Source organism: Salmonella sp. NW38 (assembly GCF_051807745.1).
Classification (GTDB): domain Bacteria; phylum Pseudomonadota; class Gammaproteobacteria; order Enterobacterales; family Enterobacteriaceae; genus Salmonella; species Salmonella enterica.
In genome coordinates, this window is sequence record NZ_JAMMTO010000001.1 from 226,257 (window position 1) to 282,628 (window position 56,372).

A 56,372-nucleotide genomic window follows, 5' to 3' on the forward strand; every position below is an offset into this window, starting at 1 on the left:
CAGTAAAGCGCCCTGTTTGCCGCGTGGTGAAAGGGCTGTCGTCATCGTTTTCTCATCTTGTCAGGCGAGGCGATACCTTAACAGTTTTTACTGTTTGGATGAATCAAGCTAAAATGACAATTTATCGCTAAAATCGGACAATATAATGATTGGCCTGAGACTGGACGGTTACGATCCCGACCTTCACCACGATGCCGCTGTGGCCTTTTGTATTCGCGCCAGGGATGATGAACTGTTTAGCCCTCGCCATCAGCATCGCAAGGGACAGTTGATCCTCGCTCTGCACGGCGCGATCACCTGCGAGGTGGAAAATGCGATGTGGATGGTTCCGCCCCAGTATGCCGTCTGGCTCCCCGGCTCGCTGCCGCACAGTAATCATGTGACCGCAGGGGCGGAGCTGTGCTTTTTATTTATTGAACCTGCGGCGGTCGTCATGCCGGAGCGTTGCTGCACGCTGAAAATTTCGCCGTTATGCCGGGAGTTGATTTTGTCGCTGGCGCGCAGAACCGATCCCGAAAGAGCGCAAATGCCAACGCAGCGCCTTATTCAAGTGTTGTTTGATGAACTGCCGCAGCAGCCGCAGGAACAATTGCAATTACCGGTATCGGGTCATCCGAAAATTCGCCAAATGGTTGAGACAATGGCGCAGGAGCCCGCGCGATGGAATACGTTAGGGCAGTGGGCCAGCGTATTCGCGATGAGCGAGCGTAACCTTGCCCGGCTGGTCGTCAAAGAGACGGGGCTAAGCTTTCGTCGCTGGCGTCATCAGTTGCAATTAATTCTGGCGCTACAAGCGCTGATCGCGGGACGTAATGTACAGCAGACGGCGCAAATGCTGGGTTATGATTCCACCACGGCATTCATTACCATGTTTAAAAAAGGCCTGGGGCAGACCCCAGGCCAGTATCTGACGGGCGAGTTACTGCTTCCCCACAATTAAAGAGACCAGCCCCGCCGCAATCAGTGGGCCGACCGGCACGCCGCGAAACAGCGCGACGCCAAGTACCGTACCGACCAGCAGCCCGGCGACGAGCTGCGGTTGGTTTCCCATCAGCGTAATGCCGCGACCGCCCAGCCAGGAGACGAAAACGCCGACGGCAATCGCGACCAGCGATTTCCAGTTCACAAAAGAGTGGATCAATGTGGAGGGCGGTAGGGTTCCGCTGGCGATGGGGGCCATCACGCCGATGGTCAGAATAATAATCCCGACGGTAAGTCCCTGTTTTTCAATCCAGGGAAAAAAGGTATTCAACGGGGTTACGCGGACAATAATCAGCACCAGAATTGAGACGGCGACAGTGGTGTTGTGGCTGATAAATCCCAGAGCTGCCAGTCCGAGCAGGATCAGCAGAGTGACATCAAACATTATGGTTTCCTTGCCAAAAAGTAAGCCTGACTACTTTACGCCCAAACGGGAAAGCGCACAGGCCTTTTTAACGATTGATGCGGATTTCAGGCAACTGCCTGAAAGACAATCTTTACATGAAAAACGGCGTTGTCATTAAATTGCCATCAACGCCGCGTATTGCTAACAGGTGAACCGTCATTGTTGTCTTCCTGAGGATACAATTATGTACGATCCACCGTTTCTTGAAGCGCTGATGATTACGGCGTCGTTTTTCGCCATTTTTATCATTATCGTTGTGTCTGTATTGCTCCTTGAAGGGGAAGGGGACTAAGCCGTTGGCGATGACTGAAAGCGGCGGAAGACTGCCAGTTCTGGTCGGGCGATGCGCAGATAGTCCTGTGTATTCATAATGACTGATTTTTCCAGCAGGCCGGCATTAAAAGCAATTTCATCGAAACGCTCAAACAGGAGCGGATCGGCGACCAGTTTCAGATTGGGGTGAAAACTGAAAGGCGGGATCGCGCCAAAAACGCAGCCGGTCAGCATATCGACTTCCGCCGGGCTGGCAAGGGAAGCGCGTAAGCCGCCCAGATGTGAAGCAAGCTGAGAGAGGTCGGCTTGCTGATCGGCCGCCAGAATAGCAAGAACGTGCTGGTTGACGCCGTTGCCTTTGACTTTACAGACCAGCGCTTTTGCGCCCTGGCCCAGCGCAGTACCGCGTATTTCAGAAACCGCTTCGCATTTTCCTACCGCTTCATGGCTCACTACACGATAGCGCGCGTTCTCCTGCGTTAATAAAGCCACTAAACGTTGGTGTGTAGCGACACCCTTCGCGACTTCAGTCATTTCGGCCATTTCTTACTCCTGGTGCAATATGAACATTTACTGCGAAGCACTATGATGAACGATGTTGTTTTTGTTGTTTGTTCAGATAGAGCTGCGCATCGGAAGCCTGGTAGGCATCATTAATCGTATCATTGGGCTGCATATTATAAATCCCGGCGGAAAAATGGACTGTCTTATCCGGTGCGATAATTTGCAGGTTACGAATAATACGCTCCGGCAGATGGATAGCCAAATCCGCCGCGTAATCGACAAGAATAATACAGAACTCATCGCCGCCGAGGCGAATGGCGTAATCGCTTTTACGAATCGATGTTTTAATCGCTTTCGCCAACAGGGTTATAATTCGGTCGCCTTCCTGGTGCCCCTGGGTATCGTTGATCAGTTTTAACCTATCGCAATCAATAGCGACAAATGTCACCGGCGTCCCGGCATTGACCAGGCGTTGCAGTCGCTGTTCCAGCTCCGGTGTTAATATTTTACGGTTGTAAAGCCCGGTCATGGCATCGCTAATATTTTCGCGTGTGACGTTGCGATAAAGCCGAAAGTGCATCCGTACCATATTAAGCAGGAGCGCCGTTGCCAGTAAGTAAAAGGCCAGCGCCTTCCAGGACGAGACAAGGAAATAGGTAAAATCAAGGGACAACGAAACGCGCAGCCCACCAGGGATATCATGGCTATAATTCACATATTGAAACAGATTATTTTTGCTTTGATTAATAATAATTTCTTTTCCGGAGTCCATATCCTTTAGTGTTACGTTAAGATAACGCCAAACCAGCGGACGGTCCTGGGTATAAAAAATATTTTTTAAATTATCCTGGTTAACATCCACCATCACGATACCTTTTAACGTTCCCGCCAGATAGACTGGCGTTAAAAAGCTCATGACGTTTTCCTGGGTAATATCATCCATGTAAATACTTGAAATAACTGTACGGCCGGTAAAAAGTTTATCTATATCTTTTCTGTTAATACCCATTGTGCCTTTTTGTAAAAAAGTCCAACGATGCATGGCGAAGCGCCGTGAGTTGATTAAATCATAGAAATAGACATAATGTTTATTTAAATCAACGTAATAACGGAATTTAAGCTCCAGTGTACCCAGCCCGTGACTGTGGTCGTCCTGCGAACGGTTGATGCTTACCGCCTGATCAAATGCAGGCAGTAAAAGGGCGTCATCAAGATTATCGGTACACTGTGTAGCGGCGGTTTGCAGGGTACCATGTAGCGCCGGGTAATTATGCCGGGTCAGGTTGACGCCGTGCGTACCGTTAATAGCCTCAAAGGCGTCGCAAAACGCGCGGCGTTTTTCTGCGGTGACGGGGTCTCCCGGCGCTTCAAAAGTTCGCATCAAATGTGCGGCGATGCTCTGATTCTGGTACTTATCGTACAAAAACGACGAATCGGCTCTCTCCATGATATAACGCATATAGGCATTCATTGCCCTGTCGCTGGCAATAAGTTCGTAAATCAGGAAGGACGATGTCAAAACGATGACGCTTGCCGAGATAAAGTGCCTGAGCGCTTTATGATGCAAATTCATGATGAACTACAGCCCTGAAAGTCGGATGCGTTAGTTTACCATAGCGATGAGAATTCCTCTAATAGACTGTTTAAAAATAAAACGTGTTGATGTTGTGGAATAAAAATCATTCTCGGTTTAATTGCGGCAATAATTCGATGTGTTGATATTTTCAATGGTTATTAATGGTGGCGAAAGTAAATTTTCAGGTAACGATGTTACGTTATTTCTTTTAAAAATAGGAAAACCATTATTATTACAGTGAAAGGAGCGTCGAGCGGTAAGGATAATTTAGTTATTCTCTTATTCCTGTAGGGGGAATGATGAAAAAGTTGAAAGAAATGGCTGCTATCTCGCTTTTTACATTATTGGCGGCGGGTTTTTCCGCATCGGTTATGGCAGACGACCAGGCGCCTGAAAGAGTTCCAGCAGCTGAAGTTAAGCCCGTTGGTGAACATGTACACTGGTGTACTCTCTTTGATCCAGATGGTATGGAGTTGCCGCCGTTGCCAGGCATGGAATGGCCGTGGTGTTTGTAATATTAACGCAAAGGCATAGCGCTAACGAATCAATTTGTAACATAGGTCAGAACAGCTTCATTCACGCTATACGCGAATAATGATATCAGTCGCGAAGGGTGAACGTTAAGTTGCTAATAAACCTGCCCGTAATAACAACGGGCAGGTTTAGGGTTATGCACTTTGATTGGCGCTCTGTTTCTGAAACAATTCGCGGAATACCGGATAAATATCCTCCTGATCGCGAATATGCTGCATGGCGAAGTTATCGAACGTCGCCTGCAGATGTTCATACTCGCGCCATAAGGTCTGGTGGGCGCGGCGGGTAATCTCGATATAGCTGTAATAGCGCACTACCGGCAGCAGCTTTTTCGCCAGAATCTCATGACACAGCGGTGAATCGTCGGCCCAGTTATCACCATCTGACGCTTGCGCCGCATAGATGTTCCACTGCCCCGGGTCGTAGCGCTCTTTAACCACTTCATCCATGAGTTTAAGCGCGCTGGAGACAATCGTCCCCCCGGTCTCTTGCGAATAAAAGAACTCATGTTCGTCCACTTCCTTCGCCTGGGTATGGTGGCGGATATAAACCACTTCTACGTTCTTATACGTTCGGCTCAAAAACAGATAAAGCAGAATGTAAAAACGCTTGGCCATATCTTTGGTTGCCTGGTCCATCGAACCCGAGACGTCCATCAGACAGAACATCACCGCCTGGCTGGAGGGCTCAGGCCGTTTTTCATAATTTTTATAGCGTAAATCAAAGGTGTCGATAAACGGCACTCGCTCGATTTTAGCCCGTAGTTCGGCAATCTCCCGACGTAACCGCTCCTCTTCAAGCAGTTGCGCTGGTTCGCTATGGCTGATGGTCTCCAGTTCCGTTTCCAGCGCGTGCAGTTCGCGGCGTTTTCCTGCCGTCATTGCTGTACGGCGCGCCAGAGAGTTTTGTAGCGAACGTACCACGCTGATATTGGCCGGTACGCCGTTTGAGGTGAAACCGGCGCGGTGAGTTTTATACTCGTTAAGCTGGCGATGCTGGTTTTTTTTCAGATTAGGCAGCGCTAAATCTTCAAAGAGCAGATCCAGATACTCATCTTTTGAAATCTGAAAAACAAACTCATCCTGGCCTTCGCCGTCCTGGCTGGCCTGACCTTGACCGCTGCCGGAACCGCCGCCGCCACCGCCTTGCGGACGCTCAATGCGATCATTCTGGATAAAGTGATCGTTACCCGGATGGACGCGATGGCGCAGACCGCCGCGCCCCTGATGAAACATCGGTTCGCTAATATCATCGGTTGGAATAGAGACGGACTCTCCGCTGTCGACATCGGTCACAGAGCGTTTATTAATCGCTTCGGAAATCGACTGCTTAATTTGTGCTTTATAACGACGCAAAAAGCGCTGGCGATTCACCGTGCTTTTATTTTTGCCGTTAAGACGTCGGTCTATGAACCAGGTCATATGCCCCCCGTACTGCCAACTGAGCGCCTGTTCTGTCAGTGCCGGATAGCGCTAACGCTTAGCCAGTCTACAGAACATTACTTTGTAGGCCCGGTAAGCGCAAGCGCCACCGGGCATTAACATCACGACGATTTACGCACGCGCAGGTACCACTCGCACAACAAACGAACCTGCTTACGGGTATACCCTTTCTCCATCATCCGATCGACAAAGTCGTCATGCTTTTTCTGCTCGTCAGTCGACGTTTTGGCGTTAAAAGAAATGACCGGCAACAGCTCTTCAGTATTAGAGAACATTTTTTTCTCAATCACCGTGCGCAGCTTCTCGTAACTGGTCCAGTTTGGATTACGGCCGCTATTGTTGGCTCTGGCGCGCAGGACAAAGTTTACTATCTCATTACGGAAATCTTTCGGGTTACTGATACCCGCTGGTTTTTCAATTTTTTCCAGTTCGGCGTTCAGCGACTCGCGATCGAACAGTTGACCGGTATCCGGGTCGCGATACTCCTGATCCTGAATCCAGAAATCCGCATAAGTCACGTAACGATCAAAAATGTTCTGCCCGTACTCAGAGTAAGATTCGAGATAGGCCGTCTGGATCTCCTTGCCGATAAATTCGGCGTATTTCGGGATCAGGTAGCCTTTCAGGAACTCCAGATAACGCTCAGCTTGCTCCTGCGGGAACTGTTCACGCTCGATTTGTTGTTCCAGAACGTAGAACAGATGTACCGGGTTTGCCGCCACTTCCGCATGGTCGAAGTTGAATACGCGGGAGAGGATCTTAAAGGCGAATCGGGTGGAGAGACCGTTCATCCCTTCGTCCACGCCCGCATAGTCGCGATACTCCTGGTACGATTTGGCTTTGGGGTCGGTATCTTTCAGGCTTTCACCATCATAAACGCGCATTTTCGAGTAAATACTGGAATTTTCCGGCTCTTTCAGGCGAGAAAGAATTGAGAAACGCGAAAGCGTTTCCAACGTGCCCGGCGCGCAGGGCGCATGAGCCAGCTCGCTATGATTAAGTAGTTTCTCGTAGATTTTGATCTCTTCGGAGATTCGCAGGCAATAAGGCACCTTCACAATATAGACACGGTCAAGGAACGCTTCGTTATTTTTATTGTTACGGAAAGTCACCCATTCAGATTCGTTTGAGTGGGCAAGTATGATGCCATTAAAGGGCAGGGCGGAAATACCTTCCGTACCATTGTAGTTACCTTCCTGGGTTGCGGTCAGCAAGGGGTGCAGCACCTTAATAGGCGCTTTAAACATCTCGACGAACTCCATGATCCCCTGGTTAGCGCGGCACAGCGCGCCAGAGTAACCATACGCATCCGGATCGTTCTGGGCGTGATGTTCGAGTTTACGAATATCCACCTTGCCGACCAGCGCCGAAATATCCTGGTTGTTTTCATCGCCGGGTTCCGTTTTGGCGATGGCAATCTGCTCCAGAATGGAGGGCCAGACTTTCACCACGCGGAATTTAGTAATATCGCCGCCAAACTCATGCAGGCGTTTGGCCGCCCACGGGGACATAATCGTACCGAGATAGCGGCGCGGAATACCGTACTCTTTTTCCAGAATCTGCGCGTCTTCCTGCGGATTAAACAGGCATAACGGATGATCGTTGACCGGACTACGCTCGCCGTTGGCGCTTAAAACATAAATTGGCACGCGCTGCATTAGCGATTTCAGCCGTTCAGCGAGCGATGATTTGCCACCCCCCACAGGTCCCAGCAAATAGAGAATTTGTTTCTTCTCTTCCAGCCCTTGCGCCGCATGTTTCAGATAAGAGACAATCTGTTCAATCGCGTCTTCCATGCCGTAAAACTCTTCAAACGCAGGATAGCGAGCAATAACCCGGTTGGAGAAGAGTCGGGAAAGTCGGGGTTCCTGGGCAGTGTCGACCATATTAGGCTCGCCGATAGCCATTAATAGCCGCTCTGCCGCGTTGGCATAAGCACTGCGATCTTGCCGACAAATGGTAAGAAAATCCTGCAGTGTGAACTCTTCGTCCTTGGCAGCTTCGTAACGCTGGCGATAGTGATCGAATATATTCATGATATGCCATCCTTTCGTTTTTTCGCACATGTTAAGAGCCGTTCATATGAATAGTAGAGGCTCCCGGAAGAGGTAGACTGAACGCCGTCTCTGCTAAGGAAAAAAAAGCAACTCTCATGCCATTTTATTGGCCAGAAGATCAACGTGTCCGGTGATACACCTTCTTAACATTAAGCGTAGATGGCATTTGCAAAACTTGCCTGTACGCGTCAGTGGATTTCGATGACATATCAATAACTCATCAGGTAGAAAAGGCTGGTGGATATCAGAAAAAGCGTTCCCGGTCACATAACGATCATCAGCCGATCATCTGAAAATAATCGGTGGTGGTGATATTAAACGGTTACATTGTGTAAAATAGTTGGGCTTACAGGTATTGGCGGTTACACTTTTGCCGCAGAACATTTGAATAAGGAATTATGGATTGTGACCAAACTTAAACTTCTGGCTCTTGGCGTGTTTATTGCAACATCCGCCAGCGTCGCGCACGCTGAAAGCAACCTGACGTTGGGCGCAGGCGTTGGTGTGGTTGAACACCCTTATAAAGATTACGATAGCGATGTTTATCCGATACCGGTCATCGCTTATGAAAGCGAAAACTTCTGGTTCCGTGGTCTGGGCGGCGGGTACTACTTGTGGAATGACAATGCCGATAAGTTGTCAATCATGGCATACTGGTCCCCGATGTACTTCAAACCGGGCGACAGCGATGACCATCAGTTGCGTCGTCTGGACAGGCGTAAAAGTACTATGATGGCGGGCGTTTCTTACGCGCATCACACCCAGTATGGATTCCTGCGTACCTCACTGGCAGGGGATACGTTGGATAACAGTAACGGTATTGTCTGGGATCTGGCCTGGCTTTATCGGTATACCAATGGCGGGCTGACCTTAACGCCAGGTATCGGGGTTGAATGGAATAGCGAGAACCAGAACGATTACTATTACGGCGTATCACGTAAAGAATCTTCGCGTAGCGGCCTGCGCGGCTATAACCCGAACGATAGCTGGAACCCGTATCTTGAACTGAGCGCTAACTATAATTTCGCCGGTAACTGGAGCGTATATGGTACTGCGCGCTACACCCGTCTGTCGGATGAAATTACCGATAGCCCGATGGTGGATAAATCCTGGACCGGTATCCTTTCTACTGGCGTGACCTATAGATTCTGATTGATTGAATTTGCCAGAAAAACCATGACAAAGCCTGCGTTATGCAGGCTTTGTGCTGTCTGAAACGCGAACATGGCGGCTTGCATAAATGCGCTGTTGACCGGGTATGGCGCAGCCTTATGTGATTTATACTTTGTTACATCAATTTAAAAAACTAGCCTTTTATATGAAAAATCCAGGTGATTACAACTGCGCTAACAATTAGCGTAATAATTGTTGCAATGCTGGCTGATATCGCCCTGTCACGTCCCGCTTATGCTATACCCATTCTTCACAGCGAGTAAGACGAATGAGCATAGTATTCAATACCGTAGCCAAGCCCAGCGGCAGTCTGTGTAACTTATCCTGCAAGTACTGTTTCTATCTTGATAAACCCCGGGGCCAGCGCGTCATGTCTGACGATGTGCTGGAGACGTATATCCGCCGGGTAATTGATGATACGCCATCCTCAGAGGTCTCGTTTTGTTGGCAGGGGGGAGAGCCGACGCTATGCGGTCTTTCTTTTTACCAAAAAGTGGTGCGCTTGCAGCAACGCTATGCCAACGGCAAAACTATTTACAACAGTCTGCAAACCAATGGCGTATTAATCAATGAAGAATGGGCGGCTTTCTTTGCGCAGCACCAGTTCCTGATTGGTATATCGATTGATGGGCCGCAAGTCGTTCATGATAATTACCGGAAAACGCCGTCAGGGCGGGCGTCTTTTTCCCGTGTCGTTAATGCTATCCGCCTTCTGCAGGCAAATGATGTCGAGTTCAACACGCTCACTGTCGTGAATGATGTGTCATGCCGTCATGGCAACGCTATTTATCATTTTTTGACGCAGGAATTGGAAAGTAAACACCTGCAATTTATTCCCATTGTTGAGCCGCTCGCGCAAAAAACGCAGCGTTCTTTGACGTTATCTGACAATGAGGATTCGCCTTCGCTGATGCCCTTTTCCGTCACGCCTGAAGGGTGGGGCGCCTTTATGTGCGATGTTTTTGATCAATGGATACGTCACGATGTCGGACGCATATTCGTACAGCTTTTTGACAACTTACTTGGCGTCTGGATGGGGGAGCCCGCCACGCTTTGTACGATGCAGTCGACCTGCGGGCAAAGTTTGCTGGTGGAGCAGAATGGCGACGTGTTTAGCTGTGACCATTTTGTTTTTCCCGCCTATAAACTGGGCAATCTGCAGCAACACTCTTTAGAAGAAATGGCGGCTTCTTCTTTTCAGCAGCAGTTTGGCGCGGCTAAAGCAAACCTTTCCTCACGCTGCCAGAACTGTACGTGGCGCTTTGCCTGTCACGGCGGTTGTCCGAAACATCGAATTTGCATGGACGGCGGCGAACGGCAAAATTATCTCTGTAAAGGATATCTGGAGTTCTTTCAACATGTGACGCCCTATATGAATGTGATGCGTCAATTATTACTGAATCAGCGACCCGCCGCGCATATTACCCGCATCGTCGACATGATTGCGGATGACGTTCGTCAGTGACAAGAAAATCGCCCCCTTGCGCGGTATGATGCCGGACATTACCGTAGGGTCTAAGAGTCCTGTATTGTTTTACCGTCGAGTGACATTGAAAAGGAAATGAAATCAGTGAAAAACGTAACGTTTTGCGGGCAGGTGACGCTTCCTGCCATCGGACAGGGAACATGGTATATGGGCGAGCGCGCGGATCAACGTCAGCGCGAGGTTTCGGCGCTGCGCGTGGGGCTGGATTTGGGGTTACGCCTTATTGATACGGCGGAAATGTATGCCGACGGCGGGGCGGAAAAGGTCGTGGGCGAGGCGCTGGCAGGGCGACGCGATGAGGCATTTCTGGTGTCAAAAGTGTACCCGTGGAACGCTGGCGGCCAGAAGATAGTTGCCGCCTGTGAGGAAAGCCTGCGTCGTCTGAAAACAGATTATCTCGATCTCTATCTATTGCACTGGGCCGGAAACTTTTCATTCGAAGAGACCGTTGAAGGTATGGAGCGGCTAATCGCGCAGGGAAAAATTCGCCGTTGGGGAGTCTCTAATCTTGCTTATGACGATATGCAGGCGCTGTGGCGCATCCCTGGGGGACAGCAATGCGCGACAAATCAGGTGCTCTATCATCTGGCGTCACGCGGTATTGAGTATGATTTATTGCCGTGGTGTCAACAACAGCGAATGCCAGTGATGGCCTATAGCCCGCTGGCGCAGGCTGGCCGATTACGTAGCGGTTTACTGAATCATCCGGTGGTGAATGAAATTGCGCAAGCGCATAACGCTACGGCGGCGCAAATCTTACTGACGTGGGTGATTGCGCATCCGAGCGTGATGGCGATCCCGAAAGCCGGAAGTACAGAACACGTGAAGCAAAATGCGGCGGCGCTTGAGATCGCCTTGTCAGCAAACGAACTTGCCTTACTGGACAACGCCTGGCCTGCGCCAAAAGGGAAAACCGCGTTGGATATGGTGTGACGCCGGATAAAATGCGTAAGCGCCGCCATCCGGCAGGTCATGCCTGATGGCGGCTGACGCCTTCCAGAGCCTATAGCAACGCCGTTATCCATTCACTTTTAGCGTTTTGCGACGCAGATAGTCTGCGCCAGACGAGAGGGTTTTTCTTCTGTGGCTTGTTGCGGCGCAGTAGCATAAGCCGTTTCAACGCAGACAAACGTTTTATAGCCGTCATCCGGCATGTCGCCCATGCTGACGGACAACGCCGGGCCAGGGTTCCAGCCTACGACGTTAAGATGATGGTGGTGGACCACATCAATCGTGCGGTTTAATGTCGCATCGTGGATCACGCTACATGCTTCAGGATTGAGGTAAACGCGATCGGTACGGTCCGGAAAGGTTTGCATACCGTCGGTCAGGACACCTTCTTTAGCGTCGTTAACTTTATCAATAAACCGATCGCCGAGTCCGCTGACCTTAACGTTGGCGATGTCGCCAACGTTAAAATAGCTGTGGAGCGCGGATGTGGTTGCAAACTCGCCATGCGCTTCCAGTTCAATTTCACAGGTTTTGCCCACTTTAAAACGTGCCAGCAGCGTGAAATCGTGCGGCCAGTATTTCCGGGTGGCCTCACTGCTTTGCAGCTCAAATGTCAGCATTACGCCATTATCATCTTCATTATGCGCTTTTAGCGCCCACGGTAGATTACGCGCAAAGCCGTGTGACGGCAGACCCTGTTGAGCCGCAGGTCCAAACCAGGGCCAGCAGATCGGTACGCCGCCGCGTAGCGCCACGCCGGTTTTGAAAGGCGTATTATTACTGAGCCACAATACCTCTTCCTCGCCAACGGGTTTCCAGGAGAGAAGGTGCGCGCCCTGTAATGCAAAAGAGGCTTTAACCTGCGGATGGTCAACGACGATCAGATCCAGGTCATCAAGCTGACGACGGGAAAGGACAGGGGTAAGCTGTTCGATAACCGGGAGGGCAAAAATTTTATTAATCATTACGCAATCCTCTTAACCCTAAATAATTCGAGTTGCATGACAAGGCGCTTGTGCCTTGACCAGTGCTTGCGCTGGCCCGTAGAGGCGGGGCCGCAGGCCGAGTAACGCGGCAAGTGAACGACAAATTCATCGGGAACGAATTTGAACAACCGTAGGTAACCTCCGGCCAGGGACATCCCTGATTCATCCCGATAAGTTCGACTTCCGTCAGTGATTCGGGTGAGAAAGCATAGCCAACACACCTGCAACTTGAAGTATGACGGGTATATCTTTAAGCAAAAAAAAGAGCGACCTGAGTCGCTCTTACCAATGACTGTGTCATCTCAACTTATTTGGAGATGTGAGCAATCAGGTCCAGTACTTTGTTGGAGTAACCGGTTTCGTTATCGTACCAGGAGACCAGTTTCACGAAGTTGTCGTTCAGCGCGATGCCTGCTTTAGCATCGAACACGGAAGTGCATACTTCGCCGTTGAAATCGGTAGATACAACGTCGTCTTCGGTGTAACCCAGAACGCCTTTCATTTCGCCTTCGGCAGCAGCTTTAACAGCAGCTTTGATCTGCTCGTAGGTAGCCGCTTTTTCCAGACGAACGGTCAGGTCAACAACGGATACGTTCGGAGTCGGAACGCGGAACGCCATACCAGTCAGTTTGCCATTCAGTTCAGGCAGTACCTTACCTACCGCTTTAGCAGCGCCAGTAGAGGACGGGATGATGTTCTGAGATGCGCCGCGGCCGCCGCGCCAGTCTTTGTGAGACGGGCCGTCAACGGTTTTCTGGGTTGCGGTAGTCGCGTGAACAGTGGTCATCAGACCTTCGATGATGCCGAAGTTGTCGTTGATAACTTTAGCCAGCGGTGCCAGGCAGTTGGTGGTGCAGGAAGCGTTGGAAACGATGTCCTGGCCTTCGTATTTGTCAAAGTTAGCGCCTTTAACAAACATTGGGGTGTTGTCTTTAGACGGACCCGTCAGAACCACTTTTTTCGCGCCGGCGGTGATGTGTTTACGCGCGGTTTCGTCAGTCAGGAAGATACCGGTAGCTTCAGCCACTACGTCAACACCAACTTCGTCCCATTTCAGGTTAGCCGGATCGCGTTCAGCGGTAACACGGATTTTTTTACCGTTAACGATCAGATGACCGTCTTTCACTTCAACAGTACCGTCGAAACGGCCGTGAGTGGAGTCATATTTCAGCATGTATGCCATGTACTCTGCGTCTAACAGGTCGTTGATTGCAACGATCTCGATGTCAGAACGTTTCTGAGCAGCACGGAAAACAATGCGACCGATACGGCCAAAACCGTTGATACCTACTTTGATAGTCATATATTCCACCAGCTATTTGTTAGTGAATAAAAGGTTGCCTGTAAAATTACAAAAACCTTACGCAGCGTCAAGCGGAATCGTGTCAATCATTGCGACAAATCAATCCTCTGCACAACCTTTGCGCGGCTGATTCGCCTCACTCTTCCTTTCGGCTTGAAACCACATGGGGGCGCCGCCCCGAATTTTAAAGGGCAACCGAGATAATAATGTGACATCAGTCACGATTCGTGAGCCGCCATTTCGCAATGATCAAGTTTAGAACAAAAGTTGGTACTGAGGTGTTAATGTTTTGTTAGAATCGGTCAGGCAATGTGAGCACGTTTAAAGTGAGATGTGAGCAAATGGCTAACCAACCTTCAGCAGAAGAACTCAAGAAAAAATTGTCCGAAATGCAATTCTACGTGACGCAGGATCGTGGCACAGAACCGCCATTTACCGGACGCCTGCTACATAATAAACGCGATGGGGTTTATCACTGCCTGGTCTGTGATACGCCGCTTTTTCACTCCCACACCAAATACGATTCAGGCTGCGGCTGGCCTAGCTTTTACCAGCCTGTCAGCGAAGAGGCGATTCGTTACATAGACGATTTTTCTCATGGAATGCAGCGTGTCGAAATTCGTTGCGGTAACTGCGATGCGCATCTCGGACACGTTTTCCCGGATGGTCCGCAGCCAACCGGTGAGCGCTATTGCGTTAACTCGGCCTCGCTGGCCTTTTCTGACGAGAAAAACGGCGATCAACTGAAAGGCTGAAAAAACGATTCAGCAAATTATTCCACAGGAGCGGACACATCATGAATCTTGATGAGATCATTAACAGCATGACGCCGGAAGTGTATCAACGTTTATCCACCGCCGTTGAGCTGGGTAAATGGCCGGATGGCGTGGCGTTGACGCCGGAACAGAAAGAAAACAGCCTACAGCTGGTGATGCTATGGCAGGCGCGGCACAATACCGAAGCGCAACATATGACGATCGATACTCACGGTCAGATGGTGATGAAAAGCAAGCAGCAGCTCAAAGCGGATTTCGGTATTACGTCAAAGCCGATTGCGACATTGAAAATGCAGTAACGGCAGCCGGATAAGAGGTAGTCGCCATCCGGTGGTTTAATTGCCAATGCGTTGTGCTTACCGGGCCTGCTCATTGCTGCCAGATACAGGCCCGCCATATTTTTACGAATAACGCTTAATGTCCAGCGAGTCCGCCAACTGTGTTGCTAACTGGTTATTGTCATCGGTGCCTTATTCCCAGAACATTGCGCCGGCCAGCCCGCGCTTTGTAATCTGTTTCGTTAGAAGCGCTCTCCAGCCTGCGTTGAGCTTTGCCTGGTAGCGACGCTGACGTGACGTATCCGGCCCAAAGATCTATGCAATGGTCTCACCGCTGCGTGATGTATTGACCGGATACGATACCTGCTCCGCTACCTGGCGACAGCCTGGCCCTGCGTCTCTTCCCAGTCTGCCAGCGTATACAGCGTCGCGCCTGCCGCCGCCATCTCCATAAACGCGTGTGCGCTATCCTGCGGGTGAATATTCACGCCGCGACAGCCATCGGTGATAACGTTAACGGCATAGCCCAACTCTAGCGCATCCAGCACCGTAAATTTTACGCAGTAATCGGTCGCCAACCCCATCACGATAAGCTCGGTAACGTCATGCTCGCGAAGCCAGGTATCAAGGGTAGTTTTCTGCCGATGTTCGTTGTCAAAAAACGCGCTGTAGCTATCAATCAGCGGGTTTTCACCCTTAAAGATGCAGGCGTCAATCGCATGTTGGTTAAGCAGGGGATGTAACGCCGCGCCGTCGGTATGTTGAACGCAGTGATCCGGCCAGAGCGTTTGCGGCAGCCCGTCCAGCTTTCCCTGACTATAGGGTTCCGCCTGATGCTGGCTGGCGAAGCTGCCATGCTGCGCGGGATGCCAGTCCTGGCTGGCCAGCACCGGAATCTGCCGGGGCTGGCACCAGTCAATAAGAGCGTTGGCGATGTCGATGGTGCTGTCGCCTTCCGCTACAGCCAGCGCGCCGCCGGCGCAAAAGTCATTTTGCAAGTCGACCAGTAATAAGGCCCGGTTTGTCATTATCTTCTCCTTGTCGTCGGGATTTTTTAATCATCCGGCGTCAATTCACCACGCAAGTTTTGCGCCATCGCGCTACGAATCGCCTGAGTGTCCAGACCCTGGCTTAACAAATAATGCAGTTTGGTTAAGGTAGCTTCGACAGTCATATCGGCACCGCCAATCACGCCAGCGTGCGCCAGCGCATTACCGGTAGCGTACCCGCCCATATTGACTCGCCCTGACATGCATTGCGTCAGGTTAACCACCACGATGCCGCGCGAACTGGCCTCTTTCAGCTCCTGTAAAAACGCTTTATTTTGCGGCGCGTTGCCTACGCCATAAGAGCGCAGAATCAGCGCTTTTACCGGCTGACGCAGAAAGTTACGTACTACCTCGGCGGAAATCCCCGGATAAATCGTCACTACGCCTATCGGCTGCGGCGTAATAGGGTGAACGATTAATTCACCAGAACCGTAGGGCGCGGGAGGCGTATTTAAACGGCGAATGTGAATTCCTGCTTCCAGCAAGGGCGGCAGATTAGGAGAGGCAAAAGCGTCAAAACCATCCGCATGGGCTTTGGTCGTGCGATTGCCGCGGAACAGACGATTATTAAAAAACAGCGTTACTTCATTAATAGGGTAGTTGGCGGCGACATAAAGCGCATTCAGCAAATTAATTTGCCCGTCGGAGCGCAGCTCAGCCAGCGGAATTTGTGACCCTGTCACAATAACCGGTTTACCCAGATTTTCCAGCATGAAAGAGAGCGCCGATGCGGTAAACGCCATCGTGTCGGTGCCGTGCAGAATAACAAAACCGTCATACTCATCGTAGTGCGCTTTGATATCTGCAGCGATATGCTGCCAGTCTTCCGGCGTCATATCTGATGAATCCATCAGCGGGGCATATTCATGGATGGTAAAATCCGGCATCTCCGGGCGGTGGAATTCCGGCATCAGCGCCAGCTGGCGCTGAAGGTGCCCGGACACCGGGATATACCCTTTATCTGAGCGCTGCATACCGATAGTACCGCCGGTATAGGCAACGTAAATTGATTTCTTTTGCATGATAATGTTCAGTCGTGTCGCGAAGGACGTATTAATGATTATCGGATGGCGGCTATGAGCAGACGCCGCCATCCGGTATGGCTATTGATGAAGCATTAGCGAACGTTCGCGCAAGTCAAACAGAACGCATAACGGTTTTGCGGATCGTTAAATGCCGCCAGTTTATCCCCCTCGGCCTTCACCGTGTTGGCGGCGGAAACGAGCGGCGCCGGGAGCATCGCCTGAATGGCCTCCGGCAGCATGGCGCGTACTGATCCGGTCATACTGTCCATGACCATATCAAGGACCGTCGGTTCGTCCTGATAGTAATCAAGATGCCACTGTTTCAGTTTCGCCAGCTCCGCCGCTTTGGCGACGGCGTCGTCAAAGTCGCCGAGACTGTCCACCAGACCATTGGCTTTCGCGTCTTCTCCGGTCCAGACATGGCCTTGTGCGATTTTATCAATCTGCTCCGGCGTACGCTTACGCGCGTCTGCCACCAGCGTGATAAAGCGTTTGTAGCCGTACTCAATACTGAGTTGCATCATCTGCTGCACTTCCGGTGACAGCGCTTTGGTCATCGAAATATCCGCCAGCGGCGAGGTGGAAACGCCGTCGCTGTGTACACCAATCGACGACAGGCTGTTTTCTACCGTATTGATGACGCCGAAGATGCCAATTGAACCCGTCAGCGTGCTGGGGCTGGCCACGATATAGTTTGCCGGCGTAGAGATCCAGTAACCGCCGGAGGCCGCCATGCCGCCCATTGAGACCACCACCGGTTTGCCGGCCGCTTTTGCCGCCGCCAGTTCGGCGCGGATAACTTCGGAGGCGTTGACGCTCCCGCCTGGGCTATTGACGCGCAGCACAATCGCTTTCACTTTAGGATCAAGGCGTGCGTCGCGGATCTGCGATGCCGTAGTGTCGCCGCCGACATTCCCTGGCGTTTCTTCGCCATCCATAATCGCGCCATTGGCGAAAATAACCGCAATAGTACCGCCGGTATCCGCAGGCGTTTTCAGCGAATAATCGTAATAGCTGATCGCGCGATAGTTATTTTCAGTTTTGCTCCAGCCAAACTGCTTCGTCAGCGCTTTTTCAACATCTGCGCTGGAGGCGAGGGCGTCCACCAGTTTATGGTCGAGCGCATATTTGGCGGTGTCACCGCCCACGCTGGTTAACCCGTCGATAATAGCCTGGGCGCCGGGGAAGAGTTGTTGCGGCGAAATCTGGCGATTGGCGGAAACGGTATGCAGGTAGTTCTGCCACAGTTCGCCTATCCAGCGGTTGTCGGCCTCGCGGGCGGCGGGCGACATATCGTCGCGGATAAACGGCTCGACGGCGGATTTATAGGTGCCGACCCGGAAAACGTGGGTAGAGACTTTCAGCTTATCCAGCAGCGTTTTGTAGTACAGGCCATTCGTAGCGAAGCCGTGAAGATCTACCTGACCCTGTGGGGAAAGCCAAATTTTATTGGCGAAACTGGCGAGGTAATACTGACCCTGGCTGTAGTTTTCACCCACGGCAAAAATCGGTTTGCCGCTGTCGCGGAATTCGCGCAGCGCTTTACCGATATAGCGCATTGACGGCTGATCGGCGCCGGTGAAGTTTTTCAGATCCAGAACGATACCAGTGATGTTACGGTCATCTTTCGCCTGACGAATAGCGTTGACGATGTCAAACAGGGAGTTTTCCTGCAGACGGTCGGAGCTGGCGCCAAATAACTGGCGACCCAGCGCGCCCAGACGGTGATTGGTGGACGGTTTATCCACAATGACGCCGGAAATATCCAGCAGCAGAGCGCCGCGCGCGGTTTGCTCACTGTTGCTGCCGTTACCGATCTGCATCCAGATCCCAACGCCCACCAGGACCAGAAAAATAAAGAACAGGTTGAGTACCATTTCACGGACGAAGTTCAACACTCGCCACGTCCATTTAAAAAATCCGGCAATAAATCGCCACAGGGTTCGCATGTATTCTCCCTATCTGAGTAACAACGCTTATACCTTGGTGAGGATAAAGCATTAAGATGTGGCTATCGTAATGACCCATCAGGCAGTTGTCAGCAGGAATCACTGCCTGCGCTGTAACAAAATCCGCTCCCGTGTTAATTTTGTGAATAAATATCATTGCTGGAGTTAATCAAATGGATGCACTAGAACTGCTGATCAACCGTCGTAGCGCCTCTCGTCTCGCAGAACCGGCGCCTGTCGGAGAGCAATTACAGAACATTCTGCGGGCGGGAATGCGTGTTCCCGATCATAAATCTCTACAGCCGTGGCGTTTTTTTGTGATTGAAGGAGAGGGGCGCGACCGCTTCAGCGCCGTGCTTGAACAAGGCGCTGTCGCTGCCGGGGGCGATGAGAAAGCGAACGAAAAAGCGCGTAACGCGCCGTTTCGTGCGCCGCTGATCATTACCGTGGTGGCGAAATGCGAAGAAAACCATAAGGTTCCGGTGTGGGAACAGGAGATGTCTGCCGGATGCGCGGTGATGGCGATGCAAATGGCGGCGATTGCGCAAGGGTTTAATGGTATCTGGCGTAGCGGCGCATTAACGGAGAGCGCTATCGTGCGGGAAGCCTTTGAGTGCCGCCCTCAGGATAAAATTGTTGGTTTTCTCTATCTCGGCACGCCGCAGCTCAAAGCGTCAACGACGATCAGTACCCCCGACCCCACGCCGTTTGTGCGTTATTTCTGACGCTGAGGGATAAAACTGTCTGGATTCTGAGCAAAGGCGCGGTAATTCAGACAGTGATACTTACCACATCAGGGAATGAGCGCTACCATAGCGCGAATGCAATGACAGGAGATGTCCATGAGCGAGCAAGCCATTCGTTTAACGCAATACAGCCACGGCGCTGGTTGCGGTTGTAAAATTTCCCCTAAAGTGCTGGAGACTATCCTGCATAGCGAGCAGGCGAAGTTCGTCGACCCGAACCTGCTGGTGGGTAATGAAACCCGCGATGATGCGGCGGTTTACGATCTGGGTAATGGCACCAGTATTATCAGCACCACCGACTTCTTTATGCCGATAGTCGACAACCCGTTCGATTTTGGCCGCATTGCGGCAACAAACGCCATCAGCGATATTTTTGCGATGGGCGGCAAACCGATTATGGCGATCGCGATCCTTGGCTGGCCGATTAATACCCTGTCGCCCGATATTGCGCGTGAAGTGACCGAAGGGGGGCGCTTTGCCTGCCGTCAGGCCGGTATCGCGCTGGCGGGCGGACACTCTATTGACGCCCCGGAGCCGATCTTTGGTCTCGCGGTCACAGGCGTAGTGCCGACCGAACGGGTGAAGAAAAACAGTACCGCGCAGGCGGGATGCAAACTCTTTCTGACCAAACCGTTGGGGATTGGCGTGTTGACCACCGCCGAGAAAAAATCGCTGCTTAAGCCTGAACATCAGGGGCTGGCGACGGAAGTCATGTGTCGGATGAACATTGCTGGCGCGGCGTTTGCCAATATCGACGGCGTAAAAGCTATGACTGACGTTACCGGTTTTGGCCTGCTGGGGCACCTGAGCGAGATGTGCCAGGGCGCAGGTGTGCAGGCGCTGCTTTGCTATCAGGACATCCCTAAACTGCCGGGCGTGGAAGAGTATATTGCTCTGGGCGCCGTACCGGGCGGCACAGAGCGCAACTTCGCCAGCTATGGTCATCTGATGGGCGACATGTCGCGTGAAGTTCGTAGCCTGCTGTGCGATCCGCAAACGTCAGGCGGTCTGTTGTTGGCGGTAACGCCGGACGCCGAAGACGATGTTAAAGCCACCGCGGCGGAATTTGGTATCGATCTGACCGCGATTGGTGAACTGGTCGAGGCCCGCGGCGGTCGCGCTATGGTTGAGATTCGTTAACCTGATGCGGTTGTTTATTGCCGAAAAACCGAGTCTGGGGCGCGCCATTGCGGATGTGCTGCCAAAACCGCACCGTAAAGGCGATGGTTTTATTGAGTGCGGAAATGGGCAGGTCGTCACCTGGTGTATTGGTCATTTGCTGGAACAGGCGCAGCCGGATGCGTATGACAGCCGTTATGCGCGCTGGAATTTGGCTGACCTGCCTATCGTGCCGGAAAAATGGCAGCTTCAGCCTCGTCCTTCCGTCACCAAACAGCTCAATGTGATTAAGCGCTTTTTGCATCAAGCCGGTGAAATTATTCACGCCGGTGACCCGGATCGCGAAGGGCAGCTTCTGGTTGATGAAGTGCTGGATTATCTCCAGCTTCCTGCCGAAAAGCGCCAGCAGGTGCGGCGTTGTCTGATAAACGACCTTAACCCGCAGGCGGTCGAGCGTGCTATTGACAGGCTGCGAGCGAACAGCGACTTCGTGCCGCTGTGCGTCTCCGCGCTGGCGCGAGCGCGAGCGGACTGGCTGTATGGCATTAATATGACCCGCGCTTACACGATCCTGGGCCGGAATGCCGGCTATCAGGGCGTGTTATCCGTGGGACGCGTGCAGACGCCGGTACTGGGGCTGGTGGTGCGGCGAGACGAAGAGATTGAGAACTTCGTCGCCAAAGACTTCTTTGAAGTAAAGGCGCACATCGTTACGCCTGCCGACGAGCGTTTTACCGCTATCTGGCAGCCGAGCGAGGCGTGCGAACCTTATCAGGATGAAGAGGGGCGCTTGCTTCATCGTCCGCTGGCGGAGCATGTGGTGAACCGAATCAACGGTCAGCCCGCGCTGGTAACCAGTTATAATGATAAACGGGAATCAGAATCCGCGCCGCTGCCGTTTTCGCTCTCGACGCTACAGATTGAAGCCGCCAAACGCTTTGGCCTGAGCGCGCAAAACGTGCTTGATATTTGTCAGAAGCTCTATGAAACCCACAAACTGATTACCTATCCGCGTTCCGACTGCCGTTATCTGCCGGAAGAACACTTTGCCGGACGGCAGGCGGTCATGAACGCGATTAGCGTCCACGCCCCGGATTTACTGCCGCAGCCTGTGGTTAATCCTGATACGCGCAATCGCTGCTGGGATGACAAAAAAGTGGATGCGCACCACGCGATTATCCCGACGGCGCGCAGTTCTTCTGTCCATCTGACGGAAAACGAAGCGAAAGTGTACACCCTGATTGCGCGTCAGTATCTGATGCAGTTCTGCCCGGACGCGGTGTTTCGTAAATGCGTTATTGAACTGGAAATCGCCAAAGGAAAATTTGTCGCCAAAGCGCGTTTTCTGGCGGAGGCCGGTTGGCGGACGTTACTGGGCAGTAAAGAGCGCGACGAGGAAAACGACGGTACGCCGCTGCCGGTTGTCGCCAAAGGTGATGAGTTGCTGTGTGAAAAGGGGGAAGTGGTCGAACGCCAAACCCAGCCGCCGCGTCATTTCACCGATGCGACATTGCTTTCCGCGATGACCGGAATTGCCCGCTTCGTGCAGGATAAAGATCTGAAAAAGATCCTGCGCGCGACCGATGGGCTGGGGACGGAAGCCACGCGCGCCGGGATTATCGAACTGCTGTTCAAACGTAGCTTCCTGACCAAAAAAGGGCGCTATATTCATTCTACCGATGCTGGCAAAGCGTTAATACATTCGCTGCCGGAAATGGCGGCCCGTCCAGATATGACCGCGCACTGGGAATCTGTTTTGACGCAAATCAGCGAAAAGCAGTGCCGTTATCAGGATTTTATGCAACCGCTGGTCGGCACGTTATATCAGCTGATCGATCAGGCTAAGCGCACGCCGGTGAAGCGCTTCAGAGGGATAGTCGCGCCAGGTGGCGGAGAAAAGAAAAAGAGCGCGCCGCGTAAGCGAGCGGGCAAAAAAAGCCCGCCTGCTGAGGAGACAGGCCGTCAGACCGAATAAGCGTAAAGCCATCTGGCCTGACGACGGGATTAAATGACGCCCTGCGCCAGCATGGCGTCGGCAACTTTCACGAAACCGGCGATGTTGGCGCCCTGAACGTAGTTGGTATGCTTATTATCGCCGCCGTACTCGACACAGGCGTGGTGGATATCCAGCATAATGTGATGCAGACGGGCATCCACTTTCTCGGCTTTCCAGCTCAACCGCGCGGCGTTCTGCGCCATTTCCAGCCCTGATGTCGCCACGCCGCCCGCGTTGGCGGCTTTACCCGGCGCAAACAGTACGCCCGCCTCAAGGAAGAGATCGGTCGCTTCAATCGTGGTTGGCATATTTGCCCCTTCCGCCACGGCTTTTACGCCATTGGCAATCAGTACGCGCGCGGCGTCAACGTCCAGTTCGTTCTGCGTCGCGCATGGCAGGGCGATATCCACCGGTACGCTCCAGGGCTGCTGGCCTTCCAGATAGGTTAAGCCAAACTCACGGGCGTAGTCAGCGACGCGACCGTCACGGCTGGCTTTAATTTCACACAGACGCGCCAGCTTCTCTGGCGTGAAGCCACTTTCATCGACCACCGTCCCGCTCGAATCCGACGCGGTAACCACGCGCGCGCCAAAGGCCATCGCTTTCTCAATGGCGTATTGCGCTACGTTGCCGGAGCCGGACACGGCGACGCGCATCCCTTCGAAACCGAGACCATGACGTTTAAGCATTGCTTCGGTAAAGTAGACCAGGCCATAGCCCGTCGCCTCCGGGCGAATCAGGCTGCCGCCGAAGGAAAGCCCTTTGCCGGTGAAGACGCAGGCGCTGTTATTGGAAAGCTTGCGCATCATTCCCGCCATAAAGCCCACTTCGCGCCCGCCCACGCCGATATCCCCGGCAGGCACGTCGGTATCCGGCCCTAAATGGCGATACAGTTCAGTCATTAGCGCCTGGCAGAAACGCATCACTTCGCCTTCGCTTTTCCCTTTCGGATCGAAATCGCTGCCGCCTTTACCGCCGCCCATCGGCAACGTGGTGAGGGCATTTTTAAAGGTTTGCTCAAAGCCGAGGAACTTAAGGATGGAAAGGTTTACCGAAGGATGGAAGCGCATACCGCCTTTATAGGGGCCGATAGCAGAGTTGAACTGCACGCGCCAGGCGCGATTTACCTGCACCTGGTTTTTGTCGTCCAGCCACACTACGCGAAACTGAATTACGCGCTCTGGTTCAACCAAACGTTCCAGTAAAGACATGTGGCGGTAACGGGGGTTTTGTTCAAGAAACGGCCACAGGGTGGTCATGACTTCACGGACGGCTTGCGCGAACTCGGTTTGATGCGGGTCGCGCTTTTGTACATGGTTGAGGAACGATTCCAGAGAACATGTCTGATCCATAGATATAAAAACCTCTTATATATTAATGTGGTTGTATTTGCGTTTTATCAGAATATGTATTTGCAGTTTTCGACTATACCATCAGCAATGTGACGGTAAGCAAGAAAAAAATGACGCTGCTAAGTAAATTCATAACGGGGCGAGGGTCATAACTAAAAGCGATGACAAAAGAGGATTAAAGTTTTCACGGCGGCTTACCGTTATACTGAGAATATATTTAGAAAAATAAGGAACTCCTATGTGCCGAAGCCTCGTGGTCGCCGTGATGGCTATAATGCCAATGGTCGGGCTGGCAAACCAGAACAGTCGTCCTGATATTCAGGTGAATGTCCCGCCGGAAGTTTTCAGCACGCGCGGTCAGTCGTCCCAGCCCTGCATTCAGTGCTGCGTTTACCAGGATCAGAATTACTCCGAAGGCGCGGTAATAAAAGTGGAAGGCGTCTTGCTCCAGTGCCAGCGTGACGAAAAAACCATCAGCACGAATCCGTTAGTCTGGCGTCGCGTAAAGCCATAAACGCCTGCAATAGCGGAATATCCGCCGGGGCGAGGGGGTACTCCAGCGCCTCTTCCGGCGTACACCAGGCTAATGCCTGATGTTCCAGCGCACGTATCAGACCGTTAAACGCAGGCACATGCCAGGCGTGCAAATGAATTCGTCGGCCAGACACGTCGCGTTGATGGCTGGCGATATAGACGCCGGGCGTGGCGTCAATCCCTAACTCTTCGCGTAGCTCGCGGACAAGCGCCTGCGGCTGGGTTTCGCCGGGTTCGACTTTACCGCCGGCAAACTCCCATAAACCGGCTTGATCCGCATGAGCTGGGCGCTGGGCCAGCAGAATTTTGCCGTCGCGTTCAATGATGGCGGCAACAACATCGAGTTTTTTTATCATTGTCGTTAAGGTCGTTATTCCTGCCGGGAAGCGTCGCGCTATCCCGGCCTTACGGTTAATCAGAAAGCGGAATCAAACACGAAACGTCGCCCAGACCGGCGCATGGTCGGAGGGTTTTTCCATACTGCGAATGTCATAGTCTATACCGGTTTCTGCGCAACGTTCCGCCAGCGGAGCGCTTGCCAGCAAGAGGTCGATACGCAGCCCGCGATTATCCACGAAACCTTTTGAGCGGTAATCAAACCACGAAAATTTATCCATCGTTTGCGGATTCGCCTGACGGAACGTGTCCACTAATCCCCACTTCAGTAACCGTGACATCCATTCACGCTCCTCCGGCAGGAAGGAGCATTTACCGGTACGCAGCCAGCGTTTGCGGTTCTCTTCGCCGATGCCAATATCCAGATCGGTCGGGCTGATATTCATGTCGCCCATAATTAATACCGGATTATCGCACTTGAGTTCCGTTTCAAGATAGTTTTGCAAGTTCTGATAAAACTGCGCTTTCGCGGGGAACTTCAACGGATGATCCCGGCTTTCCCCCTGCGGGAAATAGCCGTTAATGACGGTAATATTACCCAGCGGCGAGGGGATTTCCGCCATGATAATGCGGCGTTGCGCCTCTTCGCCATCATCCGGGAAACCGCGTCTGACGGAAATGGGCGTGGCTTTTGTTAGCAGCGCGACGCCGTAATGGCCTTTTTGTCCATGATAGAAAACGTTATAGCCCAGCTTCGCGACCTCTTCGAGCGGGAACATTTCGTCGTGGACTTTTGTCTCCTGTAGGCCGATCACATCGGGCTGGTGTTTTTCGACAATCGCTTCAAGCTGATGGGGACGGGCGCGCAGGCCGTTGATATTAAAAGAGACAAATTTCATAGTCACTGCCACTTTGCAAGGTGAATCGTGTTGGGATGGTAACAGAAATTTTACCGGGTGACTGCCACTCATCGTCAGATTCGGCCAATGGAAGCGTATGGTGTTTTCTATAGCGCGAAAATGGCACGGTTTGCGTGCAGATGCGCCAGAACGGGGCGGTAATTTCCAGTAAATTTCGTATAAGATCACAATTCCAGAATTATATTTGGCAACTGAATAATATTTCGCTTTTTCCTCTTTTTAGCCACCGATTATGCGGAAATATTCACTTTTCATGCAGTAAAAGTGAATATCGCTACGCTGTAACCCATTGATTTACCGTCTATCACTTCTGTTTATGCAATTTTAACGCTGGCTGGCACGAATGCTGCAATCTACATTTACAGCGCAAACACTCATATTAATTAACATATAAATAACTTTATTTTTACCAAAAGAGGTCGCTATGTCTCTGTCAGTTACGCGCGAAAACTTTGATGAATGGATGGTGCCGGTATATGTTCCCGCGCCTTTTATTCCTGTACGCGGAGAAGGCTCACGCCTGTGGGATCAGCAGGAGAAAGAGTACATTGATTTTGCTGGCGGGATCGCGGTCAACGCATTGGGACATGCGCATCCGGCGCTGCGCGAGGCGTTAAATGAACAGGCGAATCGCTTCTGGCATACCGGGAACGGTTACACCAATGAGCCGGCGCTGCGACTGGCGAAAAAACTGATCGACGCGACCTTCGCCGAACGCGTTTTCTTTTGTAATTCAGGCGCTGAAGCAAATGAAGCAGCATTAAAACTGGCGCGCAAATATGCCCACGATCGTGCCGGCAACCATAAAAGCGGCATTGTGGCCTTTAAAAACGCGTTCCATGGTCGCACGCTCTTTACCGTCAGCGCTGGCGGTCAACCCTCCTATTCACAGGACTTTGCGCCGCTGCCGCCGGATATTCGTCATGCAGCCTATAACGATCTGAACTCCGCCAGCGCGCTAATTGATGACAATACCTGCGCCGTGATCGTAGAGCCTGTGCAGGGCGAGGGCGGCGTGATCCCCGCCACGAAAGCTTTTTTGCAGGGGCTGCGTGAATTGTGCGACCGGCATCAGGCGTTACTGATTTTTGATGAGGTGCAGACGGGCGTCGGACGTACCGGCGAACTGTATGCATATATGCATTATGGCGTTACGCCCGATATCCTGACGACCGCTAAAGCGTTGGGTGGCGGCTTCCCGATCGGCGCGATGCTGACCACGCAAGACTATGCCAGCGTTATGACGCCAGGCACGCATGGCACCACCTACGGCGGTAATCCGCTGGCGACGGCAGTTGCCGGAAAAGTACTGGATATCATCAATACGCCGGAGATGCAAAACGGCGTCAGACAGCGCCACGATGCGTTTATTGAACGTCTAAATACCATTAATGTACGTTTTGGCATGTTCAGTGAAATTCGCGGGCTGGGGCTACTGCTTGGCTGTGTGCTACAGACGGAGTTTGCCGGAAAAGCCAAACTCATCGCCCAGGAAGCGGCAAAAGCAGGCGTGATGGTGCTCATCGCCGGCGGCGACGTGGTGCGTTTTGCGCCAGCGTTAAATGTGAGCGACGAGGAGATAGCCACCGGGCTTGATCGTTTTGCCCTGGCGTGCGAACGCCTTCAGACGGGAGGCGCATCATGCGGGTGATTCGTCCTGTCGAACATGCGGATATCGCCGCGCTGATGCAGCTTGCAGGCAAAACGGGCGGCGGCTTAACCTCGCTACCGGCAAATGAAGCGACGCTGGCGGCCCGCATTGAACGCGCGCTAAAAACCTGGTCCGGCGAGCTGCCAAAAGGCGAACAAGGGTATGTATTCGTTCTCGAGGACAGTGAAACGGGTGAGGTTGGCGGGATCTGCGCCATTGAGGTCGCGGTCGGCCTTAACGACCCCTGGTATAACTATCGTGTCGGTACGCTGGTTCATGCCTCCAAAGAGCTGAATGTATATAACGCGTTACCAACATTATTCCTGAGTAATGATCACACTGGCAGCAGTGAGCTTTGCACGCTGTTTCTCGATCCCGAATGGCGTAAAGAGGGTAACGGCTACCTGTTGTCAAAATCGCGCTTTATGTTTATGGCCGCGTTTCGCGATAAATTCAATGAGAAAGTGGTGGCGGAAATGCGCGGCGTCATTGACGAGCACGGTTATTCTCCCTTCTGGCAAAGTCTCGGCAAACGCTTTTTTTCTATGGATTTCAGCCGGGCGGATTTTTTATGCGGTACCGGGCAAAAAGCGTTTATCGCCGAGCTGATGCCCAAACATCCTATTTATACCCACTTCTTATCTGAAGAGGCACAGGCCGTAATTGGCGAAGTCCACCCGCAAACGGCGCCAGCCCGCGCGGTGCTGGAAAAGGAAGGCTTTCGCTATCGCCACTATATCGACATCTTCGACGGCGGGCCGACGCTGGAGTGTGATATTGACCGCGTGCGGGCCATTCGTAAAAGCCGACTGGTGGAAGTCGCGGAAGGGCAACCCGCGCCTGGCGACTATCCGGCATGTCTGGTCGCCAATGAAAACTATCACCACTTTCGGGCCGCGCTGGTGCGTGCCGATCCGCAGACTTCACGACTTGTACTTACCGCTGCGCAGTTGGATGCGCTGAAATGTCGCGCGGGCGACCACGTTCGGCTGGTACGCCTTTGCGCTGAGGAGAAAACCGTATGACGCTATGGATAAACGGCGACTGGATAACCGGTCAGGGCGAACGCCGCCGCAAAACGAACCCGGTGAGCGCGGAGATACTTTGGCAGGGGAATGACGCTAATGCGGCACAGGTCGCCGAAGCCTGTCAGGCGGCGCGCGCGGCGTTTCCTCGTTGGGCCAGAGAGCCTTTTGCCGCACGACAGGCTATCGTAGAGAAATTTGCCGCCCTGCTGGAGGCGCATAAAGCCGAGCTCACGGAGGTCATCGCACGTGAAACCGGTAAACCGCGCTGGGAGGCGGCGACGGAAGTGACGGCGATGATCAATAAGATTGCCATCTCGATTAAGGCTTACCACGCCAGAACCGGCGAACAAAAAAGCGAACTTGTCGATGGCGCCGCGACGTTGCGCCATCGTCCTCACGGTGTGCTGGCGGTATTCGGCCCTTATAACTTTCCCGGCCATTTACCGAATGGCCATATTGTGCCCGCGTTGCTGGCAGGCAATACGCTGATCTTCAAACCTAGCGAGCTAACGCCATGGACCGGGGAAACGGTAATAAAACTCTGGGAACGGGCGGGGCTACCGGCAGGTGTTCTTAATCTGGTGCAGGGCGGCCGGGAGACCGGACAAGCGCTGAGTTCGCTCGACGATCTCGACGGACTGCTGTTTACCGGCAGCGCCAGTACCGGATATCAGCTTCATCGCCAGCTATCCGGCCAGCCGGAAAAAATCCTGGCCCTTGAAATGGGCGGAAACAACCCGCTCATTATTGAGGATGTGGCAAATATGGATGCGGCGGTACATCTGACGCTGCAATCGGCGTTTATTACCGCCGGACAGCGCTGTACCTGCGCGCGACGCCTTCTGGTAAAACAGGGTGCGCAGGGAGATGCATTTCTGGCGCGGCTGGTTGACGTCGCCGGACGTCTGCAGCCCGGCAGATGGGACGACGATCCGCAGCCGTTTATCGGCGGACTGATTTCAGCGCAGGCGGCACAGCATGTGATGGAGGCCTGGCGTCAACGAGAGGCATTAGGCGGTCGCACGCTACTGGCGCCGCGGAAGGTCAAAGAGGGAACCTCTCTGCTGACGCCTGGCATCATTGAGCTGACGGGCGTCGCGGATGTGCCGGATGAAGAGGTGTTTGGTCCGCTGCTGAACGTCTGGCGTTATGCGCATTTCGATGAGGCGATTCGTCTGGCGAATAATACCCGTTTTGGTCTGTCGTGTGGGCTGGTGTCGACGGATCGCGCGCAGTTCGAACAGCTCTTGCTGGAGGCACGGGCAGGGATCGTTAACTGGAATAAACCGCTCACCGGGGCAGCGAGTACTGCGCCGTTTGGTGGTGTCGGCGCGTCTGGCAACCATCGGCCCAGCGCCTGGTATGCCGCCGATTATTGCGCCTGGCCGATGGCTAGTCTGGAGTCTCCCGAACTGACGTTGCCTGCGACATTAAGCCCCGGCCTCGACTTTTCTCGCAGGGAGGCGGTATGACGGCGCATGAAGTTAATTTTGACGGGCTGGTGGGGCTTACGCACCATTATGCCGGGCTATCCTTCGGCAATGAGGCATCGACCCGCCACCGTTTTCAGATGTCGAATCCTCGTCTGGCGGTAAAGCAGGGGCTGCTAAAGATGAAGGCTTTGGCGGATGCCGGCTTTCCCCAGGCGGTGATCCCGCCGCATGAGCGGCCTTTTATTCCGGCGTTGCGTCAGCTCGGCTTCACGGGTAGCGATGAGCAGATTCTGGATAAGGTTGCGCGTCAGGCGCCACGCTGGCTTTCCAGCGTGAGTTCCGCGTCGCCAATGTGGGTTGCGAATGCGGCGACGGTTTGCCCATCGGCAGACGCGCTGGACGGGAAAGTTCACCTGACGGTGGCGAATTTAAACAATAAATTTCATCGCGCTCTTGAGGCGCCTGTTACCGAAGCGCTGCTACGCGCCATATTTCGCGATGAAAGTCAGTTTTCAGTGCATAGCGCGTTACCGCAGGTCGCATTATTGGGAGATGAAGGCGCGGCGAATCATAACCGTCTTGGCGGCGAGTATGGTTCGGCAGGCGTGCAGCTTTTTGTCTATGGGCGCGAAGAGGAGAATGAAATACGACCCGCTCGTTATCCGGCGCGCCAGAGCCGCGAAGCCAGCGAGGCCGTGGCGCGTCTTAATCAGGTGAATCCGCAACAGGTTATCTTCGCTCAGCAAAACCCGGAGGTCATCGATCAAGGCGTATTCCATAATGATGTCATCGCCGTTTCGAATCGACAGGTATTGTTTTGTCACGAAGCGGCGTTTGCCCGTCAGAAAGTGCTCATTAATCAGTTGCGTACGCGCGTTGACGGTTTTATGGCGATAGAGGTGCCCGCCGGCGAGGTTTCTGTATCAGATGCTGTGGCCACCTACCTGTTTAATAGTCAGTTGCTAAGCCGTGACGACGGCTCAATGCTGTTAGTGTTGCCGCGGGAATGTCAGAACCATGCCGGCGTCTGGCGCTATCTGAATAAGCTGGTGGCGGAGGATAACCCCATCAGCGCGATGCAGGTGTTTGATTTGCGAGAAAGTATGGCCAACGGCGGCGGCCCGGCCTGTCTGCGATTACGCGTGGTGTTAACAGAAGAAGAACGACGGGCGGTGAATCCAGCGGTAATGATGAATGACGCTCTGTTTACGGCCCTTAACGCGTGGGCGGATCGTTATTATCGCGATCGCCTGACCGCCGCCGATCTGGCCGATCCGTTATTATTGCGAGAAGGCCGGGAGGCGCTGGATGTGTTAACGCGTCTGCTGGATTTGGGGTCGGTTTATCCTTTCCAGCAAACGGGGGCGGCTGATGGATAACTTTCTGGCGTTGACGCTAAGCGACACGACACCACGGGTGACGCAGGGGAAGGGCGCGGGTTTTCGCTGGCGCTGGTTAGGCCATGGTCTGCTTGAACTCACGCCCGATGCGCCGGTCGACCGCGCGTTAATTCTTTCTGCGGGGATACACGGCAATGAAACCGCGCCGGTCGAGATGCTGGATAAGCTGCTGTCGGCGCTGTTTTCAGGAAGCTTGATGTTAACGTGGCGAGTGCTGGTGGTACTCGGCAATCCGCAGGCGCTGGCGGCGGGAATACGCTATTGTCACAGCGATATGAACCGTATGTTTGGCGGGCGTTGGCAGTCCTTTGCCGAAAGCGATGAAACGCGGCGGGCGCGTGAGCTGGAGCTAAGTCTGGAGACCTTCTTTTCCTCTGGTCAGGCGCGGGTACGCTGGCATCTGGATCTGCATACCGCCATTCGTGGCTCGCATCATTTGCGTTTTGGCGTATTGCCGCAGCGCGACCGCCCGTGGGAGACAGATTTTCTGGCATGGCTGGGCGCGGCAGGACTGGAGGCGTTGGTATTTCATCAGGCGCCCGGCGGTACGTTTACGCACTTTAGCTCTGAACATTTCGGCGCGCTTTCCTGTACGCTGGAGTTGGGAAAGGCGTTGCCGTTTGGGCAAAACGATCTGACGCAGTTCAGCGTAACCTCGCAGGCGTTGTCGGCGCTGTTGAGCGGTGTCGAAACGTCAACCTCGTCTTCTCCGCCGCTACGCTATCGGGTGGTGTCGCAAATCACGCGTCACAGCGATAAGTTCACGCTTTATATGGATGCGCAAACGCTGAATTTTGCTGCCTTTGCGAAGGGAACGTTGCTGGCCGAGGAGGGGGATAAGCGTGTGACGGTGACGCATGACGTTGAATATGTTCTCTTTCCTAATCCCTCTGTCGCCTGCGGATTGCGGGCTGGATTAATGCTGGAAAGACTGCCTTGATAAATGTCCCTGTAAGCTCACGTTAGGATTACAGGGATGATTTGGGACACAGTTTCATGCTATTACGGATTATTCCTGGAGAATTGCTTTATTAATAAGCGTTGCTGCGTTATAGTTCTGCATAATTTCTGCTATATCATGCTACTGTATATTTATCTTTCAACTCTGCGCAATTTATTCTTTTTTTCTTCACAATTGGCGAAAAAGTGTTTTTTATACTTTCATTGTTTTACCGTTGTTATGACTAATTGACGCTAAGACGGTTAAAGTTAATCACGACAACACGGCGCTGTTTTAAATATGCCGTAAAAATAACTGAAAGGAAGGATGGAAATATGCGTAAACTGACTGCTCTATTTGTTGCCTCTACCCTGGCGATGGGTGCTGCGAATCTGGCTCATGCCGCTGAGACTACCACCGCCGCGCCAGCGGATGCGAAGCCAATGATGCAGCATAAAGGTAAATTTGGCCCACATCACGATATGATGTTTAAAAACCTGAACCTGACAGACGCACAGAAGCAACAAATTCGCGACATTATGAAAGCGCAGCGCGAGCAAATGAAACGTCCGCTGCTGGAAGAGCGTCGCGCCATGCATGATATTATTGCCAGCGATACCTTCGATAAAGCCAAAGCCGAAGCGCAAATTACGAAAATGGAAGCGCAGCGCAAGGCCAATATGCTGGCGCATATGGAAACCCAGAATAAAATTTATAACGTTCTGACGCCGGAGCAGAAAAAGCAATATAACGCTAATTTTGAGAAGCGTCTGACAGAACGCCCGGCGCAAGAAGGTAAAATGCCTGCTGCGGCAGAATAACTTTCCACATAATTTAAGACCGCCGGTCTTGTCGACAACACAATCGTTGAGGTGGACAGGATCGGCGGTTTTCTTTATGACTGGCGACAATCGGTGTGCAGTTCAATGATCTCATATTGACCTGACATTAGCGGCTTACAGAGAATTTTATAGCCGTCCTGATCAAAGCCCGCAGGTGTGCGCACCAGTGTGGCGGCCTCATCCAGCGAGGGTACCGCCCCCAGCCATAACCAGTTGTTGATAATGTGGAACTGGGTCATTTGTGGGCGGCTCTCTTTTAACGCGATAGCGCCTTTCCAGGGCCAGCAAACCACACGTAACCGTTCCAGTGAGGCCTGCAGACGAAGAAAATGCGCCTGCGGGGTTTCTTGCCCACAGCACGCGCCAGCGCAGCGCTTCAGAGCGAAACGAAAACAGGCGCGACCACGGCTTACCGGTTCAAGCCCCAGCAGGCCATAACACAATTTTTGTTCATCGGCGAGGTTCTGTAAGCTTTGCAGCGCTGCCCGACGGTTGGCGAAGAGCCCAAACAAGTTCGGCTCATGGGAAAAATCGACGCTGCGGGCGGAAACGACCTCAATCTTTTGTTCGCTCAACTGTAGAGAGCAAAGCTGGCGATTACGCCGTAACCGCTTGTTAAACAGCGGCTGTTGTTCTTTGATCAGCCGCGCCTCCAGCAGCAACGCGCCCATTTCCCCAGCGGTGCAGATCCAGCTTATCCGCCGCGCCTGTCGCAGCATAGCGGCCTCGTCAGGCGTTCGCAGATGTGAGAGCACCCGGCTGCGAATATTTACGCTTTTACCGATATAAAGCGGCAGCGTATCGCTTTCGCTATGAAATATATAGACGCCCGGTAAGGCTGGCGCTTCGCTGAGGAAAGGACGTAAATGTTCTGGATATTCGTAAATGGCCGCCGCTTCAAACTCAAGGCGGGGGGCTGATTGACGCCGTACCACAGTGATCTCCGTTAACTGGTTATTCATCCAGTATAACAGCGGATGGGTGATTAAAAAAGAGGCTGGGAAGAGAGGAGGCCGGATAGACGAGCGATATCCGGCGCAACAGTAGAAGTACGCTTACTTTTTCCAAAAGTCGTCGAATACCGTAATCGGTAAACGGCGCTTATGTTCAGTTTTTACATACCAGCCTTCGATAGTTTTAGCGATGGCGGGGTCCAGCGTTTTGCCTTCCAGGTAATCGTCAATATTGTCATACGTTACGCCCAGCGCGGCTTCATCAGGCAGTGAAGGGCGGTCGTCTTCCAAATCGGCGGTGGGGACTTTTTTATACAGATGCTCAGGACAGCCCAGCTCTGCGAGAAGCTGTTTGCCCTGGCGTTTGTTAAGGCGATGAAGCGGGTTAATGTCGGTACCGCCATCGCCATATTTGGTGAAGAACCCGGTTATCGCTTCCGCCGCATGGTCGGTGCCCACCACGACGCCGTGAGTCATACCGGCGATGCTATATTGCGCTTTCATTCGCTCACGCGCTTTTTCATTGCCGCGAACAAAATCGCTCAGCTCAATTCCCGCTTCGCGCAGCGCCTGCTCGCTGGCGAGGACGGCGCCTTTAATATTGACGGTGAGTACTCTGTCCGGCTGAATAAAAGCAATGGCGTCCTGGCAATCCTGTTCATCGGCCTGTACGCCATAAGGCAGACGAACGGCGATAAACTGCAGCGCATTATCACCAGTCTCTTCCCGCAATTCGGCGATAGCCATCTGGCTGAGTTTCCCGGCCAGCGTCGAATCCTGCCCGCCGCTAATGCCTAACACCAGCGATTTCAAAAAGGGATAGGTTTTCAGGTACGCTTTAAGAAAATCCACGCTGCGGCGAATTTCTTCTTCAGGGTTGATATGTGGTTTCGCGCCAAGCGCCTGGATTATCTCTTGCTGCAGAGTCATTTAACCCCCTTCGACATTAAAAAAATGAATCTTTACCCTGTTAAAGCTAACCCTTCGCCGCTGAAACGACAAGGTTTGGCGGGCTAAGCGGTGTTTAAAACAACATATCGCCGCGTTAGAGAATTTTCCGAAAGGCTTTTTGTGGCGGGTCGCGGCTTGAAAAATATTCTGATGTATTCCAGGCTTACATAACACGCTGATAAACAAGAGGACGGAAAATGAACAAGAACGTAGCAGGAATTTTAAGCGCAGCGGCGGTAATGACTATGCTGGCAGGCTGTACGGCGTATGATCGTACAAAAGACCAATTTGTTGAGCCTGTCGTTAAAGATGTTAAAAAAGGAATGAGCAGGGCACAGGTTGCGCAGATTGCGGGCAAACCGTCATCTGAAGTGAGCATGATTCATGCGCGCGGTACCTGTCAGACCTACATCCTGGGTCAACGTGATGGTAAAGCGGAAACCTACTTTGTTGCGCTGGATGATACCGGGCACGTGATTAACTCCGGCTACCAGACCTGTGCGGAGTACGACACTGACCCACAGGCGCCGAAGCAGTAACAACTGTACATTGCCTGAACATTCAAGGAAACCGGCCTGCGAGCCGGTTTTTTTGTGCCTGCAATAACCTTATTTATTATCGCGAATTATTTGCCCGAAATGTGAGGGGGGTCATAACGCCAGGTCAATGAGAGACAATTTAGTGGGTCAAGGAAATACCATCCGGCGGTCCGATCCCGTATACTCATTTCAGCCACCTAAAAAAGTAAATCCGGTTACGCAAGTCGCCCAGAGTATGGATGCAGGTTGAGGCTTGCGGCGTATCTGGTTGACAGATAATCGCACATGAGGAAGGTTTTTATGGAAAAGAAACACATTTATCTGTTTTGTTCTGCGGGCATGTCAACATCGTTACTGGTATCAAAAATGCGCGCTCAGGCTGAAAAATATGAAGTACCGGTTATTATTGAAGCATTCCCTGAAACCCTGGCCGGTGAAAAAGGCCCGGCAGCGGACGTCGTGTTATTAGGCCCGCAAATTGCTTATATGCTCCCCGAAATTCAGCGTTTATTACCCGGTAAACCGGTAGAAGTCATTGATTCAATGTTGTACGGCAAGGTAGATGGTTTAGGCGTGCTTAAAGCTGCGGTAGCGGCAATTAAAAAAGCCGCCGCGAATTAATTATTTTTTAATTTTTCCCGTCAAAGAGTTATTTCATACACTAACCGCAATATTTTATTGCGGTATTTAAGGGTATTTTTCTATGAGTAACGTCATTGCTTCACTTGAAAAGGTACTCCTTCCTTTTGCTGTAAAAATAGGAAAGCAGCCACACGTTAATGCAATCAAGAACGGCTTTATTCGTTTAATGCCATTAACCCTTGCGGGGGCGATGTTTGTATTAATTAATAACGTTTTCCTGAGCTTTGGGGAGGGGTCGTTTTTTTATTCCATGGGCATTCGGCTTGATGCCTCAACCATTGAAACACTTAATGGATTGAAAGGCATCGGCGGGAACGTCTATAACGGCACATTGGGCATTATGTCGCTCATGGCGCCATTTTTTATCGGCATGGCGTTGGCGGAAGAGCGCAAGGTTGATGCGCTGGCCGCCGGACTGCTCTCCGTGGCGGCATTTATGACCGTAACGCCGTATAGTGTCGGCGAGGCCTATGCCGTAGGCGCAAACTGGCTGGGCGGCGCGAATATTATCTCCGGTATTATTATTGGCCTGGTGGTCGCGGAGATGTTTACATTTATTGTCCGGCGCAACTGGGTGATTAAACTACCGGACAGCGTACCGGCTTCGGTGTCTCGTTCATTCTCAGCATTAATTCCCGGCTTTATTATTCTCTCTATTATGGGGATTATTGCCTGGGCGCTGTCTAATTACGGTTCTAACTTCCATCAGATTATTATGGACACTATCTCTACGCCGCTGGCATCGCTGGGTAGCGTGGTAGGGTGGGCATATGTCATTTTTGTACCGCTGCTGTGGTTCTTTGGTATTCATGGTTCGCTGGCGCTGACCGCGCTGGACAGCGGCATCATGACGCCCTGGGCGCTGGAAAACATCTCTATTTACCAGCAGTATGGCTCCGTCGATGCGGCGCTGGAAGCCGGTAAAACGTTCCATATCTGGGCGAAACCGATGCTGGATTCTTATATCTTCCTCGGTGGTAGCGGCGCAACGCTGGGTCTGATCATCGCTATCTTCCTCGCATCTCGTCGCGCGGACTATCGCCAGGTGGCAAAACTGGCGCTGCCGTCAGGTATCTTCCAGATTAACGAACCCATCCTGTTTGGCCTGCCGATTATTATGAACCCGGTGATGTTTATCCCCTTCATTCTGGTTCAGCCGATTCTGGCGGCGATTACGCTGGTGGCTTACTATTTGGGTATTATTCCGCCGATTACCAATATTGCGCCGTGGACCATGCCAACCGGGTTGGGGGCGTTCTTTAACACCAACGGCAGTGTCGCCGCGTTGCTGGTTGCGCTATTTAACCTGGCGGTCGCTACCCTGATTTATCTCCCCTTCGTGGTGGTGGCTAACAAAGCGCAGAACGCCATCGAGCAGGAAGAAAGCGAAGAAGATATCGCTAACGCACTGAAATTCTAAACTCCGCGCCGGCATGGGATGCCATGCCGGGCTGAATCAGAGGAAAGACTATGTTTGATCTTGAAAATGTTGTAGATAACCAGACAGCGGCTGAGGAACTCGAAGAAGTCGTTATGGGGCTTATCATCAATTCTGGTCAGGCGCGCAGCCTGGCATATGGCGCGCTCAGAAAAGCGAAAGAAGGCGATTTTGAGGCGGCGAAAGCGATGATGGACCAGTCGCGCATAGCGCTCAATGAAGCGCATCTTGTGCAGACAAAACTCATCGAAGGCGATCAGGGCGAAGGCAAAATGAAAGTCAGTCTGGTCCTGGTTCACGCTCAGGATCATTTGATGACCTCAATGCTGGCTCGTGAACTGATCGCTGAGTTGATTGAGCTCCATGAGAAACTGAAATAACAGGGGGCGGATGATGCAGCTACAGGTTAACGCAACGGAAATCAAAACGGTTTATGAGCAGCAGCTCTTCAATGGCAAAAATTTCCATGTGTTTATCTATAACAAGACGGAAAGCGTCACCGGGCTGCATCAGCACGACTACTATGAATTTACCCTGGTATTAACCGGACGTTATTACCAGGAGATCAACGGGAAGCGTGTGCTGCTGGAACGTGGAGATTTTGTTTTTATCCCGGTGGGGTCGAACCACCAAAGTTTCTATGAGTTTGGCGCAACGCGTATTCTGAACGTAGGAATTAGTAAACGTTTTTTTGAACAGCATTATCTTCCGTTACTGCCGTTTTGTTTTGTGGCATCGCAGGTATACAGGGCGAATAGCACCTTCCTTACCTATATTGAAACGGTGATTGCGTCGTTGAACTTTCGCGGTAATGGGCTCGACGAATTTATTGAAGTGGTGACATTTTATATTATAAACCGCTTACGTCATTACCGCGAAGAGCAGGTTTATGATGATATTCCACAATGGCTGAAAGCAACCGTGGAGATAATGCATGATAAAACGCAGTTTGGCGAACATGCGCTGGAAAATATGGTGCGCCTGTCGGCAAAATCCCAGGAGTATCTGACGCGCGCCACCCGACGTTATTACAGCAAAACGCCGATGCAAATCATTAATGAGATTCGCATTAATTTTGCCAAGAAACAGTTGGAAATGACCAACTATTCGGTTACGGATATTGCTTATGAAGCCGGGTATAGCAGTCCAAGTCTGTTTATTAAAACGTTTAAGAAGATGACCTCATTCACGCCGAATAGTTATCGGAAGCGATTGACGGAAATTAATGAGTAACGGTTTGCATTGCTCGATTAATTACATTTCACGCTTGCCCCAATAGCGCGGGGAACGTCACGCTATTTCTTACGAGCGGGCATAGCGTAATACATATCAGTGTCATACACTGAAGGGAGATATTATGAGCCAGAAATTAAAAGTCGTCACTATTGGTGGCGGGAGCAGCTACACCCCTGAATTACTTGAAGGCTTTATTAAACGCTACCATGAATTACCTGTCACTGAATTATGGCTGGTTGACGTTGAAGACGGGAAAGAGAAGCTGGACATTATTTATGATCTCTGCCAGCGAATGATTGATAAAGCAGGCGTTCCGCTAAAATTGTATAAAACGCTGGATCGTCGGGAAGCGCTGAAAGACGCTAATTTTGTTACTACCCAGCTGCGCGTTGGTCAACTCAAAGCCCGTGAACTGGACGAGCGTATCCCGCTTAGCCACGGCTATCTGGGGCAAGAAACCAACGGCGCTGGCGGTTTATTTAAAGGGTTGCGCACCATTCCGGTTATTTTTGACATCATTAAGGATGTTGAGGAATTATGTCCGAATGCGTGGGTCATTAACTTTACTAATCCGGCGGGGATGGTGACGGAAGCGGTTTATCGCCATACCAACTTTAAAAAATTCATCGGCGTATGTAATATTCCTGTCGGCATGAAAATGTTTATTCATGACGTGCTGGCGCTGAATGAGAATGACGATCTTTCCATTGACCTGTTTGGTCTAAACCATATGGTCTTTATTAAAGATGTGCTGGTGAATGGCACCTCACGGTTCGCAGAATTACTGGATGGCGTGGCGTCCGGTCAGTTGAAAGCGTCAACCGTAAAAAATATCTTTGATCTGCCGTTTAGTGAAGGATTGATTCGCTCGCTGAACATGCTGCCGTGCTCTTATTTGTTGTATTACTTCAAGCAAAAAGAGATGCTGGCGATTGAAATGGGCGAATATTACAAAGGCGGCGCGCGCGCTCAGGTCGTACAGAAAGTGGAGAAACAACTCTTCGACTTGTACAAAAATCCTGAGCTAAACGTGAAGCCGAAAGAGCTTGAACAACGCGGCGGCGCTTATTATTCCGATGCCGCTTGTGAAGTCATTAACGCTATTTATAATGACAAGCAGACTGAGCATTACGTTAATATTCCACATCATGGGCATGTCGAGAATATCCCGGCGGACTGGGCGGTGGAAATGACCTGCATTCTGGGACGCAATGGCGCGACGCCGCACCCGCGTATCACCCGTTTTGACGAAAAAGTGCTGGGGCTTATCCACACTATTAAAGGATTTGAGGTTGCGGCCAGCAATGCGGCGCTGAGCGGAAACTTTAATGATGTGCTGCTGGCGCTTAACCTGAGTCCGCTGGTGCATTCCGACCGCGACGCAGAAGTCCTGGCGCGTGAGCTCATTCTGGCGCATGAAAAATGGCTGCCTAATTTTGCCGCTTGCATCGAAGCGCTTAAAGGTAAGCACCACTGACAGAGGTAGGCTATGGAACGCGTGTTGATTGTGAATGCCGATGATTTTGGCCTGAGTAAAGGGCAAAATTACGGCATTGTTGAAGCATATCGCAACGGCGTTGTGACCTCCACGACGGCGCTGGTCAATGGCGAGGCTATTGGCCATGCGGCGCAGCTTAGCCGCGAGCTGCCTGCGCTTGGGGTGGGAATGCATTTTGTTTTGACGTTAGGCAAACCGGTGTCAGAGATGCCGGGCCTGACGCGAGACGGCCTGTTGGGGAAATGGATCTGGCAAATGGCGGAGGAGGATACGCTTCCGCTGGATGAAATTGCGCATGAACTGGCGTGTCAGTATCAGCGTTTCATCGACGTATTTGGCCGCGAGCCAACGCATCTCGACAGCCACCATCATGTGCATATGTTCCCGCAAATTTTCCCCATCGTCGCCCGCTTTGCGGCGCAGCGCGGGATTGCGTTACGTATTGACCGCCAGACGGTGTTGAACGCCGACGATCTGCCGTCGGATTTGCGCAGCACTCAAGGATTTAGTAGTGAATTTTACGGCGAGGAGATCACCGAAGCGTGCTTTTTACGCATTCTGGATGCCTCGGCGCATCGAGGAGAAGCCTCTCTGGAGGTGATGTGTCATCCGGCGTTTGTGGACAACATTATTCGCCAGAGCGCCTATTGTTACCCCCGCTTAACTGAACTGGAGGTGTTGACGTCTGCGTCACTCAAGGCAGCGATTGCGGAACGTGGATATCGTCCTGGCAGTTTTCTTGATATTTAGCTCCTGAGTTTGCGGCGCAAGAATGCGCCGCATTTTTTGTCGTTTATGCAGGAATCGCGTTAATTTTCCCCGCACGCGACCAGACACGGTGTGCCACCATCAGCGTCAATAGAGTGTCCATAAAGTGGTGGTCAACGTTATCTGCCTCAACAAGTCCTTCTTCCCCCTGGCTATCAATGTTTAAAAGCGCCTTAAACCGTCGGGCGTCGCCTGCCAGTGCGATGGGCTTCAGATGTTTGTAGGCTTCCAGAAGGTAGTAACGGGCATCGCCACAACTCTCGATATCGGCAATATTGCCGCACGGTACTATTACCGCATCGACCGTTAGCGACGGCGCGCCGGCAAAGGTTGCCGCAATCGTTAATGTTGAACCGTCATCAGCCGTTACTTCACCCATCCGTGAATAGAGCAGTTTTGCGTGGACGCCTTTGGCTTTTAAAGCCTGCAAAATGGTCAGCAGATCGGCGGCGTTAACCTTGTCGTTCAGCAGAATAGCGACCACGCGACCTTTAACATCGCCGTCTGGCACCGCATACAGGCTGAGCGCCGGATCTTTTTTCAGACCGTTGACATCAGGAGGCGGGGCAATTTGCGTTTGCTCATGGGTGAGTGCAAAACCGAGATTATGCGCGACGCCCTGAGCCAGCGTGACATCAATATGCGCTAACTGATCGACCACCCGCTCCCGAATATACGCGCGGGCGACTTTACCTAGTTCAAAGCTGAACGCGTCAATAATATGCTGCTGTTCTATCGGCGTCTGACTGAGCCAGAACAGGCGAGGATGCGCGTAATATTCACCGAAAGAGGGGCTGCGTTCGCGGATTTTATTGCCATCCACGCGTTCCTGGTATGATTCGAAGCCGCCGCGTTTTGGCGCTGGCGGCGTTTCGCGCGGCCAGTTGTCATTAATGGAGTTCGGTTCATAGTTCGCCGGATTGGTGTCGATATCCATCCGGTGCATACCGTCACGCTGGAAGTTATGGTAGGGGCAGGTAGGGCGGTTAATCGGAATTTCGTGGAAGTTTGGCCCGCCCAGGCGGCTGATTTGCGTGTCGGTATAAGAGAACAGACGCCCCTGTAACAGCGGATCGTTGGTAAAATCAATGCCGGGAACAATATGTCCTGGATGAAATGCCGCCTGTTCGTTTTCAGCGAAAAAGTTATCCGGATTACGGTTTAACACCATTTTGCCGACGCGTTGTACTGGCACCAACTCTTCCGGAATCAGTTTGGTCGGATCGAGCAGATCAAAATCGAATTTAAATTCATCCTCTTCGGCAATGAGTTGTAGGCCCAGCTCGTATTCCGGGAAATCGCCCGCTTCGATGGCCTCCCACAGATCCCGGCGGTGAAAATCCGGATCGCGACCGGTCAGTTTTTGTGACTCATCCCATACCAGCGAGGCTTTACCTGCCAACGGTTTCCAGTGGAAACGGACAAAGGTCGCTTTCCCTTGTGCATTGATCAGACGGAAGGTGTGAATGCCGAACCCTTCCATCGTCCGATAACTCCGTGGAATACCGCGATCCGACATTGCCCACATGACGTTGTGCAGCGTCTCAGGCTGTAAGGAAACATAGTCCCAGAAGGTGTCGTGCGCGCTCTGTCCTTGCGGAATAGCCCAATGAGGTTCGGGCTTAACGGCGTGCACAAAATCCGGAAACTTATGCGCATCCTGGATAAAAAAGATCGGCGTGTTATTACCGACGAGATCGAAAATTCCCTCTTCGGTATAAAATTTGGTCGCAAAACCGCGGATATCACGTACGGTATCAGCAGACCCCGCGCCGCCCTGTACTGTCGAAAAGCGAACAAAGACCGGGGTAATTTTCTGTGGATCGCACAGAAACGCGGCTTTCGTGATGTCGCTCAGATCCTTATATGGCTGAAAATAGCCGTGCGCTGCAGATCCGCGGGCGTGAACGATCCTCTCCGGGATACGCTCATGGTCAAAGTGGGTAATTTTCTCGCGCAGGATAAAATCTTCCAACAGCGTAGGGCCGCGGCTGCCGGCGCGAAGAGAATTTTGATCGTCGGCGATGCGCACGCCCTGATTGGTGGTCAGCGCATGATTTTCGCTGCCTTTACGAAAGGTGTCGAGGGCGGTGAGCTTATCATTCGCGGTCTCGGGCGCTTTTAAGCTGCCGGGGGCCGTCGGTTGCGCGCCCGGCGGCGTCGGTTCTGGCGTGGGGCGATGTGAACCGTCTGACGGCGCCAGGGAGTCCAGGCCGGGCTGTGATTCACGGGTATCATGCACGGGGGACTGATGGGGGGATTTCTCATTATGCGACATTGAACTCGTCTCCTGCTTTCATCACTGAAATGGGCGTGGTAGTAGTCAAAATCACTCTAACTATAGAACATTTCAGCAATTATGCCGGGGGAGAGCGGAACGGAAGACAGGGTATAACGGGGAAATCGCACGCGCGGAACAGGACGTCGGGGGCGAAGATCGGCTAAAATAGTGTTTTTCTGATTTTTAGCCTTAGCCTCTTTTAGTGAAGCATTAATGATGAAACCTCTTCGCCAGCAAAATCGCCAGATTATTAGCTATATTCCGCGTGTTGAACCCGCGCCGCCGGAACATGCGATAAAAATGGATACGTTTCGCGACGTCTGGATACTGCGCGGTAAATATGTTGCCTTTGTTCTGACGGGGGAGTCATTTCAACGGTCGCCCGCCTTTAGCGTGCCAGAATCGGCGCAGCGTTGGGCGAATCAGGTTCGCCAGGAAAACGAAATCGCTGACTAAGAAAAAAACAAAACGCCGGTACTGGAGACCGGCGTTTTTAGTGACAGACATTTTGAGTTGCCGATCGTCGTGTCTCAGACGATGTGAACGCCCGATAATGTATTATCGATGCGCCAGTTCAGCGTCTTCTTCGCTATCGAGAATGGTTTTATCGGTCTGCTTCAGCCACTGGCTGGTCAGCGTACCCGCGGTCATTGAGCCGCTCACGTTCAGTGCGGTACGGCCCATATCAATCAACGGTTCGACGGAGATTAACAGCGCGACCAGCGTGACCGGTAAGCCCATGGCAGGCAGCACAATCAGCGCGGCGAAGGTCGCGCCGCCGCCAACGCCGGCAACACCCGCCGAACTTACGGTAACGATACCCACCAGCGTGGCTATCCATACGGGGTCTAAGGGGTTGATGCCGACCGTCGGCGCAACCATTACCGCCAACATCGCAGGATAAAGACCGGCACAACCGTTTTGGCCGATGGTCGCGCCAAAAGAGGCAGCAAAGCTGGCGATGGACTCCGGCACGCCCAGGCGGCGGGTTTGCGCTTCGACATTAAGTGGAATGGAGGCGGCGCTGGAGCGGCTGGTAAAGGCAAATGTCAGCACCGGCCACACCTTGCGGAAATATTTCAGCGGGCTAATCCCGTTCACGCCCAATAGTATGCCGTGAACCACAAACATTATCGCCAGACCAAGATATGACGCTACCACGAAGCTTCCAAGCTTAATAATGTCCTGCAGATTGGAGCCGGCAACCACTTTCGTCATCAGCGCCAGTACGCCGTAAGGCGTAAGTTGCATCACCAGACGCACCAGCTTCATCACCCAGCTTTGCAGGGTATCGATAGCAACAAGCACACGCTCGCCTTTTGGCGCATCATCTTTCAGCAGTTTAAGCGCGGCCACGCCCAGGAATGCGGCGAAAATCACCACGCTGATAATAGACGTAGGATTTGCGCCAGTCAGATCCGCAAATGGATTTTTCGGTACAAAAGACAGCACCAGTTGCGGCACGCTGAGATCGGCCACTTTGCCGACATAGCTCGTCTCAATGGCATTCAGACGCGCGGTTTCCGCGCCGCCCTGAACCAGACCTTCCGCCGTCAGTCCGAACAGATTGGTGACCAGCACGCCCACCAGCGCTGCGATAAGGGTAGTAAACAGCAGCGTGCCGATAGTCAGAAAACTGATTTTCCCCAATTGAGAGGCGTTATGCAGTCGTGCCACGGCGCTTAAAATAGAGGCGAATACCAGCGGCATCACAATCATCTGTAGCAATTGTACATAGCCGTTGCCGACAATATTGAACCACTGAATGGAGTCTTTTAACACCTGACTGTCAGCGCCATAAATGGTGTGCAGGGCCAGACCAAAGACCACGCCCATCACAAGGCCGACAAGCACTTTTTTTGCCAGACTCCACTGTTTATGACGGGCCTGCGCCAGTACAAACAGCAGAATGACGAACACCGCAATGTTCGCAATTAATGGAAAATTCATCCCCGTTCTCCTGATTTTTTTATTATGAAGCGCTGTGTTTTAGCGATTCTGTTCGCGCAAGATTAGCAGAACTGTGAGCTGGCTCTTATATTCAAATGGAATGGTTTATACCAAAAATGACTTTGGCGTTGATTTACTAATCAATCTGGTGATTTATAAAACGATTGAACTGCATTTGCAGGATAGTGATCATCTGCGAAGACCAGCGTATGACGTTGTTTTCCGGCATGGACTGCGGCATCCACACCGCCCAGGCAAACAACGCCATACATAAAAATCGCTCCAGTTGATTGCCTTTGCGCGGCGCCAGAATAGGCAGGCGGAAACGCCAGCGGCACGGCCACAGTAAGGGAACGCCTGCTGGGGTGAGCATATCCGCGACGATATGGCTTAAATAGCCGAGTACCATGCCTTGCAGCGCATCCGCCGGGATAATCCACGTATCCGGTACCTTGAGATAAAAGGTCGCCAGTAGGGCAAAGACCGCTAGCAGACTATGGGTAAACCCCCGGTGACCGAATGCGCGGGCGATCGGTTTCGATACCCATTTCAGGCGCTGACCAAGAAAAGATTTGGGGTGGTCGATATCCGGCAGCAGACAGGTCAAAATAGCCGAAGGAATAATATGCCACCAGTCGCCGTGTGCAAGGACGGGCGTTAACTCGGCATTCTTGGCGAAAACCGCGCTGGCTATAGAAAAAAGAAGATGTCCTTCCGCCGTCATGATAAAACCCATTAAACTGTCAATTCATACAGTATAGGGTTTTTATACAGTAGGCGGAAGTGGTGACGTTGTAACTCTTTGTCTCTGTCAAAGCCGCTTGCCGTCTGGCTCAGCGGCTAATTGCCCGTTGACTTTGTTTCGGAAACATCTTAACCGAGTAGATGCGCCGCCGTCAGCTCTGTCAGTGAGTTAAGTTTGACATTCGCCAGCGCAAAGCGCGGATCATGCTGGTTTTCTTCTGCTGGCACCACAATGGCGCGCATTCGCGCCGCCTTTGCCGCGATTAGACCATTCACCGAATCCTCCAGCGCCACGCAGGTTAATGGATCAACGCCTAATTTGGCCGCACAATCCAGATAGACCTGCGGATGCGGTTTGCTGTAGGGCAATTTTTCCGCAGAGGCCAGCGCGTCAAAACTGTCGCGCAGCTCAAACATGGTGAGCACTTTTTCCAGCATATGCAGCGGCGATGCCGAGGCAAGCCCCACTAATAGCCCCTGCGCTTTACACAGCGCCACGGCCTCGCGCACACCCGGTAAAAGAGGGCGCGTCTCTTCGATAAGCGTAATCGCGCGGGCAATAACACGGTTTGTCACTTCCTGGCGATCGGGGCCGCTCCACGGTTGCTGCGCAAACCAGAGATCGACAACCATATCAATGCGTAGCCCAAGCGTGTCTGGTAACTCATGGCGCCGAGTAATATCTACGCCTAAACTTGCCATCACGTCCAGTTCAGCGCGATCCCAGAGCGGTTCGGAATCGATCAGTAGTCCATCCATATCGAAAATTGCAGCAAGAATTTGACGTGGGGTTGACATCACAACCTCTCCTGTTGAGATTAAAAAATAACGAATTAAGCGTTCATTATGACCATGTTCTTAGTATATCGCCCTTAAAGATCAGGCGAAAACGGGAATCAACAGGTAGACTTAGGCCAAAACGACGCGTCTTTATCAAGGGGAACTCATGACGTATCAACAAGCTGGACGCATTGCAATCCTAAAAAGAGTTGTTGGGTGGGTTATTTTTATTCCGGCACTGCTTTCCACGCTCATCTCAGTCCTTAAATTTATGTATGCGCACAGTGAAAAGCAGGAGGGGATAAATGCGGTAATGCTGGATTTTACCCACGTAATGATAGACATGATGCGCGTGAATACGCCGTTTCTGAATGTTTTTTGGTACAACTCGCCGACGCCGAATTTTCAGGGAAGCCTGAATATCGGTTTCTGGCTCATTTTTATTCTGATTTTTGTCGGGCTGGCGATGCAGGATTCCGGCGCCAGAATGAGCCGCCAGTCACGTTTTTTGCGTGAAGGCGTGGAAGATCAGTTGATCCTGGAAAAAGCAAAAGGCGCGGAAGGGCTAACGCGTGAGCAGATAGAGTCACGTATCGTGGTGCCGCACCATACCATCTTTTTACAGTTTTTCCCGCTCTATATTTTGCCGGTCATTATTATCGTGCTCGGTTACTTTTTCTTTTCCTTGTTAGGCTTCATGTAAACTGAAAAATGCCGGATAGCCCGTATCCGGCATGGGCTGTACCTATACCGCAAGCAGCCGATCCATCGCTTTTTGCGCAGTAGCCAGGTGCTGACCGCCAAACAGCCTTGCCCGATTAAGCAGGGTGTAGAGCTGGTAAATCGGCTGCCTGTCGAGAAAATCCAGCGGTAGCGGCGAAACGGACTGATAGCCGTCATAAATCTGCGGTGGCTGATCGGTATGCAGCGGCAGCATCGCCAGATCGCATTCTCTGTCGCCCCAATAGCAGGCTGGATCGAAGATATAGGGGCCGTCAGGGCCAAGCGCGCAGTTCGCCGACCATAGATCGCCATGCAAAAGAGAAGGCTGAGGTTGATGCGACGCCAGACGTTGCTGAACATGTTCAACAATGGCGTCAATATTACCAAAGGTAATGCCTTTTTCCGCGGCGAGTTCAAGCTGCCAGCCAATGCGCTGTTCGGCGAAAAAAGTCGACCAACGGCGTTGCCAGGTATTCGGCTGCGGCGTGGTAGAGAGCGCGTTGTCAAAATCGAGACCGAATTGAGGTTGATCGCTCCATTGGTGCAGACGCGCCAGCTGTTGCCCAAGAATAAACGCATTATGGGCATCCAGCGGGCGGGGCGAGAGGTAGTCCATGACTAAAAAGCTGTAATCCCGATCCGAACCTACCGCCCATACCTTAGGCACAACAACGGTTTTACTGCGGGAGAGCAGTTCCAGCTGATCGGCTTCAGCGGTAAAACCGCGAAGCATTTCTCGTTCATCGCACTTCACGAAAAAATCATGGCCTGCATAACGTAAATGCCATGCGGCATGAACTTCTCCGCCAGGCAGTTCATTACGCAGTTCGATTTCGCCTTCACCGACTTGCTCGCTTAAAAGACGACTGATAGCTTGCCACATAATGTCTCTCCCCACGTTGTCTGCCAGATCATAAGGTTAGCGCAAAAATGCGGTTAAAAAATACGAACTAACGCACATCGCGGACGCGCCGCGGCGGGAATGGCACTTATTGTGCGTTTTTACTCCACGCCTCCCAGGTCGTCACGGTAATGTCGACATCCTTATCTAACGCGCTTTTTGCAAGTCCGGCGACAAGCGCTTTGATTTCATCAGCGCTCTGAGCGCTAACAAAGCCAAACGTATTGGTGCCGAGCTCATGCACATTCCCTTCATCGTCCGTTAATGTCAGCAAAAAACCGCTGCGCGTCAGATGATTATTGAGTTCGTTAATCTCGGTCAGGGAATCTTCATGGAAGGTTACGGTAATAACATAACGGGTAATATCGCCACTGGCCATCGTTCACCTCGTTGGGAGCAACTGTGTTTTTAACAGCGGCGGATGCGCCGCCCGTTAACCGATTTTCCGGTTTCCCCCTCGGCGAGGGGGAAACGATTATTGCGCGGAAAGATAGGCGTATATTTTTTGGGTATCGTCACGAGAACACAGACGCGTACCTTGATTGAGCGTAGCGGCGCTGCCTGCCGCCACACCGAAGCGCACCATCTCTTCCAGCGACGCGTCTTGCGCCAGTTTTAACGTCATCGCGCCTACCATACTGTCGCCTGCGCCAACAGTACTTTGACTTTTCACCGGGGGAGGAACAACCTGGATGCAATTCTCACTGTCTATGCCCAGCGCCCCTTGCGGCCCCAGAGAGACCACTACCCGGCGAGCCTTGCCACTTTGCACTAATTCCTGGGCCGCTTTACGCACATCATCAGGTTGCGTCAGATCGCGATTGACCAACGCGCTCAATTCTTTCAGGTTAGGTTTCACCAGTTCGATATCGCCAAGCGTCAGCGCGGCGGTGAGCGCGTCGCCAGAGCTATCAATAATGCAGCGAATGCCTTGCTTCTGCGCGGCGGAAATCAGTTGCGTGATTTTCTCGACCTTAACGCCGGGCGGAAGGCTGCCGCTGATAACCAGAATTGCCCCGGATTCAATTTCCAGTACCTGTTCTTCAAGCTGGCGAAATTCGTCATCGTCCAGCGTGGCGCCGGGCATAACAAAACGATACTGTTCGCCGCTGGACTCGACGTGGACGTGCAGGTTCTGACGCGTCCAGTCTTTCGCATCGACGGTAGACACGGGGACATTTTCGTCAGCCAGTAGTGCGACCAGATGTTCGCCGGTAGCGCCGCCAGCCGGGAAAATTGCGGTCGCGGCGCCGCCAAGATGCGCAATGGCGCGAGCGACATTAATACCCCCGCCGCCGGGTTCGAATACCGGCGCGGAGCACCGCAGTTTACCTTCGGGATAAATTTGCGGCGTGATTGTTGCGCTATCGAGAGAGGGCGCAAGCGTCAACGTATAGATACGTACCATCGTTACCTCCTGTTAGGCTGATTTCAGTCTGGCACTTAATCCCCGGAAAGTGAAGGAATTAACAATATGATTTTCCGGATCTTTATTTAAAGAAGTACGATGTAAAGTTATATAAATAAATGAATGCTTCGGGAGGGTTCTTATTCAAAAAATGAAATAGTAATTGATTGCTATGTTATTCGGGGCTTCTTATAATTCGCTACCTTTCCAGGGGCGTTTGTCATTGATCCCTATGAAAGTTTCCGGGACCGTCGTGGTCTCTTTTTTAGTTGTACGGACTCTATATAAATGAAGCTTTTGAAGGCAGTACCCGCTGTAGTTATGCTGGCGGGTGGCGTGTTCGCGTCTCTGTATGCCGCCGCCGATGATTCCGTTTTTACTGTCATGGATGATCCCTCCACCGCGAAAAAACCTTTTGAAGGTAATCTGAATGCGGGCTACCTTGCTCAGTCAGGCAATACTAAAAGTTCTTCCTTAACGGCTGACACGGCGATGACCTGGTATGGACAACGTACCGCCTGGTCATTATGGGGCAATGCCAGCAATACCTCCTCTAATGATGAACGCTCTTCAGAAAAATATGCGGTAGGCGCGCGTAACCGTTTTAATATGACGGATTATGATTATACCTTTGGCCAGGCCAGTTGGCTGACAGACCGTTTCAACGGTTATCGTCAGCGCGACGTACTGACCGCCGGTTACGGGCGGCAGTTCCTTAATGGTCCAGTGCACAGCTTCCGTTTTGAATTCGGTCCAGGGGTTCGCTATGACGAACATACGGACGATACCACTGAAACGCAGCCGTTGGGTTATGCTTCCGGCAGCTATGCCTGGCAGTTAACTGACAATGCTAAGTTTACACAGGGGGTGTCAGTATTTGGCGCAGAAGACACCACACTAAATTCGGAAACAGCCCTCAATGTCGCCATTAACGAACATTTTGGTCTAAAGGTGGGGTATAATTTAACGTGGAACTCGCAGCCGCCTGAATCAGCGCCTGAACATACCGATCGCCGCACTACGGTAACGCTGGGCTATAAGATGTAATATTGTACCGGGTTACATTACGTAACCCGGTTATTCCGTGGTGACGCCTCAGAAGAAGAAGGTGATGTCGCCGTTGATATAAGAATAGTCGTCTCCGGTGCGAAATTCCGACGTGACTTTGTTTAAAGAAAGAGAAAATGCGACGGGAGAATAGCCGATGGTGGCACCGACGCGATATTCATCCACGGTTTTATTAATATCCACCGTTTCCATTTTTGTTTGCAGCGTTTTCCCCTGTAACGTGTAGTTTTTATCAACTTCCCTGCGCTCAACGCCAGCAAATACCTTATAGATCAATCCCTCTTTTTGAGTGTGTATTAACCCTCGGCGGGACAGTAACCCAAACCCATTATCAGAGTTGAAGGTCTTATCATTTCCCAGCGCAACGGTTGCGCCGTACCCTAAATACTGGAAGAGATTGCCGCCGACAGCAGAGACTTCTGGATAGAAGCCCACATTGACGCCCAGAATATCAATAGCTGGCGTAAGGGACACCATTCCTTTTGCCGTATAACCATAACGGTTTTCAATTTGATCCTGCCAGGCAGGGTCTTTTTCTGCGCCTATTATTCGATGCGCCCGATTCTGAACCTCCTGACCACCTGCGTCAGGACCAATAACGCCGATATCGGTACCTAAACGATAACGTAACCAATTGGTGGCTAATGAATTCCACTCCAGTCCGGTATGAAGAAAGGCGCTGAACGCGCGGTCGCCTTTGACGGCTTCAGGCTTTCTCTTATTGGCGCCTGATGGAGAATAAATATCTTGCGCGATATGAAAAGAGAGTTGACTGGCGTCAGTGAGATCGTGGCTGTAGCCTAAAAAGAGCCCGGCAGTATAATCACCCCGGTCTGCAGCCTTGTGCCCATAAAGGGCATTTAAGGATGGTTGAAATATACCTGCATCATCATTCGCCACTGAAATAGCAAGGCTACTGGCATTGGCCATTGTGGTCGTACTGAGTATGGCGGCAATCATCGTTGCGCAATAGCTGTATTTGTTCACTTTTTACCCCTGAATATGAAAGTGAATACTCTTATTTTTACAAAGTAATAAGCACAGCAGCATGATGCGCAGTGCTTATTAAACCTTTAAATATAACTAAACTCCTGCCAGCAGCGAGTCATTGAGAGGATACGTTGCCTTAATGTTGAAAAATGGTGTTGAAAAACATGCGTCAGATATTATTGAATATCCATTTTTCATTCGCTATCTGAGTGCGAGAAATTATTGGCTTCACGATTATGCATATAATACGATGTTTTTTGGTATCAACATGAATATCACGTTGTATTCTTTTGAGCTCATTTTCTATGATGACTTCGATGTTTATCTGTTATTAATTTTTACCGTGATAGTGTTGTCTTTAATGATGAGAGTATCTAACGGCTGGTAGGGTAATATAACCAAATTATTACTATCTGAATTATTAGGGCGGTTATTATTAAGGAAGCAAAAGTGAATAAGACCATTAATCTGCTAAAATTACTGCCCGTAGTATTATTAAGCGCATGTACTACATCGTATCCTCCCCAGGATACAACATCGGCACCCGAGTTACCCCATCGTAACGTACTCGTTCAGCAACCTGATAACTGTAGCGTTGGCTGTCCTCAAGGAGGAAGTCAACAAACAATCTATCGCCATGTCTATACGCTCAATAATAATAGCGCCACGAAATTTGCCAACTGGGTTGCCTATAGCGTGACAAAGACCAGCCAGGCAAGCGGTCGCCCGCGGAACTGGGCGCAGGACCCCGATTTACCGCCCTCGGATACGTTGGCCCCTTCCGCCTATAAAAATGCCCATACGCTATTAAAAGTCGATAGGGGACACCAGGCGCCGTTGGCAGGATTGGGCGGCGTATCGGACTGGCCGTCGTTAAATTATTTATCGAATATTACGCCGCAGAAATCCGCCCTGAATCAGGGAGCATGGGCTGCACTGGAAAACCGGGTGCGCGAACTTGCCAAACAGGCTGATGTATCTGTAGTGCACGTAGTGACCGGCCCCCTTTTTGAGCGGCATATCGCCACATTGCCAGAAGATGCGACGGTAGAAATTCCCAGCGGGTACTGGAAGGTTTTATTCACCGGAACGGCGCCGTCAAAAAGTGAAGGAAATTACGCTGCGTTTATTATGGATCAGAATACGCCCCGTTCGGCGAATTTTTGCGACTATCAGGTTACCGTGGAGGCTATCGAACATAAAACGAAGCCAGTGCTGACGCTGTGGTCTGCCTTGCCTGAAGCGGTAGCCAGCGAGGTGAAAACAACAAAGGGGAGTCTGGCGCAGAAGTTAGGTTGTCGATGAGAAGCGCTATACGGCGCGTAGAAAGATAACGGAGAAATCCTGTCAAGGGTCTTGATTTGCTACAGAGTGATGCAATCTCCCTTTTTTTAGTGTTACCATCGTCATGCCGGACGAAAATAGCGATTTTCGTCTGTGTCGAAGGTTGTGCGCCAATTTAGCAATGGTTGGCTAGATGGATACACAACTCACTGTCAATAAATTCATTTTCTCTTTGTATGTGATCTTGCGTATGGGTCACCACTGCAAATAAGGATATTACATGCCTGTTATTACTCTTCCTGATGGCAGCCAACGCCATTATGACCACCCTGTAAGCCCGATGGATGTTGCTCTGGACATTGGTCCTGGCCTGGCGAAAGCCACCATTGCGGGCCGTGTGAATGGCGACCTGGTTGATGCTTCCGATCTGATTGAAAATGATGCGACGCTTTCCATCATCACCGCAAAAGATGAAGAGGGTCTGGAGATCATTCGTCACTCTTGCGCGCATCTGTTAGGTCACGCAATCAAGCAACTTTGGCCGCACACGAAAATGGCGATCGGCCCGGTTGTCGACAACGGTTTTTACTATGACGTTGATCTTGACCGCACGCTAACTCAGGAAGATGTCGAAGCGCTCGAAAAGCGGATGCATGAGCTCGCCGAGAAAAATTACGACGTTATCAAGAAGAAAGTCAGCTGGCACGAAGCGCGTGAAACCTTCGTGAAGCGTGGTGAAAGCTACAAAGTTTCCATTCTTGATGAAAACATTGCTCATGATGACAAGCCAGGCTTGTACCATCATGAAGAATATGTCGACATGTGTCGTGGTCCGCACGTGCCGAATATGCGTTTCTGCCATCACTTTAAACTGATGAAAACTGCCGGCGCATACTGGCGCGGTGACAGCAATAATAAGATGTTGCAGCGTATTTACGGTACGGCATGGGCAGATAAAAAAGCCCTGAACGCTTATCTGCAGCGCCTGGAAGAGGCCGCAAAACGCGACCACCGTAAAATTGGTAAGCAGCTCGACCTGTATCATATGCAGGAAGAAGCGCCGGGCATGGTGTTCTGGCATAACGACGGCTGGACTATCTTCCGCGAGCTGGAGGTCTTTGTTCGTTCTAAACTCAAAGAGTACCAGTATCAAGAAGTTAAAGGCCCGTTCATGATGGACCGTGTGCTGTGGGAAAAAACCGGGCACTGGGACAACTATAAAGATGCGATGTTCACCACATCCTCAGAAAACCGCGAATATTGCATCAAGCCGATGAACTGCCCGGGCCACGTTCAGATCTTTAACCAGGGTCTGAAATCCTATCGAGATTTGCCGCTGCGTATGGCGGAATTCGGTAGCTGCCACCGTAACGAGCCATCAGGCGCGCTGCATGGTCTGATGCGCGTACGCGGCTTTACGCAGGATGATGCGCATATCTTCTGCACCGAAGAGCAGATCCGCGATGAAGTTAACGCTTGTATTCGTATGGTCTACGATATGTACAGCACCTTTGGCTTCGAGAAGATCGTCGTCAAGCTTTCCACTCGTCCTGACAAGCGTATCGGCAGCGATGAGATGTGGGATCGTGCTGAGGCGGATCTGGCGGTTGCGCTGGAAGAAAATAATATCCCGTTTGAGTATCAACTGGGTGAAGGCGCATTCTACGGTCCGAAAATTGAATTTACCTTATATGACTGCCTCGATCGTGCATGGCAGTGCGGTACAGTACAGCTGGACTTCTCCTTACCGTCTCGTCTGAGCGCCTCCTATGTAGGCGAAGACAACGAGCGTAAGGTACCGGTAATGATTCACCGTGCGATTCTTGGGTCGATGGAACGCTTCATCGGTATCCTGACCGAAGAGTTCGCTGGTTTCTTCCCGACATGGCTTGCGCCGGTTCAGGTAGTCGTGATGAATATTACCGATTCGCAGTCTGAATACGTTAACGAATTGACGCAGAAACTACAAAATGCGGGCATTCGTGTAAAAGCAGACTTGAGAAATGAGAAGATTGGCTTTAAAATCCGCGAGCACACTTTACGTCGTGTCCCTTATATGTTGGTCTGTGGTGATAAAGAGGTGGAAGCAGGCAAAGTTGCCGTTCGCACCCGCCGCGGTAAAGACCTGGGCAGTCTGGACGTAAATGACGTGATTGAGAAGCTGCAACAAGAGATTCGCAGCCGCAGTCTTCAACAACTGGAGGAATAAAGTATTAAAGGCGGAAAACGAGTTCAAACGGCGCGTCCGAATCGTATTAATAGCGAAATTCGCGCGCAAGAAGTTCGCTTAACAGGTCTGGAAGGCGAGCAGCTTGGTATTGTGAGTCTGAGAGAAGCTCTGGAAAAAGCTGAAGAAGCCGGAGTAGACTTAGTCGAAATCAGCCCTAACGCCGAGCCGCCGGTTTGTCGTATAATGGATTACGGCAAATTCCTCTATGAAAAGAGTAAGTCTTCTAAGGAACAGAAGAAAAAGCAAAAAGTTATCCAGGTGAAGGAAATTAAATTCCGTCCTGGGACAGATGAAGGCGACTATCAGGTAAAACTCCGCAGCCTGATTCGCTTTCTCGAAGAGGGCGATAAGGCCAAAATCACGCTGCGTTTCCGCGGCCGTGAGATGGCCCACCAGCAAATCGGTATGGAAGTGCTTAATCGCGTGAAAGACGATTTGCAAGAACTGGCAGTGGTCGAATCCTTCCCAACGAAGATCGAAGGCCGCCAGATGATCATGGTGCTTGCTCCTAAGAAGAAACAGTAAGGCCTTCAAGTAACAATTCTGTGAAGCCTTCGGGCTTCACAGGTTTTGTTCGCCTATGTTTCGTTTATTAACAATGCGAAGTGGAAGTTATTAAAATGCCAAAAATTAAGACCGTACGCGGTGCTGCTAAGCGCTTCAAAAAAACCGGTAAAGGTGGTTTTAAGCACAAGCACGCTAACCTGCGTCACATTCTGACCAAAAAAGCGACTAAACGTAAACGTCACCTGCGTCCGAAAGCCATGGTTTCTAAAGGCGATCTGGGCCTGGTTATCGCGTGCCTGCCGTACGCATAAGCCGTTAACGTTTTTAACTTTTTAATTAGAATAGATACAGGAGAGCACATATGGCTCGCGTAAAACGTGGTGTAATTGCACGCGCACGTCACAAGAAAATTTTGAAACAAGCCAAAGGCTACTA

Annotated in this window: 57 protein-coding genes and 1 pseudogene (2 of these 58 cut by a window edge); 34 read left to right on the top strand and 24 right to left on the bottom strand. The window is 51.7% G+C overall.

What is annotated here, in order from left to right:
* Window positions 1-45 carry the 5' portion of a CynX/NimT family MFS transporter gene (locus tag NA624_RS01225; protein ID WP_000205348.1) on the bottom strand. It extends 1,140 nt beyond the left edge of the window, so 45 of the gene's 1,185 nt are visible here — the first part of the coding sequence; the start codon lies at window positions 43-45; its stop codon lies off the left edge, out of view.
* 100 nt (window positions 46-145) lie between these two features.
* On the opposite strand from NA624_RS01225, the gene NA624_RS01230 reads away from it, so the two are divergent.
* Window positions 146-940: an AraC family transcriptional regulator gene (locus NA624_RS01230; protein ID WP_000579793.1), complete on the top strand. Its 795-nt coding sequence runs from the start codon at window positions 146-148 to the stop codon at window positions 938-940.
* Here the strand turns inward: NA624_RS01230 and NA624_RS01235 are convergent.
* Complete coding sequence (locus NA624_RS01235; RefSeq protein ID WP_000460698.1) at window positions 920-1,366, bottom strand: DUF441 domain-containing protein; 447 nt, start codon at window positions 1,364-1,366, stop codon at window positions 920-922. The two genes, NA624_RS01230 and NA624_RS01235, sit on opposite strands and share 21 nt — an antisense overlap.
* Window positions 1,367-1,571: 205 nt before the next feature.
* Here NA624_RS01235 and yoaI point away from each other — a divergent pair, with 205 nt between their 5' ends.
* The gene (yoaI, locus tag NA624_RS01240) at window positions 1,572-1,679 is read left to right on the top strand and encodes a small membrane protein YoaI (RefSeq protein ID WP_000272239.1); all 108 of its coding nucleotides are present in this window, start codon (window positions 1,572-1,574) and stop codon (window positions 1,677-1,679) included.
* Here yoaI and NA624_RS01245 read toward each other — a convergent pair.
* Window positions 1,676-2,194, bottom strand: a complete 519-nt coding sequence (locus NA624_RS01245) for a YbaK/prolyl-tRNA synthetase associated domain-containing protein (protein ID WP_023893413.1) — start codon at window positions 2,192-2,194, stop codon at window positions 1,676-1,678. The two genes, yoaI and NA624_RS01245, sit on opposite strands and share 4 nt — an antisense overlap.
* A gap of 49 nt (window positions 2,195-2,243) precedes the next feature.
* A complete protein-coding gene (dgcJ, locus tag NA624_RS01250) occupies window positions 2,244-3,737 on the bottom strand; it encodes a diguanylate cyclase DgcJ (protein ID WP_001048654.1) in 1,494 nt (497 codons plus the stop codon).
* Window positions 3,738-4,036: 299 nt separating this feature from the next.
* On the opposite strand from dgcJ, the gene NA624_RS01255 reads away from it, so the two are divergent.
* The gene (locus NA624_RS01255; protein ID WP_000976278.1) at window positions 4,037-4,255 is read left to right on the top strand and encodes a hypothetical protein; all 219 of its coding nucleotides are present in this window, start codon (window positions 4,037-4,039) and stop codon (window positions 4,253-4,255) included.
* 153 nt (window positions 4,256-4,408) lie between these two features.
* Here the strand turns inward: NA624_RS01255 and NA624_RS01260 are convergent, their stop codons facing one another.
* The gene (locus NA624_RS01260; protein ID WP_000219714.1) at window positions 4,409-5,695 is read right to left on the bottom strand and encodes a YeaH/YhbH family protein; all 1,287 of its coding nucleotides are present in this window, start codon (window positions 5,693-5,695) and stop codon (window positions 4,409-4,411) included.
* 122 nt (window positions 5,696-5,817) lie between these two features.
* Entirely contained in the window at window positions 5,818-7,752 is a 1,935-nt protein-coding gene (gene yeaG, locus NA624_RS01265) for a protein kinase YeaG (RefSeq protein ID WP_001518010.1), read from the bottom strand.
* Window positions 7,753-8,178: 426 nt separating this feature from the next.
* Here yeaG and NA624_RS01270 point away from each other — a divergent pair, with 426 nt between their 5' ends.
* The 3 genes from NA624_RS01270 to NA624_RS01280 all read left to right on the top strand — a co-directional run bounded on the left by NA624_RS01270 (window position 8,179) and on the right by NA624_RS01280 (window position 11,365).
* The gene (locus NA624_RS01270; RefSeq protein WP_000163762.1) at window positions 8,179-8,925 is read left to right on the top strand and encodes a MipA/OmpV family protein; all 747 of its coding nucleotides are present in this window, start codon (window positions 8,179-8,181) and stop codon (window positions 8,923-8,925) included.
* A gap of 289 nt (window positions 8,926-9,214) precedes the next feature.
* Window positions 9,215-10,411, top strand: coding sequence for an anaerobic sulfatase maturase (locus NA624_RS01275; protein WP_000029250.1), 1,197 nt, complete (start codon window positions 9,215-9,217; stop codon window positions 10,409-10,411).
* 96 nt (window positions 10,412-10,507) lie between these two features.
* Window positions 10,508-11,365 (top strand): aldo/keto reductase, encoded by an 858-nt coding sequence (locus NA624_RS01280; RefSeq protein WP_000843754.1) that lies wholly within the window; start codon window positions 10,508-10,510, stop codon window positions 11,363-11,365.
* 98 nt (window positions 11,366-11,463) lie between these two features.
* Here NA624_RS01280 and NA624_RS01285 read toward each other — a convergent pair whose 3' ends face one another.
* A complete protein-coding gene (locus NA624_RS01285) occupies window positions 11,464-12,348 on the bottom strand; it encodes a D-hexose-6-phosphate mutarotase (protein WP_000608663.1) in 885 nt (294 codons plus the stop codon).
* Between the two features lie 328 nt (window positions 12,349-12,676).
* Complete coding sequence (gene gapA / locus NA624_RS01290) at window positions 12,677-13,672, bottom strand: glyceraldehyde-3-phosphate dehydrogenase (protein WP_000153505.1); 996 nt, start codon at window positions 13,670-13,672, stop codon at window positions 12,677-12,679.
* A gap of 341 nt (window positions 13,673-14,013) precedes the next feature.
* Between gapA and msrB the strand changes: the two genes are divergently transcribed.
* Both msrB and NA624_RS01300 read left to right on the top strand, forming a co-directional pair.
* Complete coding sequence (msrB, locus tag NA624_RS01295) at window positions 14,014-14,427, top strand: peptide-methionine (R)-S-oxide reductase MsrB (protein ID WP_001519539.1); 414 nt, start codon at window positions 14,014-14,016, stop codon at window positions 14,425-14,427.
* Window positions 14,428-14,468: 41 nt separating this feature from the next.
* Window positions 14,469-14,747 (top strand): YeaC family protein, encoded by a 279-nt coding sequence (locus tag NA624_RS01300; RefSeq protein WP_001046864.1) that lies wholly within the window; start codon window positions 14,469-14,471, stop codon window positions 14,745-14,747.
* Between the two features lie 350 nt (window positions 14,748-15,097).
* On the opposite strand, the gene pncA is transcribed toward NA624_RS01300, so the two are convergent.
* The 3 genes from pncA to sppA form a co-directional block, all read right to left on the bottom strand.
* Entirely contained in the window at window positions 15,098-15,754 is a 657-nt protein-coding gene (gene pncA / locus NA624_RS01305; protein ID WP_000184705.1) for a bifunctional nicotinamidase/pyrazinamidase, read from the bottom strand.
* A gap of 26 nt (window positions 15,755-15,780) precedes the next feature.
* A complete protein-coding gene (gene ansA / locus NA624_RS01310; RefSeq protein WP_001170134.1) occupies window positions 15,781-16,797 on the bottom strand; it encodes an asparaginase in 1,017 nt (338 codons plus the stop codon).
* 95 nt (window positions 16,798-16,892) lie between these two features.
* On the bottom strand, window positions 16,893-18,749 hold the full coding sequence (gene sppA / locus NA624_RS01315) for a signal peptide peptidase SppA (RefSeq protein WP_001259863.1): 1,857 nt from the start codon (window positions 18,747-18,749) through the stop codon (window positions 16,893-16,895).
* 173 nt (window positions 18,750-18,922) lie between these two features.
* On the opposite strand from sppA, the gene NA624_RS01320 reads away from it, so the two are divergent.
* From NA624_RS01320 to topB, 3 genes are all read left to right on the top strand, one after another.
* On the top strand, window positions 18,923-19,474 hold the full coding sequence (locus NA624_RS01320) for an NAD(P)H nitroreductase (protein ID WP_000339305.1): 552 nt from the start codon (window positions 18,923-18,925) through the stop codon (window positions 19,472-19,474).
* Window positions 19,475-19,591: 117 nt separating this feature from the next.
* Window positions 19,592-20,635 carry a selenide, water dikinase SelD gene (selD, locus tag NA624_RS01325; RefSeq protein WP_001294888.1) on the top strand — a complete coding sequence of 348 codons (1,044 nt, stop codon included), beginning with the start codon at window positions 19,592-19,594 and terminating at the stop codon, window positions 20,633-20,635.
* A 4-nt stretch (window positions 20,636-20,639) separates the two neighbouring features.
* On the top strand, window positions 20,640-22,589 hold the full coding sequence (topB, locus tag NA624_RS01330; protein ID WP_001235863.1) for a DNA topoisomerase III: 1,950 nt from the start codon (window positions 20,640-20,642) through the stop codon (window positions 22,587-22,589).
* Between the two features lie 29 nt (window positions 22,590-22,618).
* Here the strand turns inward: topB and gdhA are convergent, their stop codons facing one another.
* Window positions 22,619-23,962 (bottom strand): NADP-specific glutamate dehydrogenase, encoded by a 1,344-nt coding sequence (gene gdhA / locus NA624_RS01335; protein ID WP_000372865.1) that lies wholly within the window; start codon window positions 23,960-23,962, stop codon window positions 22,619-22,621.
* 238 nt (window positions 23,963-24,200) lie between these two features.
* Between gdhA and NA624_RS01340 the strand changes: the two genes are divergently transcribed.
* On the top strand, window positions 24,201-24,476 hold the full coding sequence (locus tag NA624_RS01340; protein WP_000336847.1) for a YnjH family protein: 276 nt from the start codon (window positions 24,201-24,203) through the stop codon (window positions 24,474-24,476).
* Here NA624_RS01340 and NA624_RS01345 read toward each other — a convergent pair.
* Window positions 24,436-24,852, bottom strand: a complete 417-nt coding sequence (locus NA624_RS01345; RefSeq protein WP_000592137.1) for a pyrimidine (deoxy)nucleoside triphosphate diphosphatase — start codon at window positions 24,850-24,852, stop codon at window positions 24,436-24,438. The genes NA624_RS01340 and NA624_RS01345 overlap by 41 nt on opposite strands.
* A 72-nt stretch (window positions 24,853-24,924) precedes the next feature.
* Window positions 24,925-25,731: an exodeoxyribonuclease III gene (gene xthA / locus NA624_RS01350; RefSeq protein ID WP_000673954.1), complete on the bottom strand. Its 807-nt coding sequence runs from the start codon at window positions 25,729-25,731 to the stop codon at window positions 24,925-24,927.
* Window positions 25,732-26,176: 445 nt separating this feature from the next.
* Here xthA and astC point away from each other — a divergent pair, with 445 nt between their 5' ends.
* The 6 genes from astC to spy all read left to right on the top strand — a co-directional run bounded on the left by astC (window position 26,177) and on the right by spy (window position 33,025).
* Window positions 26,177-27,403, top strand: a complete 1,227-nt coding sequence (astC, locus tag NA624_RS01355) for a succinylornithine/acetylornithine transaminase (RefSeq protein ID WP_000059492.1) — start codon at window positions 26,177-26,179, stop codon at window positions 27,401-27,403.
* Window positions 27,394-28,428: an arginine N-succinyltransferase gene (gene astA, locus NA624_RS01360; protein ID WP_001263889.1), complete on the top strand. Its 1,035-nt coding sequence runs from the start codon at window positions 27,394-27,396 to the stop codon at window positions 28,426-28,428. The genes astC and astA overlap by 10 nt, the downstream gene beginning before the upstream one ends.
* Window positions 28,425-29,903, top strand: a complete 1,479-nt coding sequence (gene astD / locus NA624_RS01365; RefSeq protein WP_000177265.1) for a succinylglutamate-semialdehyde dehydrogenase — start codon at window positions 28,425-28,427, stop codon at window positions 29,901-29,903. Before astA ends, astD begins: the two co-directional genes overlap by 4 nt.
* Window positions 29,900-31,243 (top strand): N-succinylarginine dihydrolase, encoded by a 1,344-nt coding sequence (gene astB, locus NA624_RS01370; RefSeq protein ID WP_000123933.1) that lies wholly within the window; start codon window positions 29,900-29,902, stop codon window positions 31,241-31,243. The genes astD and astB overlap by 4 nt, the downstream gene beginning before the upstream one ends.
* Entirely contained in the window at window positions 31,236-32,204 is a 969-nt protein-coding gene (gene astE / locus NA624_RS01375; protein ID WP_000368438.1) for a succinylglutamate desuccinylase, read from the top strand. Before astB ends, astE begins: the two co-directional genes overlap by 8 nt.
* A 335-nt stretch (window positions 32,205-32,539) precedes the next feature.
* Window positions 32,540-33,025 carry an ATP-independent periplasmic protein-refolding chaperone Spy gene (gene spy, locus NA624_RS01380; RefSeq protein ID WP_001228998.1) on the top strand — a complete coding sequence of 162 codons (486 nt, stop codon included), beginning with the start codon at window positions 32,540-32,542 and terminating at the stop codon, window positions 33,023-33,025.
* Window positions 33,026-33,099: 74 nt separating this feature from the next.
* On the opposite strand, the gene cho is transcribed toward spy, so the two are convergent.
* Both cho and nadE read right to left on the bottom strand, forming a co-directional pair.
* Window positions 33,100-33,981 carry an excinuclease Cho gene (gene cho / locus NA624_RS01385; RefSeq protein ID WP_001518228.1) on the bottom strand — a complete coding sequence of 294 codons (882 nt, stop codon included), beginning with the start codon at window positions 33,979-33,981 and terminating at the stop codon, window positions 33,100-33,102.
* Window positions 33,982-34,101: 120 nt separating this feature from the next.
* Window positions 34,102-34,929 carry an ammonia-dependent NAD(+) synthetase gene (nadE, locus tag NA624_RS01390; protein ID WP_000174985.1) on the bottom strand — a complete coding sequence of 276 codons (828 nt, stop codon included), beginning with the start codon at window positions 34,927-34,929 and terminating at the stop codon, window positions 34,102-34,104.
* Between the two features lie 218 nt (window positions 34,930-35,147).
* Between nadE and osmE the strand changes: the two genes are divergently transcribed.
* From osmE to chbG, 7 genes are all read left to right on the top strand, one after another.
* Window positions 35,148-35,489 carry an osmotically-inducible lipoprotein OsmE gene (osmE, locus tag NA624_RS01395; RefSeq protein WP_001039301.1) on the top strand — a complete coding sequence of 114 codons (342 nt, stop codon included), beginning with the start codon at window positions 35,148-35,150 and terminating at the stop codon, window positions 35,487-35,489.
* Window positions 35,490-35,789: 300 nt separating this feature from the next.
* Window positions 35,790-36,110 (top strand): PTS N,N'-diacetylchitobiose transporter subunit IIB, encoded by a 321-nt coding sequence (gene chbB / locus NA624_RS01400; protein ID WP_000412161.1) that lies wholly within the window; start codon window positions 35,790-35,792, stop codon window positions 36,108-36,110.
* Window positions 36,111-36,192: 82 nt separating this feature from the next.
* The gene (chbC, locus tag NA624_RS01405; protein WP_000073063.1) at window positions 36,193-37,551 is read left to right on the top strand and encodes a PTS N,N'-diacetylchitobiose transporter subunit IIC; all 1,359 of its coding nucleotides are present in this window, start codon (window positions 36,193-36,195) and stop codon (window positions 37,549-37,551) included.
* 50 nt (window positions 37,552-37,601) lie between these two features.
* Entirely contained in the window at window positions 37,602-37,949 is a 348-nt protein-coding gene (gene chbA, locus NA624_RS01410; RefSeq protein WP_000459883.1) for a PTS N,N'-diacetylchitobiose transporter subunit IIA, read from the top strand.
* Between the two features lie 10 nt (window positions 37,950-37,959).
* A complete protein-coding gene (gene chbR, locus NA624_RS01415) occupies window positions 37,960-38,802 on the top strand; it encodes a transcriptional regulator ChbR (protein ID WP_000983393.1) in 843 nt (280 codons plus the stop codon).
* 124 nt (window positions 38,803-38,926) lie between these two features.
* Window positions 38,927-40,282, top strand: coding sequence for a 6-phospho-beta-glucosidase (locus tag NA624_RS01420; RefSeq protein ID WP_000078772.1), 1,356 nt, complete (start codon window positions 38,927-38,929; stop codon window positions 40,280-40,282).
* A 12-nt stretch (window positions 40,283-40,294) separates the two neighbouring features.
* Window positions 40,295-41,053 carry a chitin disaccharide deacetylase gene (chbG, locus tag NA624_RS01425; protein WP_000442743.1) on the top strand — a complete coding sequence of 253 codons (759 nt, stop codon included), beginning with the start codon at window positions 40,295-40,297 and terminating at the stop codon, window positions 41,051-41,053.
* Between the two features lie 43 nt (window positions 41,054-41,096).
* On the opposite strand, the gene katE is transcribed toward chbG, so the two are convergent.
* Window positions 41,097-43,349 (bottom strand): catalase HPII, encoded by a 2,253-nt coding sequence (gene katE / locus NA624_RS01430; RefSeq protein WP_000019115.1) that lies wholly within the window; start codon window positions 43,347-43,349, stop codon window positions 41,097-41,099.
* A 216-nt stretch (window positions 43,350-43,565) separates the two neighbouring features.
* Here katE and cedA point away from each other — a divergent pair, with 216 nt between their 5' ends.
* Entirely contained in the window at window positions 43,566-43,808 is a 243-nt protein-coding gene (cedA, locus tag NA624_RS01435) for a cell division activator CedA (protein WP_000977510.1), read from the top strand.
* Between the two features lie 102 nt (window positions 43,809-43,910).
* Here the strand turns inward: cedA and tcyP are convergent, their stop codons facing one another.
* From tcyP to hxpB, 3 genes are all read right to left on the bottom strand, one after another.
* On the bottom strand, window positions 43,911-45,302 hold the full coding sequence (tcyP, locus tag NA624_RS01440) for a cystine/sulfocysteine:cation symporter (protein WP_001010662.1): 1,392 nt from the start codon (window positions 45,300-45,302) through the stop codon (window positions 43,911-43,913).
* Window positions 45,303-45,438: 136 nt separating this feature from the next.
* On the bottom strand, window positions 45,439-46,038 hold the full coding sequence (locus NA624_RS01445) for a metal-dependent hydrolase (RefSeq protein ID WP_000505804.1): 600 nt from the start codon (window positions 46,036-46,038) through the stop codon (window positions 45,439-45,441).
* A 137-nt stretch (window positions 46,039-46,175) separates the two neighbouring features.
* The gene (gene hxpB, locus NA624_RS01450; RefSeq protein ID WP_000106854.1) at window positions 46,176-46,844 is read right to left on the bottom strand and encodes a hexitol phosphatase HxpB; all 669 of its coding nucleotides are present in this window, start codon (window positions 46,842-46,844) and stop codon (window positions 46,176-46,178) included.
* Between the two features lie 148 nt (window positions 46,845-46,992).
* On the opposite strand from hxpB, the gene NA624_RS01455 reads away from it, so the two are divergent.
* On the top strand, window positions 46,993-47,529 hold the full coding sequence (locus NA624_RS01455; protein WP_000222158.1) for a YniB family protein: 537 nt from the start codon (window positions 46,993-46,995) through the stop codon (window positions 47,527-47,529).
* 42 nt (window positions 47,530-47,571) lie between these two features.
* Here the strand turns inward: NA624_RS01455 and NA624_RS01460 are convergent, their stop codons facing one another.
* From NA624_RS01460 to pfkB, 3 genes are all read right to left on the bottom strand, one after another.
* A complete protein-coding gene (locus tag NA624_RS01460) occupies window positions 47,572-48,432 on the bottom strand; it encodes a fructosamine kinase family protein (RefSeq protein WP_000267686.1) in 861 nt (286 codons plus the stop codon).
* A 106-nt stretch (window positions 48,433-48,538) separates the two neighbouring features.
* Entirely contained in the window at window positions 48,539-48,829 is a 291-nt protein-coding gene (gene ghoS / locus NA624_RS01465) for a type V toxin-antitoxin system endoribonuclease antitoxin GhoS (protein ID WP_000146136.1), read from the bottom strand.
* 96 nt (window positions 48,830-48,925) lie between these two features.
* Complete coding sequence (gene pfkB / locus NA624_RS01470) at window positions 48,926-49,858, bottom strand: 6-phosphofructokinase II (RefSeq protein ID WP_439040246.1); 933 nt, start codon at window positions 49,856-49,858, stop codon at window positions 48,926-48,928.
* A gap of 288 nt (window positions 49,859-50,146) precedes the next feature.
* On the opposite strand from pfkB, the gene NA624_RS01475 reads away from it, so the two are divergent.
* A complete protein-coding gene (locus tag NA624_RS01475) occupies window positions 50,147-50,905 on the top strand; it encodes a DUF481 domain-containing protein (RefSeq protein ID WP_000770981.1) in 759 nt (252 codons plus the stop codon).
* A gap of 48 nt (window positions 50,906-50,953) precedes the next feature.
* Here the strand turns inward: NA624_RS01475 and NA624_RS01480 are convergent, their stop codons facing one another.
* The gene (locus tag NA624_RS01480; protein WP_001046432.1) at window positions 50,954-51,913 is read right to left on the bottom strand and encodes a lipid A deacylase LpxR family protein; all 960 of its coding nucleotides are present in this window, start codon (window positions 51,911-51,913) and stop codon (window positions 50,954-50,956) included.
* Between the two features lie 142 nt (window positions 51,914-52,055).
* Here NA624_RS01480 and NA624_RS01485 point away from each other — a divergent pair.
* The 6 genes and pseudogenes from NA624_RS01485 to rplT form a co-directional block, all read left to right on the top strand.
* Window positions 52,056-52,370, top strand: a pseudogene (locus tag NA624_RS01485) (hypothetical protein).
* Window positions 52,367-53,221, top strand: a complete 855-nt coding sequence (locus tag NA624_RS01490) for a DNA/RNA non-specific endonuclease (RefSeq protein WP_001044093.1) — start codon at window positions 52,367-52,369, stop codon at window positions 53,219-53,221. The pseudogene NA624_RS01485 and the gene NA624_RS01490 overlap by 4 nt, the downstream one beginning before the upstream one ends.
* A 259-nt stretch (window positions 53,222-53,480) precedes the next feature.
* Complete coding sequence (thrS, locus tag NA624_RS01495; protein WP_001144212.1) at window positions 53,481-55,409, top strand: threonine--tRNA ligase; 1,929 nt, start codon at window positions 53,481-53,483, stop codon at window positions 55,407-55,409.
* Window positions 55,410-55,412: 3 nt separating this feature from the next.
* Window positions 55,413-55,955 carry a translation initiation factor IF-3 gene (gene infC / locus NA624_RS01500; protein ID WP_001574431.1) on the top strand — a complete coding sequence of 181 codons (543 nt, stop codon included), beginning with the start codon at window positions 55,413-55,415 and terminating at the stop codon, window positions 55,953-55,955.
* A 95-nt stretch (window positions 55,956-56,050) separates the two neighbouring features.
* Window positions 56,051-56,248, top strand: coding sequence for a 50S ribosomal protein L35 (gene rpmI, locus NA624_RS01505; protein ID WP_001124225.1), 198 nt, complete (start codon window positions 56,051-56,053; stop codon window positions 56,246-56,248).
* 50 nt (window positions 56,249-56,298) lie between these two features.
* Window positions 56,299-56,372 carry the start of a 50S ribosomal protein L20 gene (gene rplT / locus NA624_RS01510; protein WP_000124850.1) on the top strand. 283 nt of this gene lie beyond the right edge of the window, so the window shows 74 of its 357 coding nt (coding positions 1-74); it begins with the start codon at window positions 56,299-56,301; the stop codon falls past the right edge of the window.

What these genes read in the sequence shown, in the direction of transcription:
- NA624_RS01230 (WP_000579793.1), top strand. Translation starts at nt 146, where the DNA reads ATGATTGGCCTGAGACTGGACGGTTACGATCCCGACCTTCACCACGAT.
- NA624_RS01235 (WP_000460698.1), bottom strand. Translation starts at nt 1,366, where the DNA reads ATGTTTGATGTCACTCTGCTGATCCTGCTCGGACTGGCAGCTCTGGGA.
- yoaI (WP_000272239.1), top strand. Translation starts at nt 1,572, where the DNA reads ATGTACGATCCACCGTTTCTTGAAGCGCTGATGATTACGGCGTCGTTT.
- NA624_RS01245 (WP_023893413.1), bottom strand. Translation starts at nt 2,194, where the DNA reads ATGACTGAAGTCGCGAAGGGTGTCGCTACACACCAACGTTTAGTGGCT.
- dgcJ (WP_001048654.1), bottom strand. Translation starts at nt 3,737, where the DNA reads ATGAATTTGCATCATAAAGCGCTCAGGCACTTTATCTCGGCAAGCGTC.
- NA624_RS01255 (WP_000976278.1), top strand. Translation starts at nt 4,037, where the DNA reads ATGATGAAAAAGTTGAAAGAAATGGCTGCTATCTCGCTTTTTACATTA.
- NA624_RS01260 (WP_000219714.1), bottom strand. Translation starts at nt 5,695, where the DNA reads ATGACCTGGTTCATAGACCGACGTCTTAACGGCAAAAATAAAAGCACG.
- yeaG (WP_001518010.1), bottom strand. Translation starts at nt 7,752, where the DNA reads ATGAATATATTCGATCACTATCGCCAGCGTTACGAAGCTGCCAAGGAC.
- NA624_RS01275 (WP_000029250.1), top strand. Translation starts at nt 9,215, where the DNA reads ATGAGCATAGTATTCAATACCGTAGCCAAGCCCAGCGGCAGTCTGTGT.
- NA624_RS01280 (WP_000843754.1), top strand. Translation starts at nt 10,508, where the DNA reads ATGAAATCAGTGAAAAACGTAACGTTTTGCGGGCAGGTGACGCTTCCT.
- NA624_RS01285 (WP_000608663.1), bottom strand. Translation starts at nt 12,348, where the DNA reads ATGATTAATAAAATTTTTGCCCTCCCGGTTATCGAACAGCTTACCCCT.
- gapA (WP_000153505.1), bottom strand. Translation starts at nt 13,672, where the DNA reads ATGACTATCAAAGTAGGTATCAACGGTTTTGGCCGTATCGGTCGCATT.
- msrB (WP_001519539.1), top strand. Translation starts at nt 14,014, where the DNA reads ATGGCTAACCAACCTTCAGCAGAAGAACTCAAGAAAAAATTGTCCGAA.
- NA624_RS01300 (WP_001046864.1), top strand. Translation starts at nt 14,469, where the DNA reads ATGAATCTTGATGAGATCATTAACAGCATGACGCCGGAAGTGTATCAA.
- pncA (WP_000184705.1), bottom strand. Translation starts at nt 15,754, where the DNA reads ATGACAAACCGGGCCTTATTACTGGTCGACTTGCAAAATGACTTTTGC.
- ansA (WP_001170134.1), bottom strand. Translation starts at nt 16,797, where the DNA reads ATGCAAAAGAAATCAATTTACGTTGCCTATACCGGCGGTACTATCGGT.
- sppA (WP_001259863.1), bottom strand. Translation starts at nt 18,749, where the DNA reads ATGCGAACCCTGTGGCGATTTATTGCCGGATTTTTTAAATGGACGTGG.
- NA624_RS01320 (WP_000339305.1), top strand. Translation starts at nt 18,923, where the DNA reads ATGGATGCACTAGAACTGCTGATCAACCGTCGTAGCGCCTCTCGTCTC.
- selD (WP_001294888.1), top strand. Translation starts at nt 19,592, where the DNA reads ATGAGCGAGCAAGCCATTCGTTTAACGCAATACAGCCACGGCGCTGGT.
- topB (WP_001235863.1), top strand. Translation starts at nt 20,640, where the DNA reads ATGCGGTTGTTTATTGCCGAAAAACCGAGTCTGGGGCGCGCCATTGCG.
- gdhA (WP_000372865.1), bottom strand. Translation starts at nt 23,962, where the DNA reads ATGGATCAGACATGTTCTCTGGAATCGTTCCTCAACCATGTACAAAAG.
- NA624_RS01340 (WP_000336847.1), top strand. Translation starts at nt 24,201, where the DNA reads ATGTGCCGAAGCCTCGTGGTCGCCGTGATGGCTATAATGCCAATGGTC.
- NA624_RS01345 (WP_000592137.1), bottom strand. Translation starts at nt 24,852, where the DNA reads ATGATAAAAAAACTCGATGTTGTTGCCGCCATCATTGAACGCGACGGC.
- xthA (WP_000673954.1), bottom strand. Translation starts at nt 25,731, where the DNA reads ATGAAATTTGTCTCTTTTAATATCAACGGCCTGCGCGCCCGTCCCCAT.
- astC (WP_000059492.1), top strand. Translation starts at nt 26,177, where the DNA reads ATGTCTCTGTCAGTTACGCGCGAAAACTTTGATGAATGGATGGTGCCG.
- astA (WP_001263889.1), top strand. Translation starts at nt 27,394, where the DNA reads ATGCGGGTGATTCGTCCTGTCGAACATGCGGATATCGCCGCGCTGATG.
- astD (WP_000177265.1), top strand. Translation starts at nt 28,425, where the DNA reads ATGACGCTATGGATAAACGGCGACTGGATAACCGGTCAGGGCGAACGC.
- astB (WP_000123933.1), top strand. Translation starts at nt 29,900, where the DNA reads ATGACGGCGCATGAAGTTAATTTTGACGGGCTGGTGGGGCTTACGCAC.
- astE (WP_000368438.1), top strand. Translation starts at nt 31,236, where the DNA reads ATGGATAACTTTCTGGCGTTGACGCTAAGCGACACGACACCACGGGTG.
- spy (WP_001228998.1), top strand. Translation starts at nt 32,540, where the DNA reads ATGCGTAAACTGACTGCTCTATTTGTTGCCTCTACCCTGGCGATGGGT.
- nadE (WP_000174985.1), bottom strand. Translation starts at nt 34,929, where the DNA reads ATGACTCTGCAGCAAGAGATAATCCAGGCGCTTGGCGCGAAACCACAT.
- osmE (WP_001039301.1), top strand. Translation starts at nt 35,148, where the DNA reads ATGAACAAGAACGTAGCAGGAATTTTAAGCGCAGCGGCGGTAATGACT.
- chbB (WP_000412161.1), top strand. Translation starts at nt 35,790, where the DNA reads ATGGAAAAGAAACACATTTATCTGTTTTGTTCTGCGGGCATGTCAACA.
- chbC (WP_000073063.1), top strand. Translation starts at nt 36,193, where the DNA reads ATGAGTAACGTCATTGCTTCACTTGAAAAGGTACTCCTTCCTTTTGCT.
- chbA (WP_000459883.1), top strand. Translation starts at nt 37,602, where the DNA reads ATGTTTGATCTTGAAAATGTTGTAGATAACCAGACAGCGGCTGAGGAA.
- chbR (WP_000983393.1), top strand. Translation starts at nt 37,960, where the DNA reads ATGATGCAGCTACAGGTTAACGCAACGGAAATCAAAACGGTTTATGAG.
- NA624_RS01420 (WP_000078772.1), top strand. Translation starts at nt 38,927, where the DNA reads ATGAGCCAGAAATTAAAAGTCGTCACTATTGGTGGCGGGAGCAGCTAC.
- chbG (WP_000442743.1), top strand. Translation starts at nt 40,295, where the DNA reads ATGGAACGCGTGTTGATTGTGAATGCCGATGATTTTGGCCTGAGTAAA.
- katE (WP_000019115.1), bottom strand. Translation starts at nt 43,349, where the DNA reads ATGTCGCATAATGAGAAATCCCCCCATCAGTCCCCCGTGCATGATACC.
- cedA (WP_000977510.1), top strand. Translation starts at nt 43,566, where the DNA reads ATGATGAAACCTCTTCGCCAGCAAAATCGCCAGATTATTAGCTATATT.
- tcyP (WP_001010662.1), bottom strand. Translation starts at nt 45,302, where the DNA reads ATGAATTTTCCATTAATTGCGAACATTGCGGTGTTCGTCATTCTGCTG.
- NA624_RS01445 (WP_000505804.1), bottom strand. Translation starts at nt 46,038, where the DNA reads ATGGGTTTTATCATGACGGCGGAAGGACATCTTCTTTTTTCTATAGCC.
- hxpB (WP_000106854.1), bottom strand. Translation starts at nt 46,844, where the DNA reads ATGTCAACCCCACGTCAAATTCTTGCTGCAATTTTCGATATGGATGGA.
- NA624_RS01455 (WP_000222158.1), top strand. Translation starts at nt 46,993, where the DNA reads ATGACGTATCAACAAGCTGGACGCATTGCAATCCTAAAAAGAGTTGTT.
- NA624_RS01460 (WP_000267686.1), bottom strand. Translation starts at nt 48,432, where the DNA reads ATGTGGCAAGCTATCAGTCGTCTTTTAAGCGAGCAAGTCGGTGAAGGC.
- ghoS (WP_000146136.1), bottom strand. Translation starts at nt 48,829, where the DNA reads ATGGCCAGTGGCGATATTACCCGTTATGTTATTACCGTAACCTTCCAT.
- pfkB (WP_439040246.1), bottom strand. Translation starts at nt 49,858, where the DNA reads ATGGTACGTATCTATACGTTGACGCTTGCGCCCTCTCTCGATAGCGCA.
- NA624_RS01475 (WP_000770981.1), top strand. Translation starts at nt 50,147, where the DNA reads ATGAAGCTTTTGAAGGCAGTACCCGCTGTAGTTATGCTGGCGGGTGGC.
- thrS (WP_001144212.1), top strand. Translation starts at nt 53,481, where the DNA reads ATGCCTGTTATTACTCTTCCTGATGGCAGCCAACGCCATTATGACCAC.
- rpmI (WP_001124225.1), top strand. Translation starts at nt 56,051, where the DNA reads ATGCCAAAAATTAAGACCGTACGCGGTGCTGCTAAGCGCTTCAAAAAA.